Annotated in this window: 47 protein-coding genes and 2 tRNA genes (2 of these 49 cut by a window edge); 24 read left to right on the top strand and 25 right to left on the bottom strand. The window is 45.5% G+C overall.

The window, feature by feature from the left end:
* From ACTD55_RS09350 to ACTD55_RS09340, 3 genes are all read left to right on the top strand, one after another.
* Positions 1-43, top strand: the 3' portion of a protein-coding gene (locus ACTD55_RS09350) for a hypothetical protein (RefSeq protein WP_438864061.1). Its footprint begins 365 nt before the window's first position; only the last 43 of its 408 coding nucleotides appear in the window; its start codon lies off the left edge, out of view; it ends in the stop codon at positions 41-43.
* A 254-nt stretch (positions 44-297) separates the two neighbouring features.
* Positions 298-498 carry a CsbD family protein gene (locus tag ACTD55_RS09345; RefSeq protein WP_438864060.1) on the top strand — a complete coding sequence of 67 codons (201 nt, stop codon included), beginning with the start codon at positions 298-300 and terminating at the stop codon, positions 496-498.
* 61 nt (positions 499-559) lie between these two features.
* Positions 560-763, top strand: a complete 204-nt coding sequence (locus ACTD55_RS09340) for a YwbE family protein (protein ID WP_438864059.1) — start codon at positions 560-562, stop codon at positions 761-763.
* Positions 764-806: 43 nt separating this feature from the next.
* Here ACTD55_RS09340 and ACTD55_RS09335 read toward each other — a convergent pair whose 3' ends face one another.
* Entirely contained in the window at positions 807-2,024 is a 1,218-nt protein-coding gene (locus ACTD55_RS09335; RefSeq protein WP_438864058.1) for a glycosyltransferase family 4 protein, read from the bottom strand.
* Between the two features lie 390 nt (positions 2,025-2,414).
* Between ACTD55_RS09335 and ACTD55_RS09330 the strand changes: the two genes are divergently transcribed.
* The gene (locus ACTD55_RS09330) at positions 2,415-4,415 is read left to right on the top strand and encodes an alpha/beta hydrolase family protein (RefSeq protein WP_438864057.1); all 2,001 of its coding nucleotides are present in this window, start codon (positions 2,415-2,417) and stop codon (positions 4,413-4,415) included.
* A gap of 58 nt (positions 4,416-4,473) precedes the next feature.
* Here the strand turns inward: ACTD55_RS09330 and ilvN are convergent, their stop codons facing one another.
* The 9 genes from ilvN to ACTD55_RS09285 all read right to left on the bottom strand — a co-directional run bounded on the left by ilvN (position 4,474) and on the right by ACTD55_RS09285 (position 18,110).
* Positions 4,474-4,971 (bottom strand): acetolactate synthase small subunit, encoded by a 498-nt coding sequence (gene ilvN / locus ACTD55_RS09325; protein ID WP_438864056.1) that lies wholly within the window; start codon positions 4,969-4,971, stop codon positions 4,474-4,476.
* Positions 4,971-6,689 carry an acetolactate synthase 3 large subunit gene (locus ACTD55_RS09320; protein ID WP_438864055.1) on the bottom strand — a complete coding sequence of 573 codons (1,719 nt, stop codon included), beginning with the start codon at positions 6,687-6,689 and terminating at the stop codon, positions 4,971-4,973. The genes ilvN and ACTD55_RS09320 overlap by 1 nt, the downstream gene beginning before the upstream one ends.
* A 219-nt stretch (positions 6,690-6,908) precedes the next feature.
* Positions 6,909-7,271, bottom strand: a complete 363-nt coding sequence (maoP, locus tag ACTD55_RS09315; RefSeq protein ID WP_438864054.1) for a DUF413 domain-containing protein — start codon at positions 7,269-7,271, stop codon at positions 6,909-6,911.
* 291 nt (positions 7,272-7,562) lie between these two features.
* Positions 7,563-8,057, bottom strand: a complete 495-nt coding sequence (locus tag ACTD55_RS09310; protein WP_438864053.1) for a DUF4442 domain-containing protein — start codon at positions 8,055-8,057, stop codon at positions 7,563-7,565.
* 78 nt (positions 8,058-8,135) lie between these two features.
* Positions 8,136-8,600, bottom strand: a complete 465-nt coding sequence (gene ybaK / locus ACTD55_RS09305) for a Cys-tRNA(Pro) deacylase (RefSeq protein WP_438864052.1) — start codon at positions 8,598-8,600, stop codon at positions 8,136-8,138.
* A 175-nt stretch (positions 8,601-8,775) separates the two neighbouring features.
* On the bottom strand, positions 8,776-10,800 hold the full coding sequence (locus ACTD55_RS09300; protein WP_438864051.1) for an AIPR family protein: 2,025 nt from the start codon (positions 10,798-10,800) through the stop codon (positions 8,776-8,778).
* A gap of 408 nt (positions 10,801-11,208) precedes the next feature.
* Positions 11,209-13,962 carry a hypothetical protein gene (locus ACTD55_RS09295; protein ID WP_438864050.1) on the bottom strand — a complete coding sequence of 918 codons (2,754 nt, stop codon included), beginning with the start codon at positions 13,960-13,962 and terminating at the stop codon, positions 11,209-11,211.
* A 152-nt stretch (positions 13,963-14,114) separates the two neighbouring features.
* Positions 14,115-16,394, bottom strand: a complete 2,280-nt coding sequence (locus ACTD55_RS09290) for an FAD-dependent oxidoreductase (RefSeq protein WP_438864049.1) — start codon at positions 16,392-16,394, stop codon at positions 14,115-14,117.
* A 15-nt stretch (positions 16,395-16,409) separates the two neighbouring features.
* Positions 16,410-18,110, bottom strand: a complete 1,701-nt coding sequence (locus ACTD55_RS09285; protein WP_438864048.1) for a sodium:solute symporter family protein — start codon at positions 18,108-18,110, stop codon at positions 16,410-16,412.
* Between the two features lie 700 nt (positions 18,111-18,810).
* Here ACTD55_RS09285 and ACTD55_RS09280 point away from each other — a divergent pair.
* From ACTD55_RS09280 to ACTD55_RS09250, 7 genes are all read left to right on the top strand, one after another.
* Positions 18,811-21,567, top strand: a complete 2,757-nt coding sequence (locus ACTD55_RS09280) for a TonB-dependent receptor (protein WP_438864047.1) — start codon at positions 18,811-18,813, stop codon at positions 21,565-21,567.
* Positions 21,568-21,732: 165 nt separating this feature from the next.
* Positions 21,733-26,901, top strand: coding sequence for a LamG-like jellyroll fold domain-containing protein (locus tag ACTD55_RS09275; RefSeq protein WP_438864046.1), 5,169 nt, complete (start codon positions 21,733-21,735; stop codon positions 26,899-26,901).
* A gap of 59 nt (positions 26,902-26,960) precedes the next feature.
* A complete protein-coding gene (locus ACTD55_RS09270; RefSeq protein WP_438864045.1) occupies positions 26,961-27,497 on the top strand; it encodes a hypothetical protein in 537 nt (178 codons plus the stop codon).
* Between the two features lie 27 nt (positions 27,498-27,524).
* The gene (locus tag ACTD55_RS09265) at positions 27,525-29,753 is read left to right on the top strand and encodes a TIM-barrel domain-containing protein (RefSeq protein WP_438864044.1); all 2,229 of its coding nucleotides are present in this window, start codon (positions 27,525-27,527) and stop codon (positions 29,751-29,753) included.
* Positions 29,740-31,599, top strand: coding sequence for a glycoside hydrolase family 97 catalytic domain-containing protein (locus ACTD55_RS09260; RefSeq protein ID WP_438864043.1), 1,860 nt, complete (start codon positions 29,740-29,742; stop codon positions 31,597-31,599). The genes ACTD55_RS09265 and ACTD55_RS09260 overlap by 14 nt, the downstream gene beginning before the upstream one ends.
* 18 nt (positions 31,600-31,617) lie before the next feature.
* Positions 31,618-32,862, top strand: coding sequence for a glycoside hydrolase family 27 protein (locus ACTD55_RS09255; RefSeq protein WP_438864042.1), 1,245 nt, complete (start codon positions 31,618-31,620; stop codon positions 32,860-32,862).
* Between the two features lie 105 nt (positions 32,863-32,967).
* Positions 32,968-33,729 (top strand): helix-turn-helix domain-containing protein, encoded by a 762-nt coding sequence (locus ACTD55_RS09250; RefSeq protein ID WP_438864041.1) that lies wholly within the window; start codon positions 32,968-32,970, stop codon positions 33,727-33,729.
* 19 nt (positions 33,730-33,748) lie between these two features.
* On the opposite strand, the gene ACTD55_RS09245 is transcribed toward ACTD55_RS09250, so the two are convergent.
* The 3 genes from ACTD55_RS09245 to orn all read right to left on the bottom strand — a co-directional run bounded on the left by ACTD55_RS09245 (position 33,749) and on the right by orn (position 34,693).
* Positions 33,749-33,823 (bottom strand) — tRNA-Gly (locus ACTD55_RS09245).
* 107 nt (positions 33,824-33,930) lie between these two features.
* Positions 33,931-34,005: transfer RNA gene (locus ACTD55_RS09240), tRNA-Gly, on the bottom strand.
* Between the two features lie 142 nt (positions 34,006-34,147).
* Positions 34,148-34,693: an oligoribonuclease gene (gene orn, locus ACTD55_RS09235; protein ID WP_438864040.1), complete on the bottom strand. Its 546-nt coding sequence runs from the start codon at positions 34,691-34,693 to the stop codon at positions 34,148-34,150.
* An 80-nt stretch (positions 34,694-34,773) separates the two neighbouring features.
* On the opposite strand from orn, the gene rsgA reads away from it, so the two are divergent.
* The 4 genes from rsgA (at position 34,774) to ACTD55_RS09215 (ending at position 38,330) form a co-directional block, all read left to right on the top strand.
* Positions 34,774-35,805, top strand: a complete 1,032-nt coding sequence (gene rsgA, locus ACTD55_RS09230; protein ID WP_438864039.1) for a small ribosomal subunit biogenesis GTPase RsgA — start codon at positions 34,774-34,776, stop codon at positions 35,803-35,805.
* Positions 35,806-35,868: 63 nt separating this feature from the next.
* Positions 35,869-36,729, top strand: a complete 861-nt coding sequence (gene asd / locus ACTD55_RS09225) for an archaetidylserine decarboxylase (protein WP_438864038.1) — start codon at positions 35,869-35,871, stop codon at positions 36,727-36,729.
* Positions 36,726-37,601, top strand: a complete 876-nt coding sequence (locus ACTD55_RS09220) for a DMT family transporter (RefSeq protein ID WP_438864037.1) — start codon at positions 36,726-36,728, stop codon at positions 37,599-37,601. Before asd ends, ACTD55_RS09220 begins: the two co-directional genes overlap by 4 nt.
* 12 nt (positions 37,602-37,613) lie before the next feature.
* On the top strand, positions 37,614-38,330 hold the full coding sequence (locus ACTD55_RS09215) for a glycerophosphodiester phosphodiesterase (protein WP_438864036.1): 717 nt from the start codon (positions 37,614-37,616) through the stop codon (positions 38,328-38,330).
* 1 nt (position 38,331) lies between these two features.
* Here ACTD55_RS09215 and ACTD55_RS09210 read toward each other — a convergent pair whose 3' ends face one another.
* The 5 genes from ACTD55_RS09210 to gpmM all read right to left on the bottom strand — a co-directional run bounded on the left by ACTD55_RS09210 (position 38,332) and on the right by gpmM (position 43,133).
* Positions 38,332-38,721 carry a MerC domain-containing protein gene (locus ACTD55_RS09210; protein WP_438864035.1) on the bottom strand — a complete coding sequence of 130 codons (390 nt, stop codon included), beginning with the start codon at positions 38,719-38,721 and terminating at the stop codon, positions 38,332-38,334.
* A 113-nt stretch (positions 38,722-38,834) separates the two neighbouring features.
* Positions 38,835-39,626, bottom strand: a complete 792-nt coding sequence (locus ACTD55_RS09205; protein WP_438864034.1) for an SDR family oxidoreductase — start codon at positions 39,624-39,626, stop codon at positions 38,835-38,837.
* A complete protein-coding gene (locus tag ACTD55_RS09200; protein WP_438864033.1) occupies positions 39,623-40,417 on the bottom strand; it encodes a divergent polysaccharide deacetylase family protein in 795 nt (264 codons plus the stop codon). Before ACTD55_RS09200 ends, ACTD55_RS09205 begins: the two co-directional genes overlap by 4 nt.
* A gap of 14 nt (positions 40,418-40,431) precedes the next feature.
* Positions 40,432-41,517, bottom strand: a complete 1,086-nt coding sequence (locus ACTD55_RS09195) for a murein hydrolase activator EnvC family protein (RefSeq protein ID WP_438864032.1) — start codon at positions 41,515-41,517, stop codon at positions 40,432-40,434.
* An 86-nt stretch (positions 41,518-41,603) separates the two neighbouring features.
* On the bottom strand, positions 41,604-43,133 hold the full coding sequence (gpmM, locus tag ACTD55_RS09190) for a 2,3-bisphosphoglycerate-independent phosphoglycerate mutase (protein WP_438864031.1): 1,530 nt from the start codon (positions 43,131-43,133) through the stop codon (positions 41,604-41,606).
* A 225-nt stretch (positions 43,134-43,358) separates the two neighbouring features.
* Between gpmM and ACTD55_RS09185 the strand changes: the two genes are divergently transcribed.
* From ACTD55_RS09185 to gpsA, 4 genes are all read left to right on the top strand, one after another.
* On the top strand, positions 43,359-43,784 hold the full coding sequence (locus ACTD55_RS09185; RefSeq protein WP_438864030.1) for a rhodanese-like domain-containing protein: 426 nt from the start codon (positions 43,359-43,361) through the stop codon (positions 43,782-43,784).
* A 7-nt stretch (positions 43,785-43,791) separates the two neighbouring features.
* Positions 43,792-44,049, top strand: a complete 258-nt coding sequence (gene grxC / locus ACTD55_RS09180; protein WP_438864029.1) for a glutaredoxin 3 — start codon at positions 43,792-43,794, stop codon at positions 44,047-44,049.
* 69 nt (positions 44,050-44,118) lie between these two features.
* A complete protein-coding gene (secB, locus tag ACTD55_RS09175) occupies positions 44,119-44,643 on the top strand; it encodes a protein-export chaperone SecB (protein WP_438864028.1) in 525 nt (174 codons plus the stop codon).
* On the top strand, positions 44,640-45,647 hold the full coding sequence (gene gpsA / locus ACTD55_RS09170; RefSeq protein ID WP_438864027.1) for an NAD(P)H-dependent glycerol-3-phosphate dehydrogenase: 1,008 nt from the start codon (positions 44,640-44,642) through the stop codon (positions 45,645-45,647). Before secB ends, gpsA begins: the two co-directional genes overlap by 4 nt.
* 14 nt (positions 45,648-45,661) lie before the next feature.
* Here gpsA and ACTD55_RS09165 read toward each other — a convergent pair whose 3' ends face one another.
* Positions 45,662-47,011 (bottom strand): ATP-binding protein, encoded by a 1,350-nt coding sequence (locus ACTD55_RS09165; RefSeq protein ID WP_438864026.1) that lies wholly within the window; start codon positions 47,009-47,011, stop codon positions 45,662-45,664.
* A 50-nt stretch (positions 47,012-47,061) separates the two neighbouring features.
* Complete coding sequence (locus ACTD55_RS09160) at positions 47,062-47,760, bottom strand: response regulator (protein WP_438864025.1); 699 nt, start codon at positions 47,758-47,760, stop codon at positions 47,062-47,064.
* A gap of 156 nt (positions 47,761-47,916) precedes the next feature.
* Between ACTD55_RS09160 and ACTD55_RS09155 the strand changes: the two genes are divergently transcribed.
* Positions 47,917-48,711 carry a Spy/CpxP family protein refolding chaperone gene (locus ACTD55_RS09155; protein ID WP_438864024.1) on the top strand — a complete coding sequence of 265 codons (795 nt, stop codon included), beginning with the start codon at positions 47,917-47,919 and terminating at the stop codon, positions 48,709-48,711.
* A 55-nt stretch (positions 48,712-48,766) separates the two neighbouring features.
* Here ACTD55_RS09155 and trmL read toward each other — a convergent pair whose 3' ends face one another.
* Entirely contained in the window at positions 48,767-49,231 is a 465-nt protein-coding gene (gene trmL / locus ACTD55_RS09150; RefSeq protein WP_438864023.1) for a tRNA (uridine(34)/cytosine(34)/5-carboxymethylaminomethyluridine(34)-2'-O)-methyltransferase TrmL, read from the bottom strand.
* A gap of 111 nt (positions 49,232-49,342) precedes the next feature.
* Positions 49,343-49,597, bottom strand: coding sequence for a DUF3081 family protein (locus ACTD55_RS09145; RefSeq protein WP_438864022.1), 255 nt, complete (start codon positions 49,595-49,597; stop codon positions 49,343-49,345).
* A gap of 118 nt (positions 49,598-49,715) precedes the next feature.
* Between ACTD55_RS09145 and ACTD55_RS09140 the strand changes: the two genes are divergently transcribed.
* Positions 49,716-50,612 (top strand): cation diffusion facilitator family transporter, encoded by an 897-nt coding sequence (locus ACTD55_RS09140; protein WP_438864021.1) that lies wholly within the window; start codon positions 49,716-49,718, stop codon positions 50,610-50,612.
* A gap of 13 nt (positions 50,613-50,625) precedes the next feature.
* Here ACTD55_RS09140 and ACTD55_RS09135 read toward each other — a convergent pair whose 3' ends face one another.
* From ACTD55_RS09135 to argE, 3 genes are all read right to left on the bottom strand, one after another.
* Entirely contained in the window at positions 50,626-51,669 is a 1,044-nt protein-coding gene (locus ACTD55_RS09135; protein WP_438864020.1) for an alpha/beta fold hydrolase, read from the bottom strand.
* 131 nt (positions 51,670-51,800) lie between these two features.
* Positions 51,801-53,660: a DUF885 domain-containing protein gene (locus tag ACTD55_RS09130; protein ID WP_438864019.1), complete on the bottom strand. Its 1,860-nt coding sequence runs from the start codon at positions 53,658-53,660 to the stop codon at positions 51,801-51,803.
* Between the two features lie 158 nt (positions 53,661-53,818).
* Positions 53,819-54,967 carry an acetylornithine deacetylase gene (gene argE, locus ACTD55_RS09125; RefSeq protein WP_438864018.1) on the bottom strand — a complete coding sequence of 383 codons (1,149 nt, stop codon included), beginning with the start codon at positions 54,965-54,967 and terminating at the stop codon, positions 53,819-53,821.
* Between the two features lie 230 nt (positions 54,968-55,197).
* Between argE and argC the strand changes: the two genes are divergently transcribed.
* The 3 genes in view from argC to ACTD55_RS09110 are tightly spaced (each overlapping or abutting the next) and all read left to right on the top strand, a layout consistent with a single transcriptional unit that may run on beyond the window.
* Positions 55,198-56,217 carry an N-acetyl-gamma-glutamyl-phosphate reductase gene (argC, locus tag ACTD55_RS09120; RefSeq protein ID WP_438864017.1) on the top strand — a complete coding sequence of 340 codons (1,020 nt, stop codon included), beginning with the start codon at positions 55,198-55,200 and terminating at the stop codon, positions 56,215-56,217.
* Positions 56,214-57,050, top strand: coding sequence for an acetylglutamate kinase (gene argB / locus ACTD55_RS09115; protein ID WP_438864016.1), 837 nt, complete (start codon positions 56,214-56,216; stop codon positions 57,048-57,050). The genes argC and argB overlap by 4 nt, the downstream gene beginning before the upstream one ends.
* A protein-coding gene (locus ACTD55_RS09110; protein ID WP_438864015.1) for an ornithine carbamoyltransferase crosses the window boundary here: on the top strand, positions 57,051-57,671 show its 5' portion. Its footprint extends 288 nt past the window's final position; only the first 621 of its 909 coding nucleotides appear in the window; it begins with the start codon at positions 57,051-57,053; its stop codon lies beyond the right edge, outside the window. It abuts the gene before it with no gap.

The raw sequence follows: 57,671 nt of genomic DNA, 5'->3' as shown, positions 1-57,671 counted from the left end.
ATTTATTACCGAGCTTTCAAAGGACATGGCGACCTGTAAGTAACTGCTATTCATTGTTCGGTAACTATTACCGCTTCGTTGCGTAATAGTTACTCGTCTTATGGCAAATCTGACACTAAAAACCTTCCTGAATATAGTAAGGCATTGAAAATAATAAAATTATTAATGCTGGCATTGTTCTGGCTTGTTAATTGTTGCAGAGACATTCTGTAGCGAAAAATAAATCGCAATCAGTTAATGAGTTATCCGCTGCGACGGGATGAACTCGATTGTTACATTGTTAACAGGAGAATGATTATGACGAACATAAATATTTGGCAAGGTAAATGGAAACAGCTTAAAGGTAACGTCAAGCAACAGTGGGGTAAACTCACCGATGACGATCTGGATAAAATTGAAGGCCGCGAAGAAGAGATTGTCGGCTTGATCCAGGAGCGTTATGGAATAGCCGAGGAACAAGCAAAGGCCGAGTATCATGCCTGGATGAGTAAGCAATAGTGGTATATTGTTTGCGCCAATATGTTTTTACTGGCGCAAACAAAATATTTCAAGGAAATATATGAACGGTAATATTCGCGCCAATATCCAACCCGGTATAAAAGTTTCTATTGTGTTAAAGCAGGATCAACGCACCGGTGCGCTAACCCAAGGGGTTGTACAACGGATTTTAACCAACTCCCCTAACCATCCTCATGGAATCAAAGTGAGATTAGAGGACGGTCAAGTGGGGCGGGTGAAACAAATCCATACTAGCGAAGATTAAACTTTCGTACACAGATTTATTAAAAAATATTCATTTTTGTCAATTACTTGCTGTTTTTGGCTTCAATCCACTGCGCCATATATTGGGTACTTTTCATGCTGTGATGGCGCAGCATCATCCCGGTAAAATGGCGTTGACGATGTTCAGCCAAATTTTCGACAATATGGTTAATTTGCTGAATGAATTGCTTTTGGATTAGGACTTTGGCAAACCGTTGCTCGATCACATCGTATCCGTTTTGTTGATACTGTTGCCATTGTGATCGGGCAGAATAAAGCGACACTGCGGCATCGGCAAAATTATCAGCCTCGTTGGCAATTATCCCGCTCCATTGATCATCCTCGATGAATCCCTCAGCGCCAATATCGGTGGTAATATTGGGGGTTCCACATTGCATAGCATCGGCCAGTTTACCTTTGAGTCCGGCTCCAAAGCGTAATGGAGCTAAACAAATTCGAGCCTGTTGCATCACTTTTTTGGCATCTTCTACCCAACCTTTGACTAAAAAGCCCTGCTTGGGGTGGTGTAAATCGGTGGCTTTTTTGGGAGGGTAAGCGCCGTAAACATGCAGCTCGGCTTGAGGTAACTGTTTACGGATGAGCGGCCAAATTTGCTGCTTGAGCCACAATACGGCATCCCAGTTGGGTTCGTGGCGGAAGTTACCAATACTGATAAAGTGCTGGCGCTGCTCAAAATCAGGATTATCAGCATGCACACCATCGAGCATAAAAGGACAGTAATGCAGAATACTGGCCGGAATGCCAAACTGATTTTGCAATAATGCCATTTCAAATTTTGAAATCACCAAGGTTATATCACAACGGTGAATGGCAGCGATTTCGCGGATAGCCAGCTCGGTATGCAAGTCCTGCGGAGCTAAAGTTTGTTGCTTTTTGAATGCCTGCTGGCGAGCCTGACGTAAAAAATGCGCGTCTTCCATATCCAGAATACGTAATGCATCCGGACAATGTTTTTCTACTCGCCAACCAAACTGTTCTTCCATCATAAAGCGGTCAAACATCACCATATCCGGTTTTAACTTGAGGATAAACTCGTCAAAGCTGCCGTTATTCAGTTCGATACTGACTTCATCAATATCCAACGCTTTTAAATCGGTACGATGTTCTGAGAGCTGGGCCGGACTGGCAAAGGTGACTTGCCATTGTTCAGCCACAAAGCTGTTAATTAACGCCATCATCCGGCTGCCTGCAGCAGATGAGTTCGGTTCCGGCCAGACATAGCCAATAATTAGTATTTTCATAAAAATAAATTTTTAAGGTAATGTCAGATTTCCATGAAAATACTTTAACTAGTATTATCAATGGATTACTAACGCTTAGATTTACCTATAGTACTAGAGCGTGTTGATCTTTTCGGTATATTTTTGCAACGAGTTGCGGGGTATTTAAACAATGAAGCACGAATGTGGTGTAGTTGTTCTACATAAATGAGTGCTGAAGCCGTAGAAATGCCGCGCAAACGTTGCCCGAAGGGTTCGTTCTAAACGCTTTTTACTCTTTGTTGCTTATTTTTGACTTAATCCATTAGGCCTGCAAATAAGCGTCGCGATTAAAAAGCGTTTAGTTAGAACAAAATTCATACAGCAAAGATCAACACGCTCTAATAAAACGGAATCATATAGAGGGAATTAATGAAATTAATCAAAAAGCTTTACTTAATACTCACCGTTTGGTTGACGCTTACCACCATTGTTTGTGCTGACGTGCCGGATTTAGAAGACTTTCTGCGAGAGGCGGATTATAAACAAGCCGTTATTTCACCAAGTGGACGTTATCTTGCCCAGCTTTGGAATCGGGATAGCGATGGAGCCCGCATTGTTACTATTTCGGATTTAGCAAAAGACGGTAATCCTACAATCGGTAAAACTTCCGATCGTTTGGTTCGTCCTTATGCGATTAGCTGGGCTAATGATGAACGCCTCCTGTTGCATGTGTTGGTGCCTTACAACACCGAGTCGGTGCAAGAGGATATGGAAGAAAAAGACGACTTTGATATTGATGATTATTATATGTTTAGTCGCACGCTGGCGATCGATGTGGACGCCAAAAACCCGGTTGTATTGCTGGATGACGATTGGCGAACTCGTTCTAATCGTAATTTGTCTAGAATCAAGCACTTTTTGCCGGATGATCCTAAGCATATATTGATGGAAGCATGGAGAAATAAACGTAGGTCGCTGTATAAAGTTAATGTATACACTGGTGAATCTGAGGTGCTTGTCGTTGGAGGACAACGTACCTTTGCTTTTCTCAGTGATGACGAAGGTAATCCGTTATACAGATTAGACTATTTGCCCATATCGAAGCGTATCGATGTATTTGAACTGGATCAGGACAACGATTGGGTAAACAGTCGTTCCATACCGCTGGATAATGAAGATGATGAACAGCAAGAACTCCAAACAGCTGATTTATTAGGGTTATATGGCGATAAGTTGGTATATCGCCAAAGGAATGAGAAAAGCGGATATTATGAATTGGTTACCTTTAATGACGAGAAAGACAAGCATCCACAAATATTAGCATCCGTTCCAGACAAAGATATTTTGTACCCGTTAACTAACCGCCGTTCAGATACCATAGTCGGGTACGCTGTTGATGGTGATAACATACGCTACAAGTTTTTCGACTCGGGGCTGCAATCTTTTTACGACAAAATAGCCCTTCAGGTTGGTGAAGCTAACTTCCAGTTTACTTCAAGTTCTACAGACGGCCTTCTTTCTACCGTATTGATAAGCGGTGCTGATATTCCAGCTAGTTATTTTCTTTATCATCGTGAAAAAAATGAGCTGACGTTTTTGCGCAATGGCTACTCAGGAATTAATACCACAGCGCTGTCGCAACTCACCACCGTGAACTATATGTCGCGTGACGGAAAACCAATCAGCGCATATTTGTATTATCCTAGAAATTATAAAGATGGTCTTCATTATCCTTTAGTCTTATTACCTCATGGCGGACCGCATGCAAGAGATCGTGCTAGTTATGATGATTTTGCCCAGTTTATAGCAACCCGAGGTTATTTAGTCTTAAAACCAAACTTCAGGGGGTCGACCGGTTTTGGTAAAGACTTTGAAGAGGCCGGCTACAAGCAATGGGGGCAGAATATGCAAAATGACCTGACAGATGCCGTCACTGACATGGTGAAAAGTGGCCTTGCCGATCCTAAACGGGTTTGTATTGTGGGTATTTCTTATGGTGGTTATGCCGCTCTGATTGGCCCAGTCAAAACACCAGAATTATATGCGTGTGCGATAAGCATAAATGGTATATCTGATTTAAACGAGATGATTGAGTTTGATGAAGACAAGCTGGATAGCGATAAACTTATAAAACGCTATGTTTATGATCGGGTTGGTGATCCGGTGGCAGATGCTAAAATGTTACGCGATAATTCACCGATTAATTTTGTTGCCCAAATAAAAACACCTATGCTCATTATTGCCAGCACTAAAGATGAAATTGTAGATTTTGAGCAATCAGAGAATATGGCCGATGCACTAGAAGATTTGGAAAAGGTGCATAAATTTATCACCTTAGAAGATTCAGGACATAACCCGTTTCGATACAGGGAGGATATGCGTAAGGTATATTCGGAAGTTGAGTCTTTTTTAGCAAGTTACTTAAATTAATATAATGAGCCTAGTCCTGACATAAATATCTACTCATGTCAGGACTAGCATATGTTAATTACGGCCTAAGAGCCTTTTCGCCTCGAGCAATACCGCACACACCGGAACGGCTGGTTTCTATCACTTCAGCGACATCACTAACTGATTGTAAAAAAGCATCGAGTTTGTCAGACGGGCCAACAATCTGAATGCTGTAGTTTTTAGTGCTGACATCGACAATCTGGGCGCGAAAAATATCCACTGTGCGTTTAACTTCACTGCGGGCATGTTCGTTGCGGGTGGCTAATTTAACCAGCATTAATTCCCGTTCAATATGGGTGCCATCAGTCAGGTCGATGACTTTTAGTACATCGATCAATTTATTCATTTGCTTGGTGATTTGTTCGATCACCTTATCATCACCATGAGTCGTGATCGTCAGGCGTGACAAACTACCGTCATCGATGGGTGCTACGCATAATGTATCGACGTTGTAACCCCGTTGTGAGAATACACCGACAATTCGTGACAAGGCACCAGGTTCATTTTCCATTAATACCGATAGAATACGTCTCATTAGGTGCGCTCCGTCTTACTTAATCTCATATCATCCATGGCTCCGAACTTAATCTGCATGGGGTAAACATGTTCACTTTGATCCACCAGAATATCCATAAATACCACGCGGTTTTTCTCGGCAAAGCAGCGCGCCATGGCATCGTCCAGTTCTTCGGGTTTATTCACCTGAATACCAATATGACCGTAAGCTTCAGCCAGTTTGATAAAGTCAGGTAGTGAATCCATATAGGAATGAGAATGACGACCTTTATAGATCATATCCTGCCACTGGCGAACCATGCCCAGTGCGCGGTTATTGATTGAAATAATTTTGACCGGCAAATTGTATTGTAAACACGTCGCCAGTTCCTGAATGTTCATTTGAATACTGCCGTCACCGGTCACACAGGCGACAACGGCATCAGGGTGGGCCTTTTGTACTCCCATCGCGGCTGGTAAGCCGAATCCCATGGTGCCAAGCCCCCCGGAATTGATCCAGCGACGTGGTTTATCGAACGGATAATACAAGGCGGCAAACATCTGATGCTGACCTACATCTGAAGTCACATAAGCATCGCCATTAGTGTGCTTGTACAGTGATTCAATAACCTGTTGAGGTTTAATCTGGGCAGGATCAGTTTGATAGCTCAAACACTTCTTTTCACGCCATTGATTTATTTGTTGCCACCAGTCGGCTAATTTTTCAGTTTGTGCCTGAGTATCAAAATCATTCATTTGCTCAAAAAACTGTTCTAATACCGAGTCCACAGAACCCACCACAGGAATATGAGCGGCAATGGTTTTAGAAATTGAAGCCGGATCTATATCAACATGCACAATAGTGGCGTGAGGACAGAATTTTTCCACATTGTTGGTCACGCGGTCATCAAAACGGGCACCCAGGGCAATAATACAATCGGCATTATGCATGGTTTTGTTTGCTTCGAAGGTACCGTGCATGCCGAGCATACCGATAAACTGCGGATGTACGCCGGAAAATACCCCTAATCCCATCAAGGTTGAGGTGACTGGAGCGCCTAATGTTTCCGCGAAACGGGTTAATAGTTCGCTCGCTTCGGCAGCAATGGCACCACCTCCAACGTAAATAACCGGACGTTTGGCTGCACTAAAAGCCTCAACGGATTTTTTAATTTGCTTACCATGCCCTTTGACTGTTGGATTATAAGAGCGCATTTGAACTGAAGAGGGAAATTCGTACGGATGTTCTTCTTGAACATTAACAATGTCTTTAGGTAAATCGATAACTACCGGACCTGGACGGCCGCTATTAGCAATGTAGTAGGCCTTGGCAATGGCCATGGGAATATCGACAGCGCGTTTGACCAAAAAGCTATGTTTTACAATCGGCCGTGAGCAACCGACCATATCGGTTTCCTGAAACGCATCTTCACCAATTAGCGATGTGGCAACCTGACCGGATAACACCACCATCGGAATAGAGTCCATATAGGCAGTGGCAATACCTGTAATGGTATTGGTTGCGCCGGGACCGGAAGTAACAAGGACGGTACCGGTTTGACCTGTTGAACGAGCATAACCGTCAGCCATGTGTGCCGCAGCTTGTTCGTGTCTAACTAGAATATGTTCTACATCTGTTTGTGCATATAATGCATCATAAATATCGAGAACTGCGCCACCGGGATAACCAAAAACGTGTTTCACCCCTACATCTTTTAGCGCCCTCACCACCATTGCGGCGCCTGACATCATCTCCACTTTCTATACTCCTCTCTCAGTTTGGTTTTCAGCGGCTCTTAATTGCATATTTGAACCCCAGACTATACTTGACTGAGTTAAAAGTTGAAACGGAATTTAGGCTAAAATAAGGATAAATATTTCAGAAAAGGGCAAAGATAGGATAATTATACTAATAATAGAATATATAAGAGATAAAAAATCTAAAAAGATTAAAGGTGCCCGTTAGGGCACCACATATTAATCGTCGTATTCAGCCTCTAATTCAGCACTATCAACAGAGTAATCATCCATCGATGCTGGTTTTGAGCCATAAATACTGGCCGGCTTCGGCTGCTCAATAATACGTTGATACCTTACCCACGCTTTTTCAGCGACGCTAGTCGGCTCTTGCTGGCCTAGCGCAACAGCAAGTAACGATGCATCTTCTTTATTAGACGGTTCGATAACCCCATCTAATAATGCACAGATTAACTGGCCGTATTTGCTTAACGCCTGACTTTCTTTAATAGAAAAATCACCGGAGCGAGAAAAACCATATGGATAGTTTTTGTAATCATTAAAGATTTGTTTAAGTAAAGTTTCTCTAGTTTGTTTTGCCATTTCGGCATCCCCAACAAAATTAGGAATTACAACCGTGAAGATGCTCGACCGATTGTGCTGGTCGAACCGCTTCGTTCCAGTGTTAAATATGCCCAAATTGGTAATCTGTCAACTATTTTTAGAACTATTTTTATGAAAGAAAAATGACCCTTATTGGAATGTCAACGTTACGGGTAAAAAAGTCCCCGTTGGAGGCAGTCAAATAGTGCGCCAAAACAGCGCATAAAAGGGGTGTACAGGGGAATGTGTTGCAGGGATCAAGATCAGCAGGAAAGGGATTAACGCAGGTGTTTATCCTCTGCGTTTTGGGATCCATGCCCAGATGATATTGCATTCTATTGGAGTGTCACCGTTCGCGTCGGTTACTTCCACCTTAACGACGGTTTCGCCTTTTTCTTGTTGCTGCATTAGCGTGATTTGTTCATCAGTAAGAGTTGCCGTGGCAGTCATATCTCCACTCGAACGGCGCACAAATTTTACATCCATCTGTTTAACTAAAGGGAGTTTATCGCCCGGTAAATTAATGCCGGTGATAAAACCGGTGGCAGATTCGGCTAATAAAATCATCGCTGCGGCATGAATACTCTCAATATGATTTTGAGCTTTACGAATATTACGTTGACGAAAGGTGACAGTTTTACCGTCAGTGGACAGAATGTCGATTTTGCAGGTGCCCGCCAGTTTTACTTTGTGACGAAATAACCATGTCATTAATCTGCTGCTAAGCCAATTAGGATAATGATTAACTTTATCGACAAACTTTCGCAATGGATTGGGAGCTGACATAATAACGTTACCTCTGGTTAGACCAGTTGATAGTGTGCCTATTCTCTGTCTGGGATGCAATATAAACCGATCGTATTGTTATACAATGTTGGCAAATTGCCCGTTGGTTAAGCGACCAAGATCGTTGGCCGATAACGCAATTTCTAGACCGCGTTTCCCCGCGCTAACAAATATGTGCTCAAAGTGTGTGGCCGAATGATCAATAATAGTTAACAGTGATTTTTTTTGCCCGAGAGGGCTCACCCCACCCAGCACATAACCAGTGCTGCGTTGTACATCGGCTTTATCCGCCATTGCCGCCTTCTTGACACCGCAGGCCTTGGCAAACTGTTTTAAATTCAATTTATCCGATACCGGCACTACCGCCACTGCTAGCTTGCCGTTATCCAGCTGGGCAACCAGGGTTTTAAACACCTGCGCCGCATTCAGATTCAGCTTTTCCACCGCTTCCAGCCCAAACGCCTGGTTATCCGGATCATGCTGGTATTCATGAATGTGGTAGCGAATCTTGGCCTTGTTGGCGGCATTAATTGCGGGAGTCATAGGGTCCTTTGATACAATGGTTATACAGAAACGGAAATTCGGTTGAGTAAAATAACAATTTTAATACGGGCAGGTACAGTAGCAGAGGGATAAAGTTTAATACCGGAATGTAAAATAAAGATTCATACTGAATGAGTGTTTTGCCAATAGTGTACGTTTAATTTGAATTTGGTCATTACTGATCTAAGAGCTTCATGGTGTTTGGATCTACGCGTTCGCTATCGAAAGCAACAACGTTTCCTTCGTAATCATACACGACCCCATCACGCTGTTTATTTCTGATCCCTTCGTCTATCAGTATTTGAACTGCTTCAAAATATTCACGGTTTGAGCACCCTAGCTTACTTTTTACAATACGATTTACTCCAGGCTTCCAAGGTTGCTCAGGGAGCAGTTCATTCACTTTGAGTGCAAATTCCATATCTATCACATGATTTTGTCTTTCTTTGATAGGGTTTGCTTCATGAGTATATACCCAAAATTCCTTCGCCTTTTCTATCCTATCTGGATTTGATATCGAAAATGCAGCAGATGCTTCTTTACATAGCTTTACGAAGAAACCTTTTCCCTTTAATCTCTTATCTGCTACATCTGATGAATATGTTTCTTCTATAAATTTCCATGTTTCTTCGACCAAATCTGTGGAGTATCTCGAAACCTGGAACTCTGATAGATCTTGACCAGTAAAATCATATTTTCCAAACAATCTTGATACTGCAATCAAGCTCGTGATCTGCCTCCATCTCTTTAGGAAACGCTCACCTTGTAAACCACTCCTGCTTCGAAAACTTTCTAATCCTTGATCAGTTGTTTTTAATACTGAAGCAACAATTGGGTAAATACTGATTGGTAGGTGCTCTGAAAATACTAAGTTATACGCTTCATCTGATCTCATAAACTTTGATTTGAGGTTGGATGCTTTTTGCGGGAGTTTTAGAATAAGATTAACAACACCAGATGCCAGATATAGGGGTGTGATTGTTTTTGAAGAAGGATTGCCAATGTTGTGATGATAGTTTTTTCTTCTTTCGTAATAGAAATCCGAACGTTCAAATACATCTTCAATATCTCTTTGTATCTTGTCAGTAGCATGGAGAGAAGCTAATTCAACATCGGTCTGATTATTTGTTGCTCGTATTATTGAATCTCGAACCTCTTCTTCTTGTGAAACGATTACTTTTACTAATACCGAACGTTTTGAGCTATCAATACCACCTGCTTCAAAGTATCGAAATATTGATTCGGATGTTTGTAGTCCATTGACAATTTGGATGTCCTCTAAATTTATACTATCACCCACAACGCTAGCAGATGTTGCTAACAATGTTACTCCATTATTCAGACACCAAAAATCTGTTGATCCATTGTTTTCTAAGGTGGATTTAATATCTTCATTGACTCGATTTAGACCCATAAAATCACGAACATTAGAATCAAAAAGATATCTTCTCAATTTTCCGTTATCTGAAATGAATTGATAGTAATCGTTGAGGTTGGCAAGAAGAACGTATCGTTCTCCACTCGAAAGGACTTCCGAAAACTTTAACTCTAGACTAAAGTTCGGAATCATTCTATGAAGTGCTATTAGTTCGCTTGCACCAACAAACTCAAATTGGGCCTCACAATTTCCAAAAAAGTCTTTTGTAATCGAAGATATCTGTTTCGCTCGAGCAACTACTGCATCGCCTATGTCTTGGGTGTTTCCTCGTGATGCGTACGCGTAGGATATATTGAAGCTACTTAGTCGTGGGGATAACTTTCTGTAAGCAAATTTTAGATTTTCTCGACAGTTCACAACATCATTTGAATAATTTCCTTTCAGCTCATTGGTTTTTGTACTGAAGTCGAATAGCTCAGATAAACTTGCTGCCAGATTATCAAGGGGGGCTTGTTTAAAAGTCTCATGATGCTTACACGTGATAATTCGTATTTCTAACAAAGAGCCTGAACGCGGCCAAGCAAATCCTTCCAAATCCATCAGAAGGTGGCCATTAATAAATATATAAAACCCGTCTATTCCACCGTCATCACGTCCGTCAACGGATCCAAACAAAATTTCTTCCTTTGATAAATCATAAGGCTTGAGCCACTGCTCAAAAGCCAAGTATTCAAACGCTTCATCTCGCCTACATGAAGGGACCTGATTTTCTACTCGCTCATCGATTATTCCATCTAATAAAAAGGCATCATTTCTCGCCATAACACGTCCTAATTATATTTTGTGTACAAAAATTTAATATTGAGCAACTGGACCATTCTTCTACTGTAATTCGTCTCGCTCTGATTCTTAGCTTATTGATAGCAAATTTATGTAATGCTTACCAGAACGTATTTAATGGTAGATTAGTGAAAACTTTGAGCAGGTAAAACGACATTTTAGGTCGTATTCTTGATGAATAAAAAGGGTCGTATCTAAACTACCCTTCTCAGATAATCCCCACTCTTCATAAATGGTAGCGAGTTGGGCTACCAAGGTCCGCTTTTAGCTCTTGCAACCCTTCGCCAGTATAAAGCTATATTACTCTTCTACAGCGAAGGTAAAAAACATTTGTTAGAAATCACCCGGCGAATATAGCCGGGTGAGGATAGGGGAAACGGGAGAGTGGAATTACTGGCCCAGTTGCAGTGGGCCGGTGTTATGTTGCTGGTTGTTTATATCCGTTACCTTTAAGCTAAATTCCAGTTGGCGTTGTTCGGCGGGCAATTCAACCGTTAGCTCGTAGGGGAATTCATTATCGGATAGTGTTTGCTGTTGACCATTGCTATCGGTATAGGTCAATTCAAAGGATGATACCTTGCTGTCATCATCACGCAGGTAGATATAAGCCCGATTACCCAGTTCTCCTAGCTGGATCAGCATGGCGCGGGCATTGCCAGCTTCGATCTCAAGGTAGTCATTGTTGATGGGCTTGCCGTGTTTTTGCAGCTTATCCTTGAATATCACCTTGGTTTTGGCACCGGACAGTTTAACTACAGTGATACCCTGGGCTTTAACCTGAATACGCAAAGCGTTGCCATCCAGTTTGGCCTTATCGGTTAACTGGTTTTGTTGCCAGCTTTTTACTGATACCGAATCAGCCAAGTTGACCTTGTCCGGGTTAATGGTGGCGGTGGCATTAACTATCAGATCCGACTGGTTGGTAAAGGCAATAAACAAGTCATCGCCCCGATAACCGGCAATATAATTCAGCTCGACATTATCTATGCTCAGCAAACCTTTTGGCATCCACAGGTTAACGCCCTCTTCGTCATAGAACTTGCCGGGTTTGTGGCCATAAAACTTGTTCTGCAAATAGGCGTAGCCTTCGATATATTCCGACGGGAAACTGATTTGTCCGTCCGAACGGTTCAGCACATCGGTGACCAGATAATCCAGTAACATCGAGGCTTGCGGCAGAATATGGTTGTAATGGAACGAGTTCACGCTCAACTCTTTATGCTTGTGTAGCGGATAGTCCGGTTTTTCATAAATGGTGGTGCGTGCTGTATTGATATGGTAGCCGGGGAAGTTGCTGTAGCGGCCAATGATGGCGGCCTTGGCCACTTCTTTTAGGAAGCTGTCATTGCTGTAATAACCGATTCGCAGCATCCACGGCGCGTAGTTGGCCATAAAAATAGCGCGATGGCCGCTACTGGTTCCGGATGATTCCGGAGTTAACCCGGTTTCGGATAATTTCCAGGGCGCGACAAATTCTTCCTTGGCGTACATCTGTTTATGGCCTTTGGATTTCAGGTACCAATACATGGGAGCCAGCCCGTCTTTATTCACCAGTACATCCTGCTGAGGGATTTTGGGGGCCATCCAGGTAAACATAGTGTATTGGCGGGCGGCTTTTTGCGCGCCATCCAGATAACGCTGCTCTTGGGTGACTTCATACAATTCCAGCAGTTCAATAAACTTGGGTGTGTACTGGGTCCAGAAAAAACCGTGCTCGTCGAATTTTTCAGCCGGCTGGTTTACCCGGTTAGCCAAGTATTGATCGGCGCCTTCAATGGCTTTTTGCAGAAAGTTCTCGTCACCGGTGCTTTTGTAGATCCACAGCGCGTTATACCAGGTGTTGCCTTGCTGGGCGACATCCAGATTGCGTACACGTGAACTGTTAAAGGCTTCCTTGGCCAGGGTGACCAGAAACGGATTATTTTGTCCCAGAATATTGTACAACGAGGTCAGCTCGGACACCGGTGCAATAGGCCCCAGCATTTTACGTGAGGGATGTTGAATTTTTTGTTCAGGGTCCAGGCTGAACAGAAATTTTTCCCGTGACAGCATATATTCCAGCGTCGGATAGGCGCGTTTTTCAAACATGGTTTTATTGTCTGTCACCATGGCCAGCTCCAGCGCCGACAAACTGGTGACATTTTTAACCGCACCGGGCACATCGGTGGAATAGGCTGAACCTTTTAACTTGTCAACAAACCAGGCATAACTGGACAGTGAATAATCGACAATATTGTCGAAGGTGGTATTCAGCGAGGCAATTTCGTTGTGGCGATAATCACGGAATCCGTACACATCACGGGCAATATGTTCAAACGCACCACTAATTTGTTCGGCCTGCTGGTTAACCAGATAAAAGCGGAAATGGAATTTCTCATTGCTGCCCATATGGGATTCAATTCCACCCATTACCGGGGCGAACAGCATAGGTTGCGCGTCACCTTGTGTATTGCGTAATACAATCCCAAACCGGCTGTTATCGGCCAGGGGTAGTGGGCTAAAAGGGAATTCATCCGGATGGGCCAGCACACCGATATTGCTTTGACCTTGTCTAACCAATGTAGTCGGTAAAGGAGCGCGATAGGCCAGTGTCAGATAGCTGTTATCCGGAAATTTCTTTTCCTGCCAAATCATCGGTTGCCAGATTTCGTCGGCTTTGTTCAGGCTGATAGCGGGTGCACCGCTATAGCCTACCGAATAGTAACCCGCCTGTTTAGTATTTAACTCGAAGGAAACCAGAGGGTAAGGTTTGCTACTTATATCAACCGTAGCGCGCAGACTAAACCCGGGCTGTTCGACATAATCGACAAATACCAGCGAGCCTTCCTGCTGGATATGTTCGGGTGTGAGCTGAATATTGCGGCCACTGGCAAAATAGTTGTTGGTGCGGGAGTCGGCAGAGCCGTTCAGTATTGAGTCATCAAAACCGTCACCGGACTGGGAGGCATCACGTTTGATGGCTTTTACATCGGCCAAGTCCTGACGCACCGCCAGCCAGGTTGGCACGTTATATTTAACATTGGGAATGGACGCAGGCAGCAATTTCATTTTGGGATCGGATTCACGGTATAGCAGAGTGAAATTCAATCCAAAAGTTTGACTTTGGCCTGCTGCATCGCTGATAACCAACTGGTTATTTAACAATTTGGTGGTTGCTGTGGGGGGCGACGAAACTGTGCTTTCGTTGCTTTGACAAGCAAACAACAATACTGAACAGCTCAGTATTATTATTTTGAATGTTGGCTTAATCACTTCATCTATCCTCTTTATTCATAATAGCTGTTGGCGTTTTGGTGCTATTTCACAATCACTTCGAACAATGCAACGGGCACATGCTGGTTGGCCCGTTCAAGCTGAATTTTTAGCTGACGAACCTTGACCGGATTATCCAGTTTCAGGTGATTGAGTGACTGATAGTTATCTTTTACCGCTATCAGCAGGTTGTCGTTCTCGTCCACAATCCGGTAGTTGGCCACGCAAAACGGAATACGATCTTCCGGGTGTCCCATTAAAGAGGATTCCAGTGCGTGATCAAAATCGCCATCCAGATGCAGGATGATTTCACTGACGGTCTGCTCTTCTGGCCAGTCCAGCGTCAGTTCGGCGCTAGCCTGCTCGGTATCCGCCACCCAGGCGTTGGACTTAAGATAGGGGCGCGAATAACCGTTGGTCAGGTTGCTGGCAGAAAAGTCCTCGATAGCCGGACTAATGTGCATCGCAATATTGTGCCCGTTCGGGCGACGTTCCGGTGTCCAGAACTCAAACTCATGCATGCCGATATCACCTTCGACAATCTGCTTACCTTTGTTGGATACCGCCTTGTTTTCGCCGTTAAATACCGATACCAGTCCGCTGATACGGGTATGAGAACAGGCAATCTCGATATGTTCGTTTTGCAAAAAGCACAGCATGGCGTACAGATCTTGCTGCAGGGTGTTGTCGAATTTAATCGACAGATGATGATCACCGGCCTGTAGCTCAAATTGCTGCTGCTCTATTATCTGTTCAGGGGTGTAGTTTTGTGCTTGCTGGCTGACACAAAGTTGTGTCGTCAGTGTGGTTGGTTGGTGCACTTTAACCCGCACATCAAACTGGTATGCCGTGTCTTTTTTAAGCGGCAAAAACTGTCCGGCCGAGACTTTTAAGGGTTTCCAAAGTCCGTCATCGGGCAAGTTGGTCAGAGATAGTTCGCTACTGGCGGTAATTTGTGCCTTGGCGGCCAGATTGTTGCTACTTTGCATCGGCACACCGGGAATAAAATGGCCCTGTTGGTTAAGGGTTTGCTGTAATCGGCCTATATGCGTCGATTGCCATAATTCGGTAGGGGTAATCTGCTTTTGCAAGCAGTAGGCTACCGCGCTGCCAACTGCCTGTCCGCCATGTCCGCTGGTGGCCATAACCCGGGTTGAACCAAAGGCGATATGCGACACGCTGATAATGCGCCCCGCCAAAAACAGGTTATCCATATCCTTGCTGACAAAACAGCGCAACGGAATTTGGTAAACCCCTTTGGCATGATATTGGGTACAAGGCGGACGATCACTGTAAACGCCGTCACCGGGATGGTGATCGATTGCCCAGCCACCATAGGAAATGGCATCGTCGAATTGATGTTGTTCCACCACATCCTGCTGCACCATAAAATAGTGACCCATAAAACGGCGGCTCTCGCGTTTACCGGGGATATTACCCACCCATTCGAGAGTCAGGTTGTCTACCCCATCAAACTTGCCGCTGTTTTTAATGTAGTCCCATACACCATAAACGACTTTCCATAGCTCCCATTTGATCTCTTCGGTCTCGCCAATCGTGTCGCTGTTACCGCCGTATTCAAGCCACCACAAGCGTGGGCCAATATCATCGCGTTTAATCCGTTTAATCCGATCCAGCGCCATTTTGTCGATGGACGCATAGGATGGGGCGACAAACTTGACCGGTTTGCCGGCATCTTTGCTGTAAAAATAAATCGAGTGGCCGAGTAGTTCCTTATTTTCGTCAGGTGGCGCCATTTTCTCACCAAATTCATCGCGGGACTCTGCACCGATACGGAACGACGCACCCGCCTGAAAAGCCACAATACCGTCACCGGAAGCATCACAAAAATACTTGCCGGTTAGTTGATACATAATGGAATTCTGCGAACAGAAGGCTTCCACCGATTCAATTTTGGTGTCGGAACTTTTATGCGTGGCAAAAACCGCCGTATTCAGCAGTAACTTGATATTAGGTTCGCTGGTGACTTTATCCAGCAATATGGTGTCGAAAATTACCGTGTTACCTTCTTTGTTACGGAACATATTTTCCAGCAAAATTTCGTTAATCACCCCACCTTCGCGGGACCAACGGTTGTTGTTGCCCATATGCGAGGTGGCACCCAATATCCATAATCTGACTTCGCTTGAAGCGTTACCACCTAATACCGGACGATCTTGTACCAGAGTCACTTTCACTCCTGAGCGGGCAGCAGCAATAGCTGCGCACACTCCGGAAATGCCTCCGCCAACCACCACTAAATCTGCGTCAATGGTTTTATGGACTGATTGTCTGCCTTGTGGCATCGCTTGTTCGTTTAACATGTTTGGTTTCCTAAATTAACCTGCGGTCTTTTGGCTTTGGCTAAGCGCAGATGCACGGTGTTTTCTGAACATAAAAAATAACGGGGGAAGGGTAATGATTAACCCGACACTGATGGTTTCGGTATTGGCGGTATCTGTCATCACGCCAAGCGCGATGATTAGCAGGCCAATACATAACACGCCGATGGATAAAATCTGCAGGCCAAACTGATTGGCGTCGTTTGGGGTGCTGTTAATAGTTTCGACGTCGGCAATGGCTGCCTGACGTTGCTGCTCGGATTCTATATAGCGCTGATAGTCGGCATTGGGCTGTGCACGTTGTTTATATAGCATCTCGAAGGAAAACAGAATGACCACCGGCACCATGACTCCCACCATCATTTCGGTCGCCCGGGACAGGGTCAAGTCCAGCAGTGACGGGGTAACAAACTTGAACAGCAAGTTAATTGCCAGACTCAATAAGGTGGTGATTAGAATACTTTTGCCCGTTTGGCGTTTGGAAAAAACTGCCCAGATAGGTGGTAAATATAAAGGTGCGCCGGTGAGTGCCGCAACGCTTAATACTACCTCGACAATGCCGCCCATACCTTGCACTGATAGCGCTACGGCAATGGCCAGAAAACCGAATACAAAAGTCGACAGACGCGCCACCTTCATTAACTTTTCTGCCGGAAACTGCGGCTTGAATGCCTTGAAAATATCGTTAGTAAAGACTCCGGCGGCAATATTAATCGTGGTATTGACCGAACTGGCAGTGGCAAAAATCATTGAACCCAGGATCAAGCCCAGCAATCCGTCCGGCACCACTAACTTACTCATTAACAGGTAGGCTTCTTCGGCTTCGGTGCCCTGTAAATCGGGATTCACAATGCGGTAAATCATCGGTGGCAACATCCAGATAATGGGCGCCACCAGATATAAACTACCGAATAACCAGCCGACCTTGCGGGCGCTGGAAGGTTTGGAAACACTGGTATAGCGCTGTACGTAGGCCCAGTTACCACCAATAAAAACGGTGTTATAGATCAGGAAGGCGAGTAAAAATACCCAGCTGTATTCATCGTTATAAACAGAGGCAAAACCTTCCGGCAATTTGGCAAAAAACTGGCTGACACCGCCGATTTCACCGAAGGCCAGCGGAATAATAATAATCACCGCGGCGCTGAGTACCACAAATTGCAGCACGTCGGTGATTAGCACCGCCCATAATCCGCCCACTGTGGTGTAGGCAATAATGAAGAGCCCCAATACAATAATCGCCGTATCGAGCGGAAAACCGGTGGAAACTTCGATGATTTTGCCTACCGGATATAGAAAAGCACCGGCAGTAAACAAGTTAATAAACAGGAAAGCGGTGGAATACAGTTTTTGCACCGATTGGCCCAGTCGCCGGGTAATAAAGTCGGCTACAGTGATCGCGCCGGTTTTATTCCACGCCGGAGCGATAACAAAACCGATAACAAAGCCTGCAATCGCCATGGTGGTTTGGATTGCAACCGCGACAAAACCGCTGGTATAGGCAATAGAACCCCAAACCACAAAAGTACCCACCGAGAAAAAACTCATAAACAGCGATAAACCGCTGATCCACCAGGGAACATCGCCACCGGCAGCAAAAAAAGACTTCATGCTTTTTCCGCTGCGGGAAAACATCATGCCCAACACCAGTACTAATACTGAAAATGTCAGTGCGGTGTAGTAATCAAAGCTGTTCATATTTAATGCCATCAAGTTGTTGATTCATACGTCGAATCCTTAAATAAGTGGAAAGTAAACACTATGCATACCACTGAATATTTCCCGGTTAAACCTGAGTAAAGCAGATTGGGGTTGATAAATGCCCATCTATTTCTGCAATTGGCAATCTAATAGGATTATTCATTTCCATATTTAATATCGGAATAGGGCGCATTGTGTATCTATATGTGACATTTGTAAAGTGAGAAATGTTAATGAAGTGTCACTTATTCGTCTCTCGTTAGCACAACCAGTCCGTCAATTGTTAATATATCTGTTCGTCAGAGCCGGTGAAAACAGGGCTTGAAACAAGGTTAAGCAGTCTCTTTAAGGGACGGGATGAATTGCCGCAAGGCAATAAAGTTAATGCATTAGTCGATTTTGTTGTTTGTCTATTGAGCAACTTTGTTGGCTGTACAGGCCTTGTTGGTCGTGGGCTGCCACCAGATCAGGATAATAAATTGTTAAAAAAATGTTTTTTAGGGTTGAAGTATATCTAAAATAGCAACATAATGCGTCGACGTTATCAGCCGGAAGTTTATTAATATGAGTCTCAATCGCAACGCGCTGGACTCTTGCTTCGGGTAACTAAATAAAGAATGACGAATAAGACGCAATAACTAGCTATTTAGTGAAACGTTAAGACCCAAAAATAAAGATCCAACAGGAGATCTCAGACATGACTCAACAATTCGAGAAATCGAAATTAGCCAAACTGGTAACCGCAGTTTTGCTAACAGGAAGCATTCACTTTGCCTACGGGCAAGATCAATCCAGTACAGACAAAGACACAAAAGCAAAGAAAGACGATACCGAAGTGATTGAAGTGGTCGGTATTCGGGCCAGTCTGGCCGAAAACCTGAGCCGCAAACGTTTGTCCGATACTTTTACCGATGCTATCGTTGCCGAAGATATCGGTAAGTTACCCGATGAAAACCTGGCGGAAACACTGCAACGCGTTGCCGGTGTGCAGATTGAGCGTGAAGATGGTGAAGGCGCCAGTATTACTATTCGCGGTATTCGCGAAAACCGCCTGGAAGTGAATGGCCGTACACTGATTAGTGCTTATGGACGTGGCAGCAATGCCGGTCTGATGAATTACTTTCCCTCTGAAATTGTCGGTTCAGTGGAAGTGCAAAAAGTCTTAACCGCCGATATGACGGATGGTGCCTTGGGTGGAACGGTAAATATTACGACCCGTAAGCCACTGAATAAAAAAGGTCTATGGGGTGGTGCGACCGTTAAAGGCATGCTGAATGATTTAAATGATGATTCAGGTTACAAATTTAACGGCTTAATCAGTAATACCTTTAATGACGATACCATGGGTGCCATGATTGGTGTCGTGTATGAAGACCGTCCTATTACCGAAGATCGTTTTTACAGTAATGGTGACTGGCGTTCCGGTAAACCCTTCGACAAGCCACCTGCGGACTGGGACGAAAGTGTCACCAACTCTGTCCCCAATCCTTACTATTTTATGTATGACCTGCGTTATCAGCGCAAGCAGGAAGAACGCAAGAAAACCGCAGTAAATGCGGCATTCCAGTGGCGCCCTAGCGATATGCTGGATATTAACGCCGATATTCTATATGCGGAATATGACTACGACCGCAGTCGTGGCTGGATCCAGGCAGTGACCGATACCGATCTGGATCGCTATGTGAAAGATTCATGGGTGATTACCGAGCACGATGCACGGGTCGCCGGTAGCTTAACCAATTCGGTTTTAAGTAATCATGAAGGTTATCAGCAACCGCAGGATTTCCTGACCGGTGGTGTTAATGCCAAATGGTATGCCGACAGTGGTATGACGGTATTTGTCGAATATGCCTTTACTGAATCGAACGATGTCGGTGATCAGCAGTTTGTGCAATTGAACAAGACTAATGTTGACTTTTCTTATGACTTGCGCGGCGTCACTGTACCGCAGGTGAATCTGCCTGATTTGTCCGATCCTAACGGACTGGTGGCCGGTACCTTATATGACAACCGTACCATACGTGAAGCGACCGAAGATTCTTTCCGTCTGGATATCGAGATCCCGCTGAACGACGGCATTATCACAAATATTAAAACCGGTCTGCGTTATTCCGATGTCAGCGCTACCCGAGAAACCTGGGGTAAACGAGGCGTCGGCCCGGAAGGTGATCCTAGTGGTCGTGATTTTTCCGGTGCTGAAGTGACCAGTTTCACCCGCGCCGGTATTGTGACCTCTTCTGTAGTCAATACCGATTGGGCTCAAAATGCGTTTAAATATCTGGATATGTCGGACATTCTGCCCGGCGCAGACGTTGACTTACCTAACAAGATTGTGGTGATTGATACTCACCTGATTGGTAATGGCGGATTTGGTTATTCAGATGTGTTCTATGATGCGCCGGTGGTCAGTTTTGACGAGAAAGGCGCCATTGTGGATGACACCATCGCCTCTGCCTACGTGCGTTTTGACTTTGAAGCCGGTGAGTGGAAAGGTAACTTTGGTGCCCGCTATGCTAAAACCACCACGGATGTAAACAAATACGCGTTAGTCGACGGAGTGTTACAGCCTTACCACGACAAAGGCAGCTATTCGGATTTTCTGCCCAGTATTGTAGCAGTGCGTAACCTGACCGACGATTTGCTGTTGCGTTTGGGTGCCAGTAAAACCATTAGCCGTCCCAGCACCAATAACTACGCTCAGGCGGATCGTATTGTATTGGTAGCCGATGATCCTGCAACACCGAATACCGACGAGACTGAAAATTCATGGGCGTCATTGGCTAATGCTGATCTCCAGCCTCAGCGTGGAACCCAGTACGATGCCTCTTTGGAATGGTATTTCGACAAGCAGTCGGCACTGGCGTTAGCGGTGTTTTATAAAGAACTGGATAACCAGATTATTCAGGATTCAATGGAAGACACTATCGAAGGCTATGGTGATCAGATCTTCAGGATCACTACTCAGCTAAATGGCGGGGGGGGCGAGCTGAAAGGTTTCGAGATTGCCTATCAACAACATTTCAGCAATATGCCTTACGCCTTTATGGACAAAATGGGGATGTCGATTAACTACACCTATCTGGATAACTCCACCGATGAAATCGATCCTCGTACCAACAAATCCATCGGCATTGATGGTGTGTCAACCAACAGTGTCAATATCCAGCTTTATTATGAAGACGAAAAGTTAAGCACCAAGTTGTTATACAACTGGCGTGACGACTATTACGACCGTCTGGACCCCATCACCACCAGTACCGCTATTCATAACAAGGGGCAGCCGTCACTGGATGCCGTGGTCAGGTATAAAATCGCCAAAGGTTTCTCTGCTGAACTACGCGCAGTCAATTTGCTGGATAGCGCCAAAGAAGAGTATGCCGGCTGGGAGCAATATGTTGCTACCTATGCTGAAACAGGCACCCGCTACACCTTGGGTGTCAGCTACCGCTTCTAACCACTCTGCTGGCTAAGGGCTTCATCATCATCGGATGAAGCCCTTTTTTGCAATTTTTCTCGTTGTGACGTTTCACTATCCGAAGGCTAGAGATTTGTCGGCTGCCGGTCTGAATCAATCGAAATATTGCCATTTACACCACTATTGAATGAATGGATAAACAATATGAGAACCTTAACTTATCCCTTGAAGCCGGTATTAGCTTATCTGCTTCGCTATTATCAATTACTGCTACTGCTGACCGGTTTGCTTGGTTCATCGGTGGCTTATGCTGAGATGAGTGTTGAGCAATATCAGATGCTCGGCAATCAGCGGGTCAACCGCACCACATTTGAATACGAAGTCAAGCTAGTGGCGTTTAATGCCGGCACTACTGCAACCAATATCAAGGCTCGCATCAGTAGCGATGATCCGGCGATTGTGTTCAGTGATAACGAAGTCAGTTTTGCCGATCTGGACAGCCAGACGTCGGCCTTAAGCTCCGACAGCTTTCGGGTCCGAATCGACAGGCAAACGCCTTTTTCGACCGACAAGCTCAATGTGGCCTTCAGCTTTGAACAAGCCGGTCAGGATGAGGTCACCAGTGTCGTTGCAGGGCAAATTTATCAACTGGAAAATCTCGATTCCAACACCTATCTAACGGTTGAAACTAACGCCGTTTTAAACAGTTATGTCTCCATCAACAATCCTCGAATCGAGGATCTCACTCAGCTATGGACTTTTATTGAAGTCGCCGGTCAACCCGGTTATTACAATATTAAATCTCTGCATAGTGCTTACTATTTGCGCTGCTTTGATCCGGATCCGGCCCGAACTGACGAAGGCAATGGCGCCAACGTCACCGTAACCCATAACCCACAGCTTGACTCAGCTATGTGGGTCGCCACTTTCCTGCAAGAGCCTGATGCCGCAAGCTTTTCCATTAGCTGTAAAACCGGCGACTTTAATTTACGTGGCTATGATCCTTACGGTAATCCTAAACAGGGGGATGGCGCTTATGTCACCACTCAAAGCTGGTCAGATAACGCTGAGCTGAAATGGCGTTTGCATCAGGCTGATTTACCCGCAGGATTTGCCCAAATAAGCGTGACGCCCGGGCTGGGCAAATTTCAATTTGCTGACGTGAGCTTAACCGATCTACAGGGCAATAACCTCAATCCGGGCCATCCCGGAACGGGTATAACCGGGGTGGCCGATGTGCTGATCCCGACCAACCTGACAACACCGGTTATGATTCAGGTCAGCGGTAACAGTGACGCCAGCTACTATGATTTTCTATCCAACAGTGATGTTCCGCTGGGAGAAGACGAACGCCTGAGTGCGGTGATTAATCCGGGGGCTGCTGAGTTTGGTGTGACCGCCCTTACCGAGATTGCCGCTAATATTATCAGCCGCAGCGAGACAGTGGACGCGGGACTGGTTGATCAGGTCAATCAGGCCGTCACCAGTCATTATTCTGCCGGATTAAACAGTATTTTAATTGCGCCAACCATTATCGATGACCTACCAGCCGCAGGTTCGCTGGGAAATAGTCAGGCCGATGTATATACCGCTAACCTGATTGCGCTGGCTAACAGTGCTGATCATCAGAACTACAGCAGTATCCAGATAACGAATGCGTTGGCCGAAGACAGTCTGGACGGCAGTGTTGACGGTAAACTGGAAAGCTACGCCATTAACAATTTGCCCTATGGGGAATCCGGTTTTAGTAGTGTGTTCCTGAGTGAACTCGATACCGCTATGACAACTTACACAACGGTGGATATCAACACTGTTGATAGCTCCGCGACAACCTTTGAGTTGAGTGATATCCAGTCGGTCATCAGTAACCTGGATATTAGCGACCTGATTGCCAGTTATGAAAATCAGGCAACCACAGGTCATCGTAATAGCCTCTATGCCTTGTGGGATTTGAATGACGTGCAGAACAGTGGCTCACAGGCCAATGATAACTCGGGTCAGCAACGGCACCTGACTATCAGTGACTGGGACGGACTCAGTGTGGACGGGCAAAATTCGCCGGTGGCGAAACTGATTCTGGATGATCCTGCTGCGCAATCTGATTTGCACGGTGCCGTTCGGGGTAATGCTTTGGCCAACAACCCGCTGGATTCGTCATTTGTGCTGCACACCGCATTGGCTGAAGCGGATATGGCCGCCATGCAGGAAATGACCATTTCCATGTGGGTACGGCCTGCCGATAATCAGAAAGGCTATCTATGGTCATTACAGGATGACAATAACAAGTCCATCGGTTTGCAAATGTATAACAACGAGCGGCTGCGTTTTTATTCCGAATCTTCCACACCCAGAATGCCGGGATTTGTGACTACCAGCGTGCTAGCAACGCCCAAATTTAATGCGCCGGTACGCAATGATGATATCACCGCAGGCTGGATGCAGGTGGCGGTGGTGCTGAAAGCACAGCAAGGCGTGAAGTTTTATCTGGATGGTGAGTTGGTGGGCGAAGTCGCTATGCCTGCACTGGATCTTACCGGCATCCGGGATTTTCGTTTAGGGCAAACTTATGAAGCCAGCCCAACCCGGGCATTTGTAGGCTTGATGGATCAGGTCAGGATCTATCAAAAAGCCCTGACGACAGCCGAACTGCTCAGCGATTATATTGAAGATTCCACCCATGGTCCCTGGGCTTTCGAGATCGATCAGCCACAAGATGCCAACGGTTTGCATGAAGGCGATACCGGTGTGCAGATGGTGACAATCACACTGGATAGTCTGCAACCTACTAATGGACTGGAATACGATATCAGCCAGGCTAATCCAGCCGGTGCTGCGGATGTCATGAGTCATGGCGTACATAACGTCAATATTATTAAACAGGCGTTGTTTGATGCCAAAACCGATAGCAGCTATGCGGGTAAGATAGTCAAGATACAGTTTCCGGCTAATGGTGAATATTATGTCGGTGATAGCCGTTACTATGCTGGCGACAGTATCACGATGACAGGCATGCATGATGTGATTATCGATGGTAATGGCGCCAAACTGATTCATGTTGCGCGGCGTGGATTCTTTAGTCTTTATCAGGATGCCAATAACCAGCCTAATCAACGGATACTGATCCGCAATCTGACGCTGGATTATTTTAACGAGGTGTATCCGTTCCAGACCAAGGTCAGTATTGAAAAACTGGGTAATAATCAGGTGCGGCTGACGCCGTTAAGTAACGCGGCATACGACTACAAGCAGTATATCGATAATATCGGTGCCATGATCACCTGGGCAGGCACTGATACCGACTACCCCAGCAACAAAGTCGGTGTTTACAGCGGCACAGGTTCATCGCTGTTATTACCTTTTGAGAATCTGTATGCGCTGGATACCTTGACTGGCGGCATAGTCGGTGGGCAGGAAGAAGCCAATATCGGTTCATACCCGATTAGTATTGAAACCGATGGCACTGCTGTACTGGATTTAAGCAGCAAGCCCTCTTATTACAGTGATATGGTTGAAACGCGTGACTACATGGTCGCACATTACGGCGGTAAGCGAGCATTTTCGGTGCAGCAGACCGAGCATTTGAGTCTTGAAAATGTGCAGGTTATATCCAGTCCGGGTAATGCCTTGGCGGCTTTTGGTGGCGTCCGTTACTTGAAACTGGAAGATTTTGTCTCTGCCAAAGATCCTGACGAAACCGATCCCAATGCGGTGGTCGCGACTAAAGCCGACGGGGTATTTCTGTTCCACAATCGGGGGAACTACCTGTTCAAAAATATCCGCTTAGAAGGGGGAACTGAAGATCGTATGGTGATCCGTGAACTAACCGGATTTAACCCCCAGTATGTATCGGTTAACCAGATGGTGGTGTGTTACGCCTCCAATGCTCGTCCCGCCAGCTTGGCACTCCCTGGTGATATTTATGAGCTGCGTGACAAAGACATGAACTTTATCTGGCGCGGTGAGATAACCAGCAATGAAGTCATTGACGGGAAAAAAGATGATTATCTAAATGGTGAGATTGATCCCGAAACCGGTGAGGAAATCTTGCAAGTTGATCCCAGATGGGCGCTGTATAAGGATGCCCACTATTCGAACGGCACCGCTGAGGCCAAAGCTTGTAGCTTGCTGACTTTTAATCAGCCGGTACCGGGCGATTCTACTGCTGTTTATCGCACTGATACCATGGTGCATCACTTTAATCCGGACGGTAGCCGTTTTAGTTCCAACTACATTCTGATTGGTTCTTCTTTCGGTGAAAATCGCGGTAATGGTGCCAAATTCTCCTCACCGCATGCATTGATTGCCCACAACCGTTTTGCCAATAGTACCCATCAGGGCGTGAAGTTCCCGTTGATGATCGATATGAAGGCTTGTACTAATTCATGGGGAAATAACGGTTCCGGTGCCCGCAATGTGATTTTCTCGGATAACAGTATTCAAAATGTCGGTCGCTGGATTGCCATTGAAGGAAGTAACTTCAATACCATGCCACCGGCAGCATTGAGTATCTTTACCAATCGTTATAGTCCGCAAACCCAGCAAAATATAAGCTGTAGCCATATGACGCTGGATGCAGGGCAGAACCCGGTTGATATTCAATGGCAAAGCCACTTTGTGATCAAAGATAACCGGATTGCTGACTCACAGTGGGGAGGAATATCTATCCAGTCTTCCCGTTATGTTCTGGCACATAATAATGAATTGATTCGCACCAACCAACATGCAGGTCGCAATGGAGAGCCGGCCTATTTCAGTGGCGCCGGTGCCTTGCAGGCGACTCAGTCCAAACAGGTTGTTGCCTGGGATAACAAGGGACATGAACTGCCACAAAATTTGGATGTGGTTTATTTTGACGATCCGCTAACTGACGATCTGTACGACTTTAGTCAGCGCGCTTATCAGCCACAGTCCAACCTGCTGCTTAACGGCAACTATGAAAATATCCCGGCAGGGCAGGAAACGGCCACCGAGATTCAGGATATTCCCGGCTGGACCGAGTGGAATGATCTGGATGCCAGCTTTGTTCAACAGTCCGAATTTTCACACAGTGGGCAATATCAACTGGTACAGCAATCCAGCAGTGGACATTACGTGAGTAGCAAGCAGCTGGTCAGCGGATTGACTAATGGCACCTACCGGCTGGAGGCTTGGGTCAAACGTAATGGTGACTTCGACCTTGCCCGTTTGAGGGTGCTGGATCATGGTAGCAGCGAGATCAATCTGAATATTGAACAGGACAACAACTGGCACAAGCTGGTGCTGGACAATATTCCTGTTACCAGCGGCCAGTTACAAGTGGTACTGACTAGCAAAACCACTCAGGGTGGCGCTTCGGTGAAACTGGATGATGTGCTACTGAAGCGCATTGAATAAATAGCTGAAGTCGCCGGACTGTGTTGCACAGTTCGGCGCCGGAGGATGGAGAATTACAGATGAAAAACATAGCACTGGGAATAATCCTGCTGATGGTGAGTGCTCTCGCCAAGGCCAGTCTGATCGAGCGACAGCTTAGTCACCAATCAAACAATCGCTGGGTAGCGGAATATCGTCTAACCAACAACAGCCTGTCAGCGGATATTGAAGAGTTCAGTCTCTATTACGATTTTGGCCTGTTTGATAATTTGCAGCTGGTCGCCGCACCGGATGGCTGGGATGACAATCCTTTTATCGATAATCCCTTTCAGAATAGCGGTTTCGAGTTTGACGGTATTGTCGATTTTCTGGTGGATGTTGGTGCCGCCGGGATTGCCAGCGGCGAAACGTTGGGTGGCTTTATGGTCAGTTTTGACTGGCTGGGGCAGGGCGAAGTTGCTGATCAGGCGTTCGAGATACTCGATCCGGCCACTTTTTCGATTATCGACAGTGGCACCACTTTGCAGGTTAGCGTGGCCGAACCGGCAATGATGCTGCTGTATCTGTTAGGTCTGATTGCCCTGTTCGTCCCGCGTAACAGCAGACATTACCCTTGACCCAATAATTGAATGGAAAACAGAAAAATGTTGAGCAGTAAAATATTGAGTAAAATCCTCTGTTTATGCGTCTGGTTGCTGGCAACGCTGAGTCAGGTTGCTCAGGCGAGCAGCTTTAATCTTGTCGAGCAGCAGGATAGCGTTGAAATCCATACCGACAACTATTTGATGACAATAGACAAGGCAGGTTTTCGCTACGCCTTTGCCAAACCCGATGGCTCAGTATGGCTGGATAAACATGCTGATTCCGGCCTGACTTTTCTGAATTCCAATGTGGTCACAACGGAACTGCTTGAGCAGGATAAGCAGCAGGTGGTGTTCAAGGTGACCAATGAGCTGGGGATTGAGGCTCGGGTGACTGTTACCCCGTCGTCACACTATCTTAAAATGGCCATTGCGTTGCAAGATGAAGGCGAATTGCAAGGCTCTATACTGGCGCGCACCGCCGGATTGTCGCCGGCTTATGGTTTGGGTGATCATGCTGCACGTCGCAAAAATCAGAGCACAGAAGTAAGTGGTTACTCCAGTCGCCACTTTGGCGCGCTAACGGATGGCAAACCGTCACGTTTAACCTCAAATTTTGTGATTTTCCCCAGCCAAAAACTGGCACTGGTGAGTGTCGAACCTGACAAGAAAATCGTTAAAGTGACCCGCGATGAACTGGCGCAGGGGGTTGAATACGGTGCCAGTATCCCTGCGCTGTATTACTTTTTTGGTGAGCCTGAACAAATTTATGCTGACTTTAAGACTGTTCGCGATCAGGAGGGGTATAAGGTCTATGCCCCTAAATATGAATGGTTTGGCGTGGGTTGGGAAGCCTGGGGAGCGCTGGCATGGGACACCAATGAACAGACCATCAGACACAATGTTGACCAGTATTTGCAATTGGGCTTTCCGCTTGACTGGATGGTGGTAGGCTCGGGATTCTGGCCGAAAAAAGATCCCACCTTTCTAAGTACCACCAGCTTCGGCTTGTGGGACAAGACACTCTACCCCAATCCTGAACAGATGATTGAGTATTTCCATAACAAGGGACTGAAACTGATTTTGGGCTTGAGGATCGCCTTTATTCCCAACGGGCCATTTACTCAGGAAGGACTGGACAAAGGTTATTTCATCAAAAAAGATGGAAAAGCGCGCCTGTTCCGGGTGTCATTCCCCAAACCGGAAAGTTATTTTCTGGATGCCAATAATCCCGCTGCGGTGGACTGGTATATCGAACTGTGCAAAAAGTGGTTGTCCTTTGGGGTCGACGGCTTTAAAGAAGATCTGTTTGGCTATGAAATTGAAGATTTGCCCGACGATAAACTGGACCCGGTCAATGCCAGATTAATGGACATGGGCGCCTATGTCATGGGGCGTAACGGCTATTTAGGTTCGCCAATGGATTTGCATCGTTTTGAGGATTTTAACTACGACCAGAATCAGGATCGTGGCCCGATAAACGGCCTGGCGTTTGCGTATAGCGGCTTTCCCTACGTGTATCCGGATATTGTTGCTGGCAAAGGGCTGCACAATATGGAATTTGGTGATTTTTCCGGTCAACAGCTCAGAACCTACTTTATCCGCAACGCCCGCTATGCTTCGATGAATCCGTCGATGTCCTTTGGCTACGGCGTCTGGAACCTCGATGATCAGCACACTACGGATATGGTGCGTGATGCGGCACTCGATCATCATCGCCTGCAACCTTTTATCTACAGTGCCGCGATTCGGACTTATCAAACCGGCTTTCCCTATACTATGACGCCGCTACCGCTGGCGTTTCCGGATGACGCCAAAGTACATGGCCGTGAGAATAATCGGGTTCGTGGTTATCAATGGTTAATTAACGATACCTTGCTGGCCTATCCGCTTTATGGTGATGACTATGCCTCAAGTAACAGTCGTGATGTCTACTTACCGGCTGGCAAATGGATTGATTATGATGACGGAACCCTTTATCAGGGGCCAAGGCTGTTGAAGAACTTTGCCATTCCACTGGAAAAAACGCCGTTATTTGTTGGTGGCTCGGGTCTGGTGGTTGAGCAGCAGGATAGCGCGTTGGTGGGGCGTTTATATGCTACTGGTTTTACCGGTAACGTGCCATTTTTTGGCAAAGATGGCGTGACTCAATCCATTATCGAGATTAAGCATCCGGTGGGTAAATCGGTCACTGTCACAGATACTCATACCCAACAACAGGTGGAAGTGACGCGAGTGCGACATGCCTATCAATTCCGGTTTATTGCAGGACATAACTATGTGGTTGAATAAATGGTTAATGGCTGGACTGGTTTTACTGACACTGGCCGGTTGCGCCACTCCACAGCGACTGGACAGTCCGGATGGCGAAGTCCAGGCCGAAATTTATCTGGATCAGGACAATAGTCTCAAATACCGCTTGAGTTATCACCAAAAGCCGACGGTACTGGAGTCATCGATGGGATTTGTCACTGCTGAAGGAAATTATGGTCGTCAGGTCAGATCGATTAAGTTGCTGGATAGTAACAAGGTCAATGATGTCCGGCAAAACAGCTTTAATCCCAAGTCGGTAAAGGACGTCTATCAGTATTACCGGTTTGAAATTAGCCAGGACGCGGGTGACTTTATTCTGGAGGCGCGCTTATATAACCGCGGCTTTGCCTTTCGATATCTTGGCCACAACAGCAGTCCAGAGCATTTAACCAGTGAGTTGACGTCGTGGCAGATCCCGCGAGATGTAGATGTATGGTTTTTTGAACGTGACAGTGACTGGAAACTGAAATCCTACGCCGGTATCTGGACTAAAACCGCGATTGATTCGCTGCATAGTGTTTCGTCTCAGGGGCCTATCCAGGGCAAGCCGCTGGTGATGGCATTACCGCAAGGCGGTTATATGCTGCTAACCGAAGCCGCACTGGCTGATTATAGCGGTATGCGTTTTAGGGCAGATAAAAACCGTCAGTTAAGCGTTGATTTTACCGAGGGAGAGCAGGGATTTATCCTGAACAAACAGTTCCGCTCACCCTGGCGGCTTGTCCAGTTTGCTGATGATCTTGACCAGTTAGTTAATACTCACATTATCCAGAACCTCAATCCACTCCCTGTTCATGACCTGTTCCCCACCACCGACTGGATTAAACCGGGACGGGCGGTCTGGAGCTGGTGGTCCCGTGATGACAGTTATATGTCACTGGCCAATGAAAAACGCTTTATTGATCAGGCCGCAGAATTGAAGTTTGAGTATGCCTTGATTGATGATGGCTGGGAAAAGTGGCACAACCCCTGGCGACAATTAACCGAACTGGTCAATTATGCCGCTAGCAAGGGGATCAAGTTATGGGTCTGGAAAGATTCCAAATATCTGCTCCATCCAGCCCAGATGACCCGCTTTCTGGATCGGGTTAAACAGGCCGGTGCGGTGGGGATTAAAGTCGACTTTATGAACAGTGAGGCCAAACAGCTCATCGACTTTGATATCGAATTATTGCAACAGGCTGCCCGGCGTGAGCTGATGGTCAATTTTCATGGCTGCCAGACCTCAAGTGGTGAATATGTTTCTTACCCCAATGAACTCACCCGGGAAGGTATTCGCGGTATCGAACTGAACATTATGGGTCAACCGATTCCGGCATCGCATAATGCGGCGCTGCCTTTTACCCGCATGCTCACCGGACCGGCAGATTATACGCCGCTCGCTTTTAGCAAACCGGGTGATACCAGTTGGGGACATCAACTGGCGACGGCATTTATTTTTGATTCTTACCTGTTATCCATGGCTGAAGATCCGGGCTTTATTCTTGAGCAGCCGGGTTTGCATTCGATTGTTCCGTTATTGCAAGAACTGCCAGTGGTCTGGGATGAAACTCGGATCTTGCCACAGAGTGAGATTGGCAAGCTGGTGGTGATGATGCGGCGTAAGGGCGATGTGTGGTATTTGATGGCGCTTAATGGTGAGGCGCAAAGCAAACAGCTTGATATTAACTGGCAACAGCTTGATGGCCAGTTTAGTCAGATAGATAGCTGGCAGGATCAAGGACAACGATTTATTCGTCATCAAACCACTTCCATCGACCAGAGTAAAAACCTTTCAATCAATTTGCTGGCTAATGGCGGTGCAGTATTCAAATTGTCGCAGTAAATAATCAGGAACAAGACTATGTTTAGTTATAAACAAGCTATCAAACAATTATCGTTGTTACTTTGCAGCGGACTGCTGCTGTTTGGTGGACCATTACAGGCAGAAAAATTCGACAATCTGGCGATGACGCCACCGATGGGCTGGAATAGCTGGAATGATTTCCGTTGTGAAGTGGATGAGAAAATGCTGCGCGAAACCATCGATGCGATGGTCAGTTCAGGTATGCGTGATGTTGGCTATCAGTATGTGAATATTGATGATTGCTGGCATGGTGAGCGTGATGCGCAAGGGTTTATTCAGGAGAACAAGCAGCGCTTCCCCTCCGGAATGAAAGCATTGTCTGATTATGCACACAGTAAAGGACTCAAGTTAGGCATCTATTCGGATGCAGGCTGGCAGACCTGTGCACGTTTTCCGGGCAGTCGTGGACATGAATTTCAGGACGCCCAGGTTTATGCCAGTTGGGGAATTGATTATTTGAAATATGACTGGTGCTATTCAGAAGGTTTAAACGCCGAAGGGGCCTATCAGACTATGCGTGAAGCCTTGCATAAGGCTGGGCGGCCAATCTTGTTCAGTATCTGTGAATGGGGTGAAAGCAAACCCTGGGAATGGGCTAAAAATGTGGGCCATCTGTGGCGTACCACCGGTGATATTTACGCCTGCTGGGACTGCGAAAATAAATTCCCCACCTGGTCGACCTGGGGCGTATTGAAAATTCTGGATATGCAGGAAGGCCTGCGCAAATATGCTGGCCCGGGACACTGGAATGATCCGGATATGCTGGAAGTGGGCAATGGACTGACCTACGAACAAGATCGGTCCCATTTTGCCTTGTGGGCGATGCTGGCGGCGCCTTTGATTGCTGGCAATGATATTCGTCATATGAGTGAGCAAACCAAAGCGATTTTGACCAACAAAGGTATTATCGCGGTCAATCAGGATGTTCTGGGTATTCAGGCATTCAGGTTAAAGTCCTATAGTGATAACGATAATCTGCAGATCTGGTTCAAGCCGTTGGAAAACGGTGACTGGGCGATGGCAGTATTAAATCGTGGTGAAGATACCGAGAGCTTCCGTTTTGACTGGCGTCAGCAACAGGTAAAAGATGATCTTTTTCAGTATGATGCGGCGTTCGATAAAGCCAACTACCGTATTACCGATCTGTGGACTAACAAAGAACTGGGGCAGACACTTCAGCAAACCACCGAAGTACAAATAAAGTCGCACGATACCTTTATTGTCAGGCTAACAAAAATCTGACCGGACTGAATGGACTAACGGTGATGAATAGTTTTTACGGATTGCTATCAATTTAGGGTAAGCTTGTTGGATTATTTATCCTTGTTGGTCATTAGTTAAAAGAATATGCAGTTTTACGAAGCGAAATTAAAAAAACACGGAAGTCAGCTAAATCGCAGTCTGATCGACGGTATCGAAGTACTACAGGGACTAGCGTCGTTTGAACGCCCGGTTGGCTGTCGTGAGCTGGCACGTTATCTTGAGCTGGATATTACCCGGGTTAACCGGTTGTTGCGTACCTTGGCGTTTGTCGGTTTTGCTCGTCAGACGGACGACCGTAAATATACTACCGGACCGGCGATGCTGGTGCTGGCTGCACAAGGGTTGTTTGCCTCAGGAGCCACCTCAAAAGCAATTAAACCGTTGGAAGAGCTGCGTGTTTACGGGCTGGTGGTGGCGATGGGCGTGCTGTGGCACGACAAAGTGACTTATTTGTATCACTCCTTGCCGGATATGGGGTCTGAAAGTCCGTTAGGTCGCTTGGGCTACTTTCCGGCTACAGAATGCGGGGTGGGCATGTCGCTACTGTCCGAATTGGAAGATGAAGAAATTATTCATCTGTACGCGGACAAGGAAATTCCTGGTTATCCTGACGGAATTGACAGCCTGTTGCAGAATATTCAGCAAATCCGCGCACAGCAGTTTGTACGTATGGAAACGCATTATAAAACCCATTTACCTCACCATTCGGTCACGATCGCGGTTAATGTTAAAGGTTCAATGCACAGCGCCATTGCGCTGTCAGGCTGGATCCCGGATGCCGCCACCGATGAACTGGTAGATACACTGAATCGCATCGCCAAAGATATTGAAGAGCTATCGGATTAGGTTTTGACAGATAAAAAATTGGAGCGGGAAACGAGACTTGAACTCGCGACCCCAACCTTGGCAAGGTTGTGCTCTACCACTGAGCTATTCCCGCATATAGAAGTCATTGAAAACTAAATCCCTGTTTAGATCATTCAGGGTTAACTTGTTGCCTGAATATCTGCTATCAAAACATCCTGTCTTGATTGAGTTTAGAAAATTTGGAGCGGGAAACGAGACTTGAACTCGCGACCCCAACCTTGGCAAGGTTGTGCTCTACCACTGAGCTATTCCCGCATGATTAAATTTTCTAGCGCCTACAACAATAAGCGGACGCGCATTTTACAAAAATAATCGCCAGACGCAAGCCTTAATTGAGTTAAACCTGTCTAAATGCGCAGTAAATGTGCTGAAAATAGGGATACGACGATCCCGTTTATCATATTTTAAAAACGTGTTGGCGGTAATACGCCAATTCGGCAATAGACTCGCGAATATCATCTAACGCCAGATGTACGCCTTTTTTGCTAAAACCGTCGAGTAACTCCGGTTGCCAGCGTCGAACCAGTTCCTTAATGGTACTAACGTCAATACTACGATAATGAAAATACGCTTCCAGTGTAGGCATATGACGGAACATAAAACGGCGATCCTGGCCAATGCTATTACCACACAAAGGTGAATCGCCTTTGCCTACGTATTTTTCAAGAAACTGAATGGTTTGGCGCACGGCTTGGTCTTCATCAACCTGACTGTCTTTACAACGTTGAGTAAGGCCTGAATTACCGTGGGTAGTCGTGCACCACTCATCCATGCCGTCTAAGACGTTGTCTGGTTGGTGGATTGCCAGTACCGGACCTTCAGCCAATACATTTAGCTCAGAATCGGTCACAATGGTGGCGATTTCCAGTATTTTATCGCTATCGGGATCCAGTCCGGTCATTTCTAAATCGATCCAAACCAAATTGGTTTTGCTCAGAGTCATGGGTAAAAATCCTTAGTCAGTGTCAATCCGCAGATGGGCAGGGTATTATAGCGGCTTACTATAATCCAACCGTAGATATTGTGGCAAAAAGAAACAAACTCACTCAACGACAAAAACGCCGTGTGTCATCCAATTTGCAAAAGCGATTGGCACAACCGGCAGATTTACTGGCTGACGAGCAATTAGGCGAACAGCAAGCCGGTATTGTGATTGGCCGTTTTGGTCAGCATGCCGATATTGAAGCTGATCAGCAGATCTATCGTTGTCATATTCGACGTAATATTCAAGATGTGGTGTGCGGTGATCGGGTTTTGTTTCGGCCCGGTAATGATTCCAACGCCAATGTCAGTGGTGTACTTGAAGCGGTTGAACCTCGTTCATCGGTATTGACCCGCCCGGACTATTACGACGGAGTGAAACCGATTGCGTCGAATATCGATCAAATCATTATTGTCAGTTCAGTGTTACCTGCATTGTCACTGAATATTATTGATCGCTATGTGGTTGCCTCGGAAGATGTGGAAATTCCACCGGTAATTCTGCTGAATAAAGTGGATTTATTGTCAGCCGAACAGCGTGAAGACGTCGAGGCGCAATTGGCATTATATGAGGATATTGGTTATCCACTGCTTTATTTAAGCTGCAAGACCGGTGAAGGTATGCCGGAACTAGCCGCATTATTAAAAGATCGAACCAGTATTTTTGTTGGTCAGTCGGGGGTGGGTAAATCCAGTTTGATTAATCAGCTATTGCCTGATGCCGAGGAAATCATCGGTGATGTTTCGGATAATTCCGGTTTAGGCCAGCACACCACTACCGCTGCAAAATTATTACATATCCCAGCCGGTGGCGATTTAATTGATTCGCCGGGCGTGCGTGAATTTTCATTATGGCACTTGCCCATTGAACGTTTAACATCCGGGTTTATTGAGTTTCGTGATTATCTTGGCGGCTGTAAATTCCGGGATTGCAAACACAAGGATGATCCGGGTTGCTTGCTACGTGAAGCAGTGGATCAGGGTAAAATAAGTCAACAGCGTTTTGATAGTTATCATAAAATACTGGGCGGGTTGAATGAGCATCGTCCAGCATATTCGACGGATAAAAAATAATAGTTAATCTGATCTAAGTTAGAATAGGTTAAAATATCGATTCAAATCACAGGAAGTACCGTTTTGTCTGATAATCTAAAAGTAAAACTTCAGTATATTATGCCTAAACATGCGCTTTCTCGCTTGGTGGGTAAGCTCGCCGCTGCGCGTGCGGGAATATTAACTACTTGGCTAATTAAGCTGTTTATCAAGCAGTATAAAGTCGATATGGACGAAGCATTACATTCTGATCCCAGCTATTACCCTACTTTTAATGAATTTTTTACCCGGGAATTGAAGCCCGGTGTACGGGAGATCAATCAGGATCCCTTGGCAATGGTTCAGCCTGTGGATGGTGCCATCAGTCAGATGGGGGATATTGAACAGGAGCAGATTTTTCAGGCTAAAGGCCATCATTACAGCTTAACGGCTTTATTGGGTGGCGATAAATTGCTTGCTGAACCCTTTGTTGACGGTAAATTTGCCACTATTTATTTGGCTCCTACCGATTATCATCGTATTCATATGCCGGTAACAGGCACCTTAACCGATATGATTTATGTGCCGGGCGAGCTGTTTTCGGTAAATCCGTTAACGGCGGCTAATGTTCCTGGCTTGTTTGCTCGCAACGAGCGAGTAGTGGCGTTGTTTGATACCAAATTTGGCAAAATGGGCTTGGTATTAGTTGGCGCTACCATTGTCGCTAGCATTGAAACCGTGTGGGCCGGAACGGTCACGCCACCCACCGGTAGTAAAGTCAATCACTGGACCTACCCTGCTCGTGGTAAACATGCCATTACCTTGAAAAAAGGAGAGGAAATGGGCCGATTCAAATTAGGCTCTACAGTGGTGGCGGTATTCTCGCCAGATATGCTGGATTTTGAATCTTTACAGGCGGGTGATCAAACTCGACTAGGACAAACCCTGGCCACCTTGATCCCGTGAATCCGGTTAGTCGCAGTCTCTATTCGCTTCACCTGGCAGTAATGCTGCTAGGTTTTACCGCGTTATTTTCGAAAGTTATCCCGCTATCGGCGACGGATATTACGTTTGGCCGTTCAATTGTGGCAACTATTACCCTGATTATATTGGTGAAGCTAACCAAAGGGTCGCTAAAATTGTACAGTCTCAAAGACTACGGTATCGCCATTTTACTTGGGCTATTGATGGCCGTGCATTGGGTTACCTATTTTGCCGCGATGCAATATTCGTCAGTCTCTGTGGGCATGATTGCCCTGTTTACCTTTCCGGTTATAACGGTGTTTTTAGAACCGTTCTTTGAAGGTATAAAGCTGGTTTGGCAGGATATTTTCAGTGCTATGGTGGTATTTTTTGGCATCTTTTTGATTGTACCGGATGTGTCACTGGACAATGATATTACGCTGGGTATCTGTATTGGAATTTTATCCGCTTGCTTGTATTCCTTGCGTAATTTAATCCATCGAAAATATTTTAATCACTATTCCGGTGCCCATGCGATGGCTTATCAAACGTTGGTCATTGCTGCCTGTTTAGTCTTTTTTATCTCCCCGGATATTGCTAATGCATCGACATCCACTTTGGGATTACTTGTCTTATTAGGCACCGTTTGTACGGCTGCTCCTCATGCGCTTATTGCCGCCTCCCTGCAACATTTGCGCGCCAAAACCTTTTCATTAGTTGCCTGTATGCAGCCTTTTTATGGTGTCACGATGGCAATGATTGTGATTGATGAAAAACCGGACTGGCAAACTATTGTGGGTGGCTTACTGGTAATCTCAGCCGCTATCTACGAAACTATCAACGCTCATAAGTTACATAACCTCAACTCAGATTAAGAGAGGGTTTTTATGCTGATTATTGCTCATCGTGGAGCGAGTGCCGCCGCTCCGGAAAATACCCTGCTTGCATTTGAAAAAGCCATTGCTTTGGGGGTGGATGGGATTGAGATTGATATTCATTCTGTCGGTGATCAATTGTTGGTGATCCATGATCGCTGGCTACAGCGTACCACCAAAACCCAGGGGCAGCTTAGCGATTATAGTTTTGAGCAATTACGTAAACTGGATGCGGGAATGGGGCAACAAATTCCCACGTTATGGGAAACGATGCAATGCCTGAATGGCCAGTGTTCGTTAAATATTGAGCTTAAAGGTATCAACGATGTGCTGCCGGTGCTTAAACATATAGACGATGCGGTAGAACAGCTTAATTTTCAATTGCATCAATTTTTGCTTTCTTCATTTAATCATCATTTATTATTTGAAATAAAACAATTACGTCCTGATATTCAGATTGGTGCATTAACCTCATCTTGTCCGCTCGACTATGCCTTGTTTGCCCAGCAATTGAATGCACTTTCGATACATATAGATATTAATTGTGTCCAACCTAAATTTATTCAGGATGCAAAACAACGGGGACTGCAGGTATATGTGTTTACCGTGGATGAAATTGCCGATTTGGATCAGTTAGCATTAATGGGAGTCGATGGTTTTTTTACTAACACGCCGGATAAAGCGCTAATACGCAGGGCGCATCAATATACGGGAGAGTTTTTAGGCTAACCTAATGATCCTCACAGGCTTTGCAATCACTGCATAACTTAAGATTAACAATATGCGCACTGATTAACAGGAAGGCGCCTACCGCAATAGTGAGAGGTTCGTAGGCGTCACCAAACATGCCTTTATTCCAGTAAATCAAACCACCAACACTCAAGCTATATAGTGGATATAACTGTCGATGGTAGCGATAAAAACCGGAAAATAATGCCCAAAATCCTACCAGTAATGAAAGAGACAGTATTGTACGTTCAAACCAGGCATCAGCAAAAAAGCTGGCTCCGATTAAAGGAGCAATAGGCAATAAAATGGGCAAGGCAAGACAATGAACAGCACATAAGCTGCTGATCCAAATGCCTACTTTATCAAGGATCCCATTTTTAGTGATGGTCATAATGAAATGTACTTATCTGCCTGAATGATTAATTAACGTTATAATATAACATTTCGTCAGTCATGCAAACGGCTATTTTAATAACCTACCGAGGCGAGTACTGTAAATATGTCCTAGCGAACGTTTTTAGCGGCGGCTAATTTGAACAATAAATTAGGGGAAAAACGTTTAATCACAGGGGCTAATCGACTAATTCCAGTGCCAATAACAATTTCATTTTTATCGGCCACAATGGCGTGAATTATTTTTTCAGCACAGCGCTGAACAGGGATGCCATTTTTAATCGAATCGACCATTTGTCCAACCGCTTGCCCATTTTCCGCTAACGCATTCACCGAGATATTGGTTTGCACAAAACCAGGGCAAACCGTTAAGACCTTTAAGCCGTTAGGGGATTCTTCTGCTCTAAGGCAATCCATATAGCCGATAATGGCATGCTTAGAAGCAGAATAACCGGACATACCTTTACCGCCAACCTTACCTGCCACACTGGCAATGGTCACTATCATGCCCTGTTGGTTGAGCAGCGTCGGTAACAATGCTTGGGTGAGGGCAATCGTGCCAAAATAATTCACTTCCATTACATTGCGCTGTACGTGCAGTAATGTATCGCGTGCGCTGCCCCGTTGGGATAAACCCGCATTGTTAATTAGCATATCAACCTGTAACCCTGCTGCTAGCTGCTGGTCAACCAAAGCGGCTACGGTTTCAGGTCGGGATAAATCCAGTGGCACAATACTATGCTGTTGGCTATTGGTGAGCTCATTTTTAAGCTGCTGGAGTTTTTCAGCATTACGTGCCGACAGGATTAACAGTGCTCCTTGATCGGCCAGTTGCCGAGCCAGCTCTTCGCCAATTCCAGAGGATGCTCCTGTGAGCCAGATGGTTTTGTTGTCTATCTTCATTGACTATCCGGTGCCAGTTGAACTGCTTTAGGCGTAGCGGGCTGCTTTTCGTGTTTGTTGGCCAGCAACAGATGTTCAGCGCGAAAATCAAAGATCTGACTGGCGGGAATTAACTCAATTCCGGCCGCGTGAAGCTCGGGCAAATGCTGTTGTAAAAATTGGATAGTCATCGGGTGTGGGTGAGCAATGCCAACCGCCTGCCGATATTTTTTGGCGATCTTGACCAGGCGCTGAAACTGAATATTCATTTGTACCGGATCTAAAGTGTGATCAATAAATACATTACGGTGCCAGGCTAATACTCCGGTTTTATGGGCAATTTTTTCAGCTTTGCTATATCGGGTGGTGCGGCTATCCACAAAAAATAGTCCTCGTTTGCGCAAAAAGTCCATAGTGGTGGACATTGGCAAAGTCAGTTGGGTAAGTTTGCTGCCCATGTGATTATTGATCCCCACTGCATTGGGAATATCGTCTAAGGCACTTTGTAACTTTCGCGTGATTAATTCCGGTTGCATGGCTGAGGTAATTGTTCCGGGACCGGGATTGTTGCCAGCCAATGATTCCATTGGCATGTGTAACATCACTTCACGGTTTTGCTGTGCTGAACGATGGGAAAATTCGGCCGAAAAAGGCGTGTGTGGCAAAATTGCAAACGTTACTGCAGCAGGTAAATCGAAGGCACTTTCATCGATTCGGCTATTACCCATATCATCGATAATTAAGGCAATACTGCCAGCGTGCAACAAAAATGCACAACTGTAGCTCATTAAAAATAGTATCGTTCGTTTCATCAATCCGTCTGCTGTTAACGGCTAAGCCATTGACTGGGGTTCACCGGTGAACCTTTATGCCTAATCTCAAAATATAGTCCGGGACGAGACTGTCCTCCGCTTTGTCCCACCAATGCTATGGTATCGCCTTTTCGCACGGTTTCGCCCACTTCTTTTAGTAGTGCTTGATTATGTCCGTATAAACTCATATACCCTTCACCGTGATCCAGCGCAATCACCAATCCAAAGCCTTTTAACCAGTCGGCATATAACACCTGGGCATCCTGAACGGCCTGTACCGGTGCGCCTTCATTGCTGTAAATCAATATGCCTTTCCAGCGTACTTGCCCTTGTCGCCTATCGCCAAACAGTCTGCGCATCTGACCTTTTACCGGATGTAGCAAGTGGCCTTTTAATTTGCCTAATCCGACTAGCGACACCGCCCCTGTGGAACTTTGTCGTTCAGCGCGCTCTTGAGCAGCCTGCAAAGCTTGTAACAAGGTTTGCTCATTGATTTGTAATTGCTCGACTTTGGCCGCTTCCGAGTCAATCTTTTTATTCAGCGATGCCAAGGTGACCTGTCGTGATTTTTGCTGGGCTGCGAGTTGTTTCTGTTGCTGTTTTTGTTCTGCTTGCAATGATTCTAGTTGTTGCTGTTTGCTAATCAGTTGCTTGGCAATATCATCGAGTTCAATGCCCAGTTGCTTGAACTCATCTATTTGTTGCTGACGTTCAGCGTTGAGATACTGGTAATAGGTCAGCATGCGTTCAAATTTACTGGCACTTTGCAAATTAAATATCATTTTTGCGTAGTCATGATTACCGGCCATATAAGCAGAACGCAGTTGTTTGGCTAACACTGCTTCTTGTTGAGCCTGTTTTTTTTGTAGTTTTTTTTGTCGTTCTGTTAACGCGTTTTGTTGCTGCTGGTTATCGGCCAGTTGTTTGCCTGTTTCATCTAACTTTTTGGCACTGCTGGCGATAGCTAATTCTTGTTTTTGTAGTTGAGCCTGGAGTTCTTTGGCGGTGGCTAGATTTGATTCAATCAGTTTTTGCTTTTGTTTGATTTGCTGTTGTAAATCTTGCAGCTGTTGCTTGTCTTCTTCTTGGCTATGAGCCACACAACAAAACAGCATGGCGCCCGCGAAAAGGCAGTGTCGCCATGTGTTCAACTTAACGCAAGATAAATAGGGCAACAGCCGCTTACCTAGTCTTTTAGTGTCATGATCGGGGTGCCTGTCATTTCAGCCGGTTGAGGCATACCCATCAGATGTAACATAGTAGGAGCCACGTCACTTAAGGTGCCTCCGCTACGTACATTGGCATCACGACCAAAATAAATAAAGGGTACCGGTCCACTGGTGTGGGCGGTATGTGCCTGACCACTGTCTGCATCAACCATTTTTTCGGCATTCCCATGGTCGGCTGTAATCAGACATTCGCCACCGACCTTTTGTAAGGCTTCGGTAACCCGTCCAATACAATGGTCTACTGCTTCGCACGCTTTTATCGCCGCTGATAACACGCCAGTATGACCAACCATATCACCGTTTGGATAGTTGCAAATAATCACATCAAATTTGCCTGATTCGATCGCCCCTACCAGCTTGTCGGTCAGTTCGGTTGAGTTCATTTCTGGTTGCAAATCATAGGTTGCTACATCGGGAGAAGGCACCAAAATGCGTTCTTCACCGTCATAGAGTTCTTCCCGGCCACCACTATAGAAAAAGGTAACATGGGCATATTTTTCGGTTTCAGAAATACGCAATTGGGTTTTGTGATGCTGGGCCAACCAGTCACCCATTACATTTTTTAATTCTTCTGGTGCAAAGGCGATAGGGGCATCAATACTCGCAGCGTATTGGGTAAGCATGACAAAGGCGGCAAGTTGCGGCGTGCTTTGACGTTCAAAACCGTCAAAGTCTTTATCCACAAACGCGTGAGTAATTTCGCGCGCGCGGTCAGCCCGGAAGTTTAAAAATAATAATGTATCACCGTCTTCCATTGGTACGGCGTCACCAATCACGGTGGCGGGAACGAATTCGTCATTTTTGTCGTTAGCATAAGCGGCTTGTAAACCTTCTACCGCACTGTTCGCTTGGCTGCCTTTGCCTTGTGTCATCAGATCATAAGCGGCTTGTACCCGATCCCAGCGGTTATCCCGATCCATTGCATAGTAACGACCTACAATAGTTGCGGTTTTGCCTACACCCAGTTCTGCAAATAAAGCATCCGCTTGTTTTAATGCCCCTTCAGCGCTTCTGGGTGGCGTGTCACGGCCATCCATAAAGGCATGCAAATAAATTTTCTTCGCACCTCGTTGAGCGGCCAGTTTAATGGCGGCAAAAATGTGATCCTGATGGCTATGTACGCCTCCATCAGAAAGTAACCCCATTAAATGCACGGCCTTGTCGGCCTTTACCGCTTTATCGATACTGTCGACCAAAACCGGATTGCTGAAAAAGTCACCATCCTGAATAGATTTGGTAATACGGGTGAAGTCTTGATAAACAATACGACCGGCGCCCAAGTTAACATGGCCGACTTCGGAGTTACCCATTTGCCCGTCTGGCAAACCTACGTCTAATCCTGAACCTGAAATTAGTGTATTAGGATATTGCTCAACTAATTTGTCCAGAACCGGAGTATTGGCCTGAGCAACAGCATTGTTGGTGGTATCTTCGCGATAGCCCCAGCCATCCATAATGATCAGTACCAAAGGTTTGCGATTTGACATTTAATAGCTCCATAGTGATTGATGACAGCCCATTTTAGCCTGACTGGGGTGATAAACAACAGGGGATCCCGCAGTTATTGTGCTTATCGGCCAAAATATTTACAGCTCTGCCAATAAGTTATCGATGTGAATCAGCTTTAGGCTGGTTTAAAGATGGTTTTTCTATATACTTTGCAGTCATTTTTTCACCATCCCGTCATTCATTTTTAAGGGGAAAAGATCAACATGCAGCAATTAATAGAATTTGTGGGTAACCATTATTGGTTAGCCGGTGCTTGGGTTGTATTATTTTTTGCCATTCTGTTTGGTTTTATTTCGGCGAATATGTCGCCAATCAAAGAAATTGGTACTCATGATGCAACATTACTGATCAATAAAAATGACGCAGTTGTGGTCGATATTCGTCCTGCAGCGGAATTTAAAAAAGGTCATATACTGGATGCCAAGCAGCTTAAAGCCGAACAAGTTAAAAATGCTGACTTTGGAACACTTGAAAAATATCGCGACAAACCCATTATTGTAGTTTGTGCCATGGGTATGACGGCAAAACGCACTGCCGGTCAAATGCTCAAAGCTGGTTTTTCTCAAGTGAAAGTACTCAAAGGCGGTATGAACACTTGGTTAGGTGCAAATCTTCCAGTAAGTAAATAGGCGTAAAATGGCAAAGGTAGAAATTTACACTAAGGCATATTGTCCCTATTGCATGCGGGCTAAAGCGCTATTAGCGCAAAAAAACATTACCTATCAAGAATATAAAATTGATCAACAACCAGAACTTCGGCCGCTAATGATAGAGCGGGCGAGCGGAGGTTCAACCGTACCGCAGATCTTTATTGATGATCAGCATATCGGTGGTTGTGATGAGATGATGATGCTAGAAGCTCGAGGTGGACTCGATCCCCTGTTATCGCTCTAAGGTAAATATTAATATATAACCATCCACTATTTTAGCCATTTGGCGAAATCAAAAAATTTAGGAATAATCATGACTGATGAAGTTAATAACAACGGCGTTGATGCCGCAGCAGCACCAGAGGCTCAAGCACCACAGTTCGCCATTCAACGTATTTATTTAAAAGATCTTTCTTACGAAGCTCCACATGCGCCAACGGTTTTCAAAAAAGAATGGAAACCGGAAATCAAACTGGATGTAGATACGCGCAGCAATAAAATTGAAGAAAATTTGTATGAAGTCGTGTTGTCGATTACTGCAACAGCATCATTAGGTGAAGAAACCGCCTTTTTAATCGAAGTACAGCAAGCCGGTTTATTTGCTATCGGTGACATGCCCGAATTGCAAGGCGCACAAATGTTGGGTGCATATTGCCCTAATGTCTTGTTCCCTTATGCCCGTGAAGCCATTTCCAATATGGTTAACCGTGGCACTTTCCCACCGCTGAATTTGAATCCGGTTAACTTTGATGCCGTATTTGCCGCTTACATGCAAAAACGAGCTCAGGAAGCTCAAGCTGCCAAGCAGCAAGCGGATGCATCTGCTGCTGACGCATGAAGCAATGTACCGGTAAATTAACGGTTTTAGGAGCGGGCTCTTATGGCACCGCTCTGGCTATTTGCTTTGCTCGCAATGGCATCGATACCTGTTTGTGGGGTAGAAATACTGCCCAAATGGAGTTGCTTGCCAGCGACGGGATTAATCAGCAATATTTACCGGATGCTCCTTTTCCTGAAGCGTTACATGTCGAACTGGATCTAGCCACTGCACTTGCACATAGCCAAGATATATTAGTGGTGGTGCCAAGCCACGCGTTTAGCGATATGTTGCGTCAAATAGAACCATTTTTAACCCCGCAACATCGTGTCGCCTGGGCTACCAAAGGGTTGGAGCCAGAAACAGGCGGTTTATTGCAAGATGTTGCCCGCGGCATTTTAGGCCAACAACGCGCGTTGGCGGTATTGTCAGGCCCAACATTTGCCAAAGAAATGGCGGCGGGATTGCCGACGGCTATTTCTGTTGCCTCCACTGATGAAATGTTTGGTGATGATATTGCCAGAATGCTGCATTGCGGCAAAACCTTCCGGGTTTATCGTAACAATGACTTTATTGGTATTCAGCTAGGTGGCGCGGTTAAAAACGTGATTGCCATTGGGGCCGGGTTAGCCGACGGTATTGGTTTTGGTGCCAATGCCCGTACCGCATTAATCACCCGCGGATTAGCCGAGCTGACTCGCTTAGGTGCCGCGCTGGGGGCTAAACCCGAAACCTTTATGGGAATGGCCGGCTTAGGCGACTTAGTGCTCACTTGCACCGATAATCAATCACGTAATCGTCGTTTTGGTTTGGCATTGGGTCAAGGTAAGTCGATTGAACAAGCCATGAAAGAAATTGGTCAAGTGGTAGAAGGTTATCGAAATACTAAAGAGGTACATTTGTTGTCACAACGGGAAAAGGTAGAAATGCCAATTACCGAACAAATCTACCAAGTATTATACCAAGGCAAGGCACCCAAAGAGGCCGCGTTAGCTTTGTTGGGACGTTCACAAAAAACCGAATAATCCCCTTTTTAAGGCTATTTGTCCGCCTTTAACTGTATAACAACTTGCAGTCCACCTTCAGGCTGATTGACCGCAAAAAGTTTTCCTCCCATACCTTCTATTGCTTTGGCGGCAATGGCTAACCCAAGCCCTACACCACCGGAGTCGCGACTGCGGGATTCTGCGGTCCGATAAAACGGAGTGAAAATTTTCTCCAGCTCAGCCTCCGGAACCCCCGGTCCATCGTCCATAATGGTTAATTCAATCTGGTTGTTGGCGGTTTTATGCAAGGCTATGTGTACTCGATTAGTCGCGTATTTAATCCCATTGCGTAGCAGGTTTTCGATCGCGCTGGCGAGTAATGCTTGGTTCGCATAAACAGTAATATCACTAAGCAGCGTTGTCTGGATGGTTTTATTTAACGCGTTAGCTTCGAAAATGGCATCATCGATTAGCGGTTCTAGTAGGGTATCTAACTGAACAGGCTGAAAAACAATCTTGTTTTGCTGAGCATCCAATCGTGACAGGGCTAAAATTTGCGCCAACATGGCATCAATCCGTTGCGCCTCGGTTTCGATTCGTTGCAACTGCGGAATTTCCTGTTCAGCGTTTTGCTGGGCAATACCAATAGCAACCTGTAACCGGGCTAGTGGTGAGCGAAGTTCATGGGATATATCAGCTAACATGCGTTTTTGGCCGGTGACCAGTTGCTCAAGTTGAGTCGCCATTTGATCAAACTCTCGTCCAAGCTGGCCAATTTCATCGTGTCGATAACGGGTTTCACCCGAGCGGGTAGTTAAATCACCCGCCGCCATTTTAATCGCGGCTGATTTGAGGCGGCGTAACGGTTTTACCAGAGACCAAGTGAGCAATAAGCACAATAAGCCACTGATTAAGATAGCAATGCCGATCAATAAAATGGGAGGCTGATGCTTCATATCGCGAAAAAAGGTCGGGGGCAAGCGTTTACCCACGAACAGCCGATAGTGTTGTTGATCGATGGTAATTGTAGCCGGTCCGATAAACCTCCATCCAGGCAGCATGATTGAAAACGCAGAAGGCTGGTCGATCAGATCTAAAAATACGTCCTGCATCGGTAAGTGTTGTGGTGCAAAGCCATAAATAAATTGGTTATTTTGTGGATTGAGTAATAACCAGTTTGAATGGCTGCGAGATCCCAAACGACCAAGTAACTGGGATATTTCCTGTTTTTCCAGATCTCGCTTGTCGCGCTTTTCAATATACTGATTTAACCGTTTTACCGAGTTAGTCAGGATTTGCTGATCCTGACTTTGCATGGGCTGCAACGTTCTTTCCATGGCGATCTGTCTGGCAATCCACGCGGTACTGAAAATAATCAGCAACATCGCTAACCAGAACCACAAAAAAATTCGTCCAAATAGACTGTTTAACGGATTGAATTTGGTGAGCGATATCATAGTAGCGACTCGATAAAGATGTATCCGGATCCACGTACGGTTTTGATTTTTTCTTTATCGCTATATTGAGCGAGTTTTTTGCGTAGGTTACTGACATGCATGTCGATACTGCGATCGAAGGCGGCCAGTTTGCGTCCTAAAACTTGTTCGTTAAGTTGTTGTTTACTCACTAATGTACCGGCATGACTCATTAAAATCTGTAACACCCCGAATTCAGTGCCGGTCAATTCGACAGGTTGGCCGTTGCATTGCAAACTTTGATTAGTTGGATTTAATGACAGTTCAACACTATTGATCGATAACATTTGGGTATGATTGGCCAGATTGTCTATGCGACGCACAATTGCCTTGATTCGAGCTGAAAGCTCACGGGGATTAAATGGTTTGGGCAGGTAATCATCTGCGCCCAATTCCAGACCGAAAATACGATCAAAGTCATCTCCTTTGGCGGTTAACATCAGTACCGGAGTTAAATGGGTTTGACGCAGTTTTTTTAACACCTCAAAGCCGTCCATCACCGGTAACATTACGTCCAATAGGATCAGGTCAAAATGATTAGAAGACGTTGCCATGGCCAAACCGCTTTGCCCATCATGTGCCACTGCAATGCTGTACTCTTGTGGTGACAGGTATTCGGTTAACAGGTCAGTCAGTTCCAGATCATCATCGATCAATAGAATGGATTTGGGCTGCATCAATGTGACTCCTAACTTAGATAACCCTAATGCTACTGGCTAAGCATAATATGCAAAAGGATTTCGCCTCACCTTTACACAAGCTTTACAGTTGCTTTGCGTAACTTTGCATTGTAACGCCTAAGCTGTATTCGACTATTCGAAAGAGGAATTAATATGCAACAGATTAAAGTTCTACCTAAATTTATTAAACCCATTACGTCATTATTGTTAGTGGCGGCATTATTTTCACAACCTGTTTTGGCTCATCCTGATGGTGGTAAACCTGCCGGATTGCGAGGAGTACTTAGCCAGTTAGCACTTACAACGGAGCAACGACAGGCTATTCATGAACTCGTTAAGCAAGGACGAGAAAGCGGCCATGAGTATTGGCAAGATCGTTACCGCGTGGGTGAACAACTTAAATCATTGATTCAATCAGACCGTTTTGATCAAACCGCAATAACGGAGCTATTCAATAGTGATATGCAGCAAAAGACGCAAAAGCAATGGCAAAAAGCCCAGATGCTGCACTCGATCTGGAGTCAATTAACTGAACAACAGAAGCAAAAATGGGCAGACTTAGCCGAGGAGAGAGATTTTTTCGTTGAACTTCATCATCGGGATGAACCACGTTTAGGCCGGCTAGAATTAAGCGATGCCCAAAAGCAGCAGATCAAATTGCTGCGCGGTGATATGCAAGCAATAAGTGAAACATTCCATAGTGAAATGCAGGTCATCAAACAGCAGCAGCGTGCCTTGATCACCAGTGAACAGTTAAATGAACAGGAATGGCAACGTCTGCAACAGCAGAGTGTGCCTAAAATGGTAGCCTTTGCGGTTGCACGGGCAGAAAACAAACACAATATTTGGCAAGTTCTGACTCCGCAACAACAGCAAAAACTGCAACAGCGAATGGAACACCGTCAACAAAATGGTTATCAACAACCGCATCACCGATTGTTTTCATAACAATTTCGGCAGACAGGTTAGGGTAACGGTCAACAACGATCCGTTACCCTGATGACTATACGGCGCCGGAAAAATCCAGTTGGCGCCAGGCTTCATAGACAAATACTGAAACGGCGTTAGATAAATTCATACTACGACTATTAGGCAACATAGGAATGCGTAATCGCTGCTCCATGGGGAGGGAATCGATAATATCCATTGGAAGACCGCGGGTTTCAGGGCCAAATAATAATGCGTCACCTGCCTGATATTGAGCATCTGCAAAATTGGCCGTGCCTTTGGTGGTACAGGCAAATAGTCTTTTGGGTTGTCGCTGTGCCAGGTAACTCTCCAGATCGGGATAACGCTTCACATTGGCAAATTCATGATAATCCAGTCCGGCACGACGTACTTTTTTGTCTTCCCAATCAAAACCCAAGGGTTCGATTAAATGTAATGCAAAGCCAGTGTTTGCGCACAGACGAATAATATTGCCAGTATTAGGGGGAATTTCAGGTTGATATAAAACAATATCCAGCATTGAATTCTCATTATGTTGTTAGCCGTTAATAACACGGTAAGTCAGCAAAAATAGGCGCCAGCATAGGAAAAGCGCAATAGGGTAAATTTATCTCATCCGGTGCGGACTACGCTACTTTTTACTCATATTAGCCAATTTGCGCAGAAAACTTTCAAGTTGACCATTATCGCTATAATCCAAATTATATTTGCCATGAAAATACAGGGTCAGTGTGACCTGATTAAATTTTAAAAAGCAGGTGTAACCATCAAAATCATGCCAGGCTTCCATGTCCTGATAGTAATAATGGGTCTCGCGTTTCTCACCTTTTTCACATACCTGATTAAACACGCTCAGTGCTTGCTTTGTATTCAGTTCATTTTCCAAGATAAGCTCCGTATTGAGGTTAAGTGATTATCTTACCGCATCTGGCGGTGTTTCTGCCATTACATCAGGTTATACTAGCCCTATCAGAGTTTGTTAAAGATAGAATATTCAACCAGTTATGCAGTCACATCAACATACCGAACATTATGGTTTTTGGGTTAAATTAGCGACCACGTTGGCGCTGGTCGCAGCGGCGAGCATGATTGTGGTCAAGGTTATCGCCTGGTATCAAACCGATTCAGCCACGATGCTGGCGTCGTTAACCGATTCGATATTTGATGTGATGGCCTCAGTGATCAATTTCTTTGTGGTGCGTTACGCCTTGATGCCTGCTGATGATGATCATCGTTTTGGCCACGGTAAAGCTGAGTCATTAGCCGGATTGGCGCAAGCCGCTTTTATTATTGGCTCGGCGTTGTTGCTGATATTTCATAGTATTGATCGACTCAAGAATCCCCATCCGGTTAGTCGCCCTGAACTGGCAATCTATGCCACTATTTTCAGTGTGGTAATTACTTTGTTGCTGGTTCTGGTGCAGCGTATTGCGATCCGTAAAACTCAATCGGTGGCGTTAAAAGCCGACTCGATGCATTACCAGTCGGATTTACTAATGAATATGGCCGTCCTTTTAGCCATTTGGCTAACGACTAAAGGATTTTCCAGTGTGGATGGCTGGTTTGCCATTGGTATTGCCATCTATCTTATTTGGGGGGCACGAGAAATTGCAATGGAATCGGCTGCGGCGTTGATGGATAAAGAGTTACCTGCCGAGTTTACCCAGCAAATTGAGCAAATAGTTAAGCAGCAACCCCTGGTTTATGGTGTGCATGATATTCGCACTCGCCAATCGGGTATGACCAAGTTTGTGCAGTTTCATTTAGAGCTAAATGACGATATGAGTTTATTTGATGCCCATCGGATTTCGGATAAAGTCGAGGCAGACATTATGGCTGCCATCCCAGAAGCGGATGTACTGATCCACCAGGATCCAATTTCAGTGGTGAAAAAAGATTAGTTGACGGCCACCTCTAATGACCTTGGAAAAATGTCAGAATATGGTTCATGACAGGAATACGGTATTGGTCTTTTTCCATCAGTAATTCGTGATTGGCTCCTTCGATTACCATTTTGGCGCAATGGGGGATGTTGTCACACACTTCATTCTGAGCCTTATTGTCCACAATAATATCATTACCGGCCTGCAATACTAATGTAGGCAGAGCAATTTGCGCGGCACGTAAGTGAATTGAATCTATTGCTGAAAGAGCGCTATCCAGCCATTTAAAGGTCACTCCCCCTAACTTGGTTTGCGGGGTGTTTTCATATTCTTGTCTAAATATTTTATAACGCAGTTTGCTATGACTCAGGGTATTGACAGCAAAGGGAACCGAAAGGTAATCCGTCTGCCCGATAAAATACCAGCTCTTATCTGAAAATAGCCCGTTGAGCGCAAGGCCGGAGCTAATTAACGGCGTACCAAGCCAATCGGGCAATGGTGACTTTATTCCAAACATGGGCGAAGAAAACGCCACGGCAGAAAAATCATCGGGATAACGCAACACATATAACGCCCCAATCGCACCACCCATAGAATGACACAGCAATTTGGGTTTATGCTTGGAATGAGGTTGCACCACCTGAGTGTAAAACTGTTTTAAATCATCGACGTAATCATTAAAGTCATCGACATAGCCTCGCTGCGGATCTTCAATCATGCGGCCTGATAATCCCTGGCCACGGTGATCGTTGATAAAAACCGAATAACCATTGTGATACAGGTCATAAATGACTTCTTTGTATTTTAACAAGGTCTCAATCCGGCCAGAGGAAATCACAATGCTGCCGATTGCATCAGGGTTAATCACATAGGCATATTCAATGGTTATATTATTTACGCCAGTGAAATTACCGGTGATGATATGTTGCTGCCAAAAAGGGACAATTTGTTCGGGGTATTGCTGTTCTAGATGTGCTTCAACAGATAAAGGAAACGCTTCAGGCATAGTATCGGCTACCGCTTGGTGAATAAACAGGATAATGAACCAGTGCCATCGCAGAAAGCTTTTCGTCATTAATCTGTTTGATCGTGAAATACGCATAGGGGGTTATTATGGCATGTAATGTAGGCAGAGATTCAATCAGAAATTAAAATTATGCGATTGAAACCCGTGACCCGGAAATACTCCGGACCACGGGTTGGTAGTTAAGCCGCGGTTTTAACTTCTTCGATCCAGTTTTCGATACGTCGTTGTAAAATCTCCAGAGGCAGTGCACCACCATCTAGTACAGTATCGTGGAAGGCTCGGATATCAAATTTTTCACCGAGCTGCTGTTCGGCCATATGGCGCAATTCGAGTATCTTAAGCATACCGATTTTGTAAGATGTCGCCTGTCCCGGCAACACCGTATAACGGCGAACTTCAGATTTTATCGCTTCGGCGGCAATGGGCGTTTTTTCCTTAAAGTAGGCAATCGCTTGTTCTTCACTCCAGCCCTTGGCATGAATACCGGTATCAACTACCAAACGCACGGCGCGCCACATTTCAGTGATGAGTCGGCCAAAATCCGAATAATCGTTCTGGTAAGCGCCCATTTCTTTGGCGAGTAATTCTGCGTATAGCGCCCAGCCTTCTATATAAGCGGTAAATCCGGCTTGAGTTCTGAATTCAGGTACCGAGGTGAGTTCCTGAGCAATAGAAATTTGCATATGATGCCCGGGCAGACCTTCATGATAAGCCACTGCTTCCATTTCGTTTTTGGGCATGGCACGCATATCGGATAAATGAGCATAGTAAATGCCGGGGCGCGATCCGTCCGGAGTACCGGGGAAATAATGCTGTGCTGCACCGGGTTGTTCGCGGAAGGCCTCCACCCGTTTTACGATTAAATCGGCTTTAGGTAAGGTGCCAAAGTATTCCGGTAGTTTTTGTTTAATAAAATCCAGATAGGCTTGGGCATCATCCAGATAGGCTTGACGTCCTTCGTCAGTATCCGGATAGAAAAATTGATCGTCGGTACGAATAAATTCGAAGAATGCATGAAGATCTCCATCAAAACCGACTTTGTTTTTTATTGCTTCCATTTCTGCGGTAAGACGTTCGACTTCATTTAAACCTAATTGATGGATTTCATCGGCAGTTAAATGGGTCGTGGTACTTTTTTGCAATTGATAGTTATAGTAAGCCATCCCATCAGGCAAGCTTGCTGCCCCTTTAGCTTGTTCATCACTGTTGGGCATATCTTTAGAGAACCAGTCGATCAATTCCTGATAGGCGGGTTGAAATTCAGTCAGTAATGCCTGCTTGGTTTCTTGCAGTATTTCATTCGCGCGTTCTTCGCTAACATTTTTATCGGCCATTAAAGCCAGAATCTTGGCTTTGGCATCCGCCCATAGTGGTGAATCGTCATCACTTTGAGTAAACGGATTGCCGGTAATTTGCGCAGTGGCTTCTTTGATTACGGCTTCATACGCATAGCGAGGAGGACGCACTGAATGGTCGGTATTCACTTGAGCTTGAGTCAGTAAATCATGGATGGCGGTGGATACCCCTCCAATACGTTTGTTATAGGCTAGCATATCGCTTTCATCGTCTACTTTATGAAAGCTGATTAGGAATTGGGCCATAAACGATTGTATGCCCTGCATCTGAGTAAAAATATAGCGGTTATGCACAAATTGCTGACCGGCAAGCTCTAGTTCGTACTGATAAACCCAAATGTCGTAGGAGGTTTTCGCTTCCAAATCCAATTTGTCATAGTCAAAGTTAGCCTTCATTTCTTTGACGGTTTCACCTTGCCAGGCTAGCATTTTTTGCTCGGCGGCCAGTGACATATCATCGATTTGGTCATATTTGTCTTTGCGGCCCAGAAAGGTCATTTCAATCGGACTCATTTGCAATTTTTCTTCGTATTTTTTGGCAAACCAGCGATTGAGTCTTTGAGTTTCGGTGAGCTTGGCTTTTGCCGCTTCCGGTGTTTTGGTGGTGGACTGCGACGTTGAATCGTTAGGCTGGCAGGCTGCCAGCAATCCAACTAAGGCGCATAATATCAGAGCATGGCGCATATTATTTTTCCTTATTGATGCCTGAGTGAGTGAATAATGCAAATGTGTTCCAATGGAAAATATATACCTAAAATCAATAAATCGCATAACTATTTGATTGCTAAGCCTTAAAGCGGCTTAGCTTGCAAGTAGCGTCGTTGTCATTTTGTTTGCTGCGATTAAGCGTTTGATGGTGGCAAACAAACCTGTCCAATCATTTTACGCAATAACGTGACAGTCGGATCAATGTAGTCCAGCGCTAAAAATTCATCTGGTTGATGTGCTTGATTAATGCTGCCCGGCCCTAATACCAGCGTGTCACAGCCCAATGAACTAATAAACGGAGCTTCGGTACAATAGTTGGCACTTTGTGCCTTGAATCCGGTTAGTTTCTCGGCGAGTTGGATAATGTCGGCTTCCTGACGGCAGGAAAAAGACGGCACGGTGGCGTACATCAATTCGCGAGTGATCCGCCCTGGCCACTGTTGCTGCAACGGCGCTAACAATTCATCCAGTTGATTGATGACTTGTTCATCGGACATACCGGGTAATAAACGAATATCAAAATTAAGTTGGCAATGCCCGCAGATGCGATTCTCGCCATCTCCGCCATGAATATGACCCAAATTCATGGTCGCTTCAGGTACGTCAAAACTGCTATCCAATCGAGCCGCTAACTGTTGTTTGAGCTTCAATAATTCGCCTATTGCCTGGTAGGTAATCTCGATGGCATTAACCCCTTTGGCTGGCGCGCTGGAATGACCGGCCTGACCTTTTATATTAAGGCTATGGGCCATGTGGCCTTTATGTTTATATATGGGCTTGAGTTCAGTTGGTTCGCCGATGATTGCCACATCGGGTTTACACCATTGCTGACTGGCAAAAAAGCGCGCCCCTGCCATGGACGTTTCTTCATCCGCACTGGCTAAAATATATAACGGTTTTTGCAGTTTATTCAGTGGAATATCTCTGAGAGCCTCTAATATAAAAGCGAAAAAACCCTTCATGTCACAGGTACCCAAACCGAACAAACGGTTGTCCTGTTCGAGCAAGGTAAACGGATCTGAATTCCATTTCCCTTCATCAAACGGCACGGTATCGGAATGACCGGCAAGCAGCAAACCACCGGTTCCCGAGCCGATTTTGGCAACTAAATTAAATTTATTCCGTGTCTCAGGCACAGGTTGAATAGATATTTCGAATCCTAAATTAGCAAAATGCTCGGCCAGATACTGAATCAGCACATGATTCGACTGGTCTAACCCTTCATCAAAGGCGCTAATTGTCGGCATTGCGATGATATTTTGGTAATGCTGTAAAAAATTCATTGTATAAACACCAAATAATTATGCAAAAAAGTTGAATAAATATGTTTGTAGTGGCATTCTTAACGTAATCTTGATTTAACGCAATCTTAATATTAAATGAAACCGATTAATGCCAACATACGGATACAGGCGATCTCCCTATTTCAGCGACGATCCTAGCTAAAGGAATAGTTAGTCACGCTGTCTTTTTTAATTTTTCTATAATTTAACAAAACCTTATTAAGTCTGATATGAAAATAAAATCCTGTATTTTTGGTGCCAGTGGTTACGCTGGTGTTGAGCTGATTAGTTTATTGCTAGCGCATCCCGAGTATTCGCTGGAAGCTTTATTTGTATCTGAAAATAGCGCCGATGCAGGTAAAACAATGGGTGAGCTGTACCCGCAGCGCCCAGTTATGGCGGATTGGGTTTTGCAAGCTGGTACACAAGCGAAATTAAAAACGATGGCAGAGGAAATGGATGTTATTTTCCTGGCGACTCCCCATGAATTCAGCCATGACATTATGCCATTATTAACCTCGGGCAAAGCGCGGGTAATGGACTTGTCCGGCGCATTCAGAATTAAAGATCGTGACATTTTTGCCAGTCATTATGGATTCACCCATCAACATCAGCAATTACTTGAGCAGGCTGTTTATGGTTTGGTGGACTGGCATGCCGATGCATTGGCTGGCGCCAAGGTGGTAGCGGTGCCAGGCTGTTATCCCACGGCGTCTTTATTGGCACTCAAACCCTTATTCGAGAATCAATTGCTGGATAGCCAGGTGCGTCCGGTGATTAATGCGGTGTCTGGCGTCAGTGGTGCCGGACGGAAGGCCGCGTTGAACAGTAGTTTCTGTGAAGTCAGTTTACAGGCTTATGGTGTGTTGAGTCATCGTCATCAACCTGAAATTGAAAGCTGGTTGGGCACTCCTGTGATCTTCACGCCGCACTTAGGTAATTTTAAACGGGGAATTTTGGCGACCATCACGGTTAAATTAAATGCCGGTGTGACACAACAGCAGATCGATGACGCCTTTAATCAGGCTTATGCCAATAATCCGCAAATTCAATTACGCAAGACCTTCCCTAAAGTTGAAGATGTCGTCAATACCGGACGCTGTGACTTGGGGTGGAAATATGATTCTGCCAGCGGTTATCTGGTGATTTGTAGTGCTATTGATAACTTGCTTAAAGGAGCGGCTTCACAAGCATTGCAATGTGCCAACCTGAGTTTTGGTCTGGACAAAAACAGCGGGTTGCCGTTATGAGTCGCCAAGGCTTGTCACCATTGGTGATTAAAGTCGGCGGAGCCTTGTTGGATAGCCAAGAGCATCTCATCAAGTTATTTGCTGTTATTGCGCAATTGCAGCAAGTTCGGCCGATTTTGTTGGTACACGGTGGCGGCTCACTGGTGGAACAGTGGTTAACCGCCTTGGGCAAGCAATCAATAAAAATTGATGGATTAAGAGTTACTCCTCAAGATCAAATTGCGTTTGTGGTAGGTGCGCTGTCCGGTGCAGCCAATAAACAGTTAGTTGCACAGGCCAAAACTCATCAAATTAACGCTGTAGGCGTAAGTCTCGCGGATGGTGATATTGCCATCAGTCAGGCGCTCGATGCCAAATTTGGTTGCGTTGGCAGTGCACTGGGGGGCAATGGTGAGTTGCTAACGCTGTTATTGAGCAAGCATTATGTGCCAATTATCAGTTCTATTGGTTGTGATGCAAGTGGTCAATTGCTGAACGTCAATGCCGATCAAGCTGCTGTTGCCGTGGCCCAGAGTATCGGCGCGGAACTGTTATTGCTCTCCGATGTGCCGGGAGTTTTGGATGCTAAGCGTGAGTTGATCCCCAGTTTAAATGGCGAAAAAATTCAACAGTTGATTGAACAACAAGTGATCCTTGATGGCATGGCTGTTAAGGTGAACGCCGCATTAGCAACCGCTAATTTAATTGGCAAACCGGTCATTATCGCGGGCTGGAAGTCACCGGAAAAACTGGCTGAACTCAGTCAAATCGAGGCGGTGGGAACCACAATCTACCCCGATGCGAATAATCAAATTAACGTCAGTGTCAGCGCTGAATCAGTGAAGGAGAGTTAAATGCAGCAAGGTTTATTAACGTTCGCCGAACACAGCGCAGAACAGATCAACCAATTACTCAATCTAGCCAAAGATTTTAAGGCTAATCCGGCCAAATATAGTCAGGTATTAGCCGGTAAATCCATTGTGGGATTATTTGAAAAGCCATCTTTACGTACTCGCGTCAGTTTTGATATTGGGATCAATAAACTGGGTGGTCATTTTGTCTATCTGGATTGTCAGGATGGTCAGTTGTCCGGTCGTGAAACCCTCAAAGATATCGGCGGCAATCTGGCTTGTTGGGCCGATGGTATTGTGGCTCGAGTATTTAAACATCAAACCTTGCATGAGCTGGGTGCCGGTGCCGATATTCCGGTAATTAATGCCTTGTGTGATTTGTACCACCCCTGCCAGGGTTTGGCGGATTACCTTACCCTGAGCGAAGCCTTTGGTGATGTTAAAGGTTTGAAGATCGCTTATGTAGGTGATGGCAATAACGTCACTCACTCACTCATGATCGTCGGAGCTATTTTAGGCTGTGAAGTAAGAGCGGTTTGCCCTGAAGGGTATTTCCCCGATCCAGCCATGGTAGCCAAAGCCCAAGAACTTGCCGCTAAGCATGGTGGCAAAATATCCGTCAGT

This window comes from Neptunicella sp. (assembly GCF_048268085.1).
GTDB lineage: Bacteria > Pseudomonadota > Gammaproteobacteria > Enterobacterales > Alteromonadaceae > Neptunicella.
This window is presented reverse-complemented; position numbering and strand designations above follow the sequence as displayed.

Coding starts and splice junctions, on each gene's coding strand:
- ACTD55_RS09345 (WP_438864060.1), top strand. CDS start 298: ATGACGAACATAAATATTTGGCAAGGTAAATGGAAACAGCTTAAAGGT.
- ACTD55_RS09340 (WP_438864059.1), top strand. CDS start 560: ATGAACGGTAATATTCGCGCCAATATCCAACCCGGTATAAAAGTTTCT.
- ACTD55_RS09335 (WP_438864058.1), bottom strand. CDS start 2,024: ATGAAAATACTAATTATTGGCTATGTCTGGCCGGAACCGAACTCATCT.
- ACTD55_RS09330 (WP_438864057.1), top strand. CDS start 2,415: ATGAAATTAATCAAAAAGCTTTACTTAATACTCACCGTTTGGTTGACG.
- ilvN (WP_438864056.1), bottom strand. CDS start 4,971: ATGAGACGTATTCTATCGGTATTAATGGAAAATGAACCTGGTGCCTTG.
- maoP (WP_438864054.1), bottom strand. CDS start 7,271: ATGGCAAAACAAACTAGAGAAACTTTACTTAAACAAATCTTTAATGAT.
- ACTD55_RS09310 (WP_438864053.1), bottom strand. CDS start 8,057: ATGTCAGCTCCCAATCCATTGCGAAAGTTTGTCGATAAAGTTAATCAT.
- ybaK (WP_438864052.1), bottom strand. CDS start 8,600: ATGACTCCCGCAATTAATGCCGCCAACAAGGCCAAGATTCGCTACCAC.
- ACTD55_RS09300 (WP_438864051.1), bottom strand. CDS start 10,800: ATGGCGAGAAATGATGCCTTTTTATTAGATGGAATAATCGATGAGCGA.
- ACTD55_RS09290 (WP_438864049.1), bottom strand. CDS start 16,394: ATGTTAAACGAACAAGCGATGCCACAAGGCAGACAATCAGTCCATAAA.
- ACTD55_RS09285 (WP_438864048.1), bottom strand. CDS start 18,110: ATGAACAGCTTTGATTACTACACCGCACTGACATTTTCAGTATTAGTA.
- ACTD55_RS09280 (WP_438864047.1), top strand. CDS start 18,811: ATGACTCAACAATTCGAGAAATCGAAATTAGCCAAACTGGTAACCGCA.
- ACTD55_RS09275 (WP_438864046.1), top strand. CDS start 21,733: ATGAGAACCTTAACTTATCCCTTGAAGCCGGTATTAGCTTATCTGCTT.
- ACTD55_RS09270 (WP_438864045.1), top strand. CDS start 26,961: ATGAAAAACATAGCACTGGGAATAATCCTGCTGATGGTGAGTGCTCTC.
- ACTD55_RS09265 (WP_438864044.1), top strand. CDS start 27,525: ATGTTGAGCAGTAAAATATTGAGTAAAATCCTCTGTTTATGCGTCTGG.
- ACTD55_RS09260 (WP_438864043.1), top strand. CDS start 29,740: ATGTGGTTGAATAAATGGTTAATGGCTGGACTGGTTTTACTGACACTG.
- ACTD55_RS09255 (WP_438864042.1), top strand. CDS start 31,618: ATGTTTAGTTATAAACAAGCTATCAAACAATTATCGTTGTTACTTTGC.
- ACTD55_RS09250 (WP_438864041.1), top strand. CDS start 32,968: ATGCAGTTTTACGAAGCGAAATTAAAAAAACACGGAAGTCAGCTAAAT.
- orn (WP_438864040.1), bottom strand. CDS start 34,693: ATGACTCTGAGCAAAACCAATTTGGTTTGGATCGATTTAGAAATGACC.
- ACTD55_RS09215 (WP_438864036.1), top strand. CDS start 37,614: ATGCTGATTATTGCTCATCGTGGAGCGAGTGCCGCCGCTCCGGAAAAT.
- ACTD55_RS09210 (WP_438864035.1), bottom strand. CDS start 38,721: ATGACCATCACTAAAAATGGGATCCTTGATAAAGTAGGCATTTGGATC.
- ACTD55_RS09205 (WP_438864034.1), bottom strand. CDS start 39,626: ATGAAGATAGACAACAAAACCATCTGGCTCACAGGAGCATCCTCTGGA.
- ACTD55_RS09200 (WP_438864033.1), bottom strand. CDS start 40,417: ATGAAACGAACGATACTATTTTTAATGAGCTACAGTTGTGCATTTTTG.
- gpmM (WP_438864031.1), bottom strand. CDS start 43,133: ATGTCAAATCGCAAACCTTTGGTACTGATCATTATGGATGGCTGGGGC.
- ACTD55_RS09185 (WP_438864030.1), top strand. CDS start 43,359: ATGCAGCAATTAATAGAATTTGTGGGTAACCATTATTGGTTAGCCGGT.
- grxC (WP_438864029.1), top strand. CDS start 43,792: ATGGCAAAGGTAGAAATTTACACTAAGGCATATTGTCCCTATTGCATG.
- secB (WP_438864028.1), top strand. CDS start 44,119: ATGACTGATGAAGTTAATAACAACGGCGTTGATGCCGCAGCAGCACCA.
- gpsA (WP_438864027.1), top strand. CDS start 44,640: ATGAAGCAATGTACCGGTAAATTAACGGTTTTAGGAGCGGGCTCTTAT.
- ACTD55_RS09160 (WP_438864025.1), bottom strand. CDS start 47,760: ATGCAGCCCAAATCCATTCTATTGATCGATGATGATCTGGAACTGACT.
- ACTD55_RS09155 (WP_438864024.1), top strand. CDS start 47,917: ATGCAACAGATTAAAGTTCTACCTAAATTTATTAAACCCATTACGTCA.
- trmL (WP_438864023.1), bottom strand. CDS start 49,231: ATGCTGGATATTGTTTTATATCAACCTGAAATTCCCCCTAATACTGGC.
- ACTD55_RS09140 (WP_438864021.1), top strand. CDS start 49,716: ATGCAGTCACATCAACATACCGAACATTATGGTTTTTGGGTTAAATTA.
- ACTD55_RS09135 (WP_438864020.1), bottom strand. CDS start 51,669: ATGACGAAAAGCTTTCTGCGATGGCACTGGTTCATTATCCTGTTTATT.
- ACTD55_RS09130 (WP_438864019.1), bottom strand. CDS start 53,660: ATGCGCCATGCTCTGATATTATGCGCCTTAGTTGGATTGCTGGCAGCC.
- argE (WP_438864018.1), bottom strand. CDS start 54,967: ATGAATTTTTTACAGCATTACCAAAATATCATCGCAATGCCGACAATT.
- argC (WP_438864017.1), top strand. CDS start 55,198: ATGAAAATAAAATCCTGTATTTTTGGTGCCAGTGGTTACGCTGGTGTT.
- argB (WP_438864016.1), top strand. CDS start 56,214: ATGAGTCGCCAAGGCTTGTCACCATTGGTGATTAAAGTCGGCGGAGCC.